The sequence below is a fragment of the Stenotrophobium rhamnosiphilum genome, from assembly GCF_003052265.1.
GTDB lineage: Bacteria > Pseudomonadota > Gammaproteobacteria > Nevskiales > Nevskiaceae > Stenotrophobium > Stenotrophobium rhamnosiphilum.
Genome location: NZ_QANS01000003.1, coordinates 629,774 through 687,444, shown reverse-complemented (window position 1 = coordinate 687,444; position 57,671 = coordinate 629,774). Strand labels below are relative to the sequence as shown.

Genomic DNA, 57,671 nt, shown 5'->3' with positions numbered 1-57,671 from the left:
CAAACATTGTCTGTAGCCACTCTGTTGCTGCCTGCATGGACTCTCTCGCTCTAGGTTTTATGAAGCTGGTGCATTTTCGGCCTACAGGGCGCTATTCTCTTGACTCGCCATGCCAAACCCTTTGACCGCACACGCCACCGGACACACCGCGTCCCTCGCCTACCTGCGCGGGCTGCTGGACTATGTGCAGACGCGCGGCCTGACGCTGGAGCAGTTGCTGGAAGGCCGGCAAATCGACCTTGAAGACCGTGATGCTCGCCTCGCCGAGAGCGAATGCGCCGCCCTGTTCGACCGCGCCGCCGCGCTCCTCAATGACGACGCCCTCGGCCTGCACGCGGGCGAACAAATCCGCCCCGGCCATTACGGCGCGCTCGGCTATGTCGCGATGAATTGCGCCACTTTGGGCGAAGCACTCTCTGGCCTGCGTCGCTATCACGCGCTGGTGCTGGATATCGGACCGATGGAACAAACGATGGAGAACGGCCAGCTTTGCTTAAGCTGGAATCCAGACGTCGAACACCCTTATCGCCAAATGGCGGAATACAACCTCGCCGGCCTCGTCACCTTCTCGCGCTGGATCAGCGGCCGTCGCAACAATCCGCTGCGAATTGATTTCACCTATGCCGCGCCAAAAGATCTCACCGAACACGAACGCGTACTCGGCTGTCCGCTGCGCTTTTCACAAGATCGCTATCGATTGCTGATGTCGGTGGACTGGCTCGCACAGCCACTGATCCAACCCGATGCCTCGATGCGCAAGATGATGGAGCAGCTCGCCGAACGTCAGATGCAATCGTTGACTCGCGGTGATGCCATTGCTGACGCACGCGCTGCAATTGCCAGACAGCTGGGCGAAGGCGATGTAGAACTCACTACCATCGCCAAGCAACTCAACCTCAGCAGCCGCACGCTACAACGCAAGCTGCAAGACACCAACTTAAGCTTCACCCAGCTCGTCGACGACGTACGTCGCGAATTAGCCGAACGCTATCTCGCCGACGCCACACTTGATTTGGTCGACATCGCCTTCTTGCTCGGCTACTCCGAACAAAGCGCTTTCACTCGCGCTTACAAACGCTGGACAGGCCGCGCCCCCGCTGCGACACGCGGAGGGAAATAATCATGGCGACCGGCTGGGCACGTGAAGGTGCAGTGCAAGAGCAGATCGATGCCACGGTCAAAGATGCCGTTGAACGCGCGCGCAGCAATCTCGCGACAGGCCCAAGCCTGAGTCATTGCGCCGAATGTGGTGAAGAGATTCCCTTGAAACGCAGAGAAGCGATTCCCGGCGTGCGCCTTTGCGTGGCTTGTCAAGAAGCGCACGACAGTGAAGCCAGCACCTTCAGCGGCTACAACCGACGCGGAAGTAAAGACAGTCAGTTGCGTTGAGGGGCACCCTTCATGTCATCCCGAGCATCGCGAGGGATCTTGCTTTTTAGACGATGAGCTGGCCGCTCCTGCGCATCCTGCGCCCGCGGCATACCGTACGTCCTGTACATAAGATTCCTCACTGCGTTCGGAATGACAAGAAAATGTAGGGCGGGAGCATCCCGCCTTCCGCGTTTCTAGCCGCGCCCCAACAACAACCCCTTCTCAATCGGCACAAACCGAGAAGCCGAACGAATCAACGAACCCGCCGTGAGCTGTTCAACCCCATAAACCTCAACCGCGACGTTGTGCTTCTCCCGAACCCGATCAACCAACTGATCAAAATCCCCATCGCCAGAAGCCAGCACCACAACGTCCACACTCGGCGCATGCTCCATCACATCCAAAGTGATGCCCACATCCCAATCACCTTTTGAAGATCCATCAGCACGCTGGATGAACGGCTTGAGCTTCACCTCAAACCCAATCGCTCGCAGAATGTTTTGAAACTGCTTCTGCTTTTCATCGCCACGATCAATCGCGAATGCCGTCGCCTTCACAACCTGCCGATTGTGCGTCGCCATCTTCCAAAAAGCGTTGTAGTCAAAATTGCAGTTGAACGCCTGCTTCGTCGTGTAATAAATATTTTGAACATCAACAAACAGCGCTACTTTTTCCAATTTGGAATGCCTCGGATGATGGATCGCTTGCTTGCAAGCAGTATTGCACGCGAAGAATAGACGCCGCCCGAATAGGATGACCGAAAACGGCCAGCCGATTTGTCTGCCGCCAACTAAATTCAGTTCTCGTTTACTACCGAGAGCTGAAAATGAAGCGCCAGTCCCCTGACACTGTTTCTATCGAACCCGCGATTCTTTATTTCGGAACGCCTGTGGTTTTGATCAGTACGACCAACGAAGACGGCAGCATGAATATTGCGCCAATGTCGTCAGCATTTTGGCTGGGCTGGCGTTGCATGCTGGGGCTGGATGGAAGTTCGAAGACGACGGAGAACTTAATAAGAACCGGTGAGCTGGTTCTCAATCTTCCGTCACCTGCACAGGTAGATGCAGTTGATCGCCTGGCTAAGCTAACGGGATCGAATCCAATTCCTGGCGCCAAGCAGATGCGTGGCTACAGCCATGAGAAGAATAAGTTCGAGATTGCGGGCCTGACGCCAGTGCCGTCTGAAACGATTGCGCCTGCTCGTGCATCTGAATGTCCGGTTCAGATGGAGGCCGTTTTATCTGCGTCGCACGGCCTTATGGATGATGACGAACAGTGGCGTGGTGGATTGAAAGTTTTTGAGGTTCGGATTCAGCGAGTACACGTCCATCCTTCGATTCTTATGGATGGCGTGGAAAACCGAATTGATCCAGATAAGTGGAATCCATTGATCATGAGCTTTCAGAAGTTTTATGGCTTGGCGCCAGGACAGGTGCATCCGTCTCGTCTTGGAGAAATCCCGGAGCAAACTTATCTCAGTCCTGATGTTGCACGTGCCAAAACAGTTGGAAATATGACGAGGTAAAGCTCGCGTAACTACTTTTGTGTTGGCGAACTGCGATAAGCACTAGGCGACTGTCCAGTCCAACGCTTGAACGCACGGTTAAAACTGCTGGCGTCAGAGAAGCCCAGTAAATACGTAATCTCACCCAAGCTGTATCCGGGATCACGTACATACGACAAGGCCAGATCACGGCGCGTGTCGTTGAGTAGTTCGGTGTATGAGGTGCCTTCTTCTGCCAACTTGCGTTGGAAGTTGCGCGGGCTCATGTGCAAGGTGTCGGCGACTTTCTCTTGTGAGGGTTCGCCGTGTGGTAGTTGTTCAATCAACGCGGCATGCACGCGTGCACGCAGGTTTTGTTTTTCCATCTGCGCGAGATAGCGCACGACGACTTCATCGTTGTGGCGTGCGAGTTCAGGGTTAGCGCCTTCTAGTTTTTGTTCGAACACATCGCGTGCAAACCACAGTGCGTTTTGTGTGTCGCCGAAAGTTATTGGTGCACGAAATGAACGTTCATACGCTGAGAGATTGTGTGGCGATGTACGGCGCAGTGATATCGCAACCGGCGAGAATTCGCGGCGATACAAACCGCGGCACAAACGCACCACTAACAAAGCGAATGCATCAATCGCTTCCGGAGCGGGCTGTGCGCCGCCTTCTGGTGGGCAGATGGCGAAGCGATAGCGATCACCATCGAGTTCAAAGGTTAGATCGGCGGCGTCGGTGACCAAGCGGAAGTAACGCAACATGCGCTCAAAGGCTTCGCGCAGTGTGGTGCTGGCGGTGAGTGAATAGCCGAGCGCGTGGAAGGTGGTTTGGTTGACGTAACGCGCGACGGTCAGGCCAAAGGCTTCGTCGGCTGTGGCGGCGACGGCCAAGCGCCAAAGTCGTGTGGTGGCATCAACGGCATAACGCGCATTGGGATCATCAAGCGCCGCCCGGTCCAGTCCCGCCTCAACGAACAGCCGCGCGCTGTCCACGCCAGCGGCATCCAGTGCCTTGCGGATGGCTTTGGCCCAGCTAGTGAGTGCGGTGGCGGTCTGTTTCATCGTTTCAGTTTGCGCTCATGGGTGAGCGTTCAGTGGCAGCCCTAGGCTGAGGCTGCACATTTAATAGTCCGCAGAGGATGTCGCGGCGGACTGGTTTATGGCAAGTACTATCGCGCCGTAACCCCCTGCCGCTAGAGCCAAATCTCTGGCTGGGAGCATGTGAGACCTTATGTTAGGTTGGCGAGGGTCCAATTCCATTATTAAAAGATCTCACTAAGAGAATGCACACCATGAACCGTCTCATTCTGTTGGCCGCAGTCAGTCTCTCTGCCGTGGCAAGCCTTAGCGCTTGCTCAAGAAGCAGCTCACCAACCGGCTCGACCTCGGAAGACATCAGCAAGCTCCCGCCACTGCCACCGCCGCAAGCAAAGTGCGGCCCAGGCTCAAACCCTGAAACAGGCATACAAGGACGTGTGAGCCGTGCAGAACACGAAAGCGGTCGCGCTGCAGAGGGCTATACCTGCAACACCGAACTCGTCGGTTCATACACCGTTCCAAATGCAGTGGGTACGGTCGGCGGCTTTAAGGTTGAGCGCTACACCGACGCAGCGGGTCACGACTGCGCTTATTACGACTCAACGCTGCTGTTCCCCACCAACCTGATTGACTTGCAGGGCGGCGTGAACGTCCTCGACATGACGGACCCGACCAATCCTGTGCTCACGGCGCAGCTCGTCACGCCGGCAATGTTGTCGCCACATGAATCCGTCATCGTCAGCCATCAACGTGGCGTGCTCGCTGCGGTGCTGGGCAACCCGGCCTTCGGTCCAGGCGTGGTGGACATCTACGACATCTCAGCAGATTGCCGCCATCCCATTTTCAAATCGTCTTCGCTCACTGGCGTACTCGGCCACGAAAGCGGCATCTCGCCTGACGGCAATACTTTTTACTCCGCATCGCCCGGCACACCAACGCTGACGGCGATTGATATTTCGAATCTCTCGTTCCCAGTGCCTTTGCTCATTGCGCCAATCATGTCTCACGGTCTCACCATCGGCGCTGACGGCAATCGCGCTTATGTTGCTGCGGGCGGCGGCGCGGGCATGATCATTCTCGATAGCTCTGATATTCAGTCACGCAAAGCCAACCCAGAGCTGCGCGAAATCTCACGCATCAAGTGGGACTCGATGAGCATTCCGCAGAACGCAATTCCCATCACCATCAAGGGCCATCCTTATGTGGTGGAGATTGATGAATACACCGACTCCACCGCAGGCGGCGGCGCAGGCAAGATCGGCGCGGGTCGCATCATTGATATTGGGGACGAAAAGAATCCCAAGGTTATTTCCAATCTGCGTTTGGAAGTTCATCAGCCAGAGAACAAAGCCGCACGCGATGGGGATCCGGGCGCTGGTGTTCCAGTACAAGGTTACGGCGGTCACTACTGCAATGTGCCGACGCGCGTGAATCCCACAATTGTTGCTTGCAGCATGATCATCTCTGGTCTGCGCATATTCGATATTCGCGATCCGCATAACCCGAAAGAAATCGCTTACTACAATGCGCCGGTGTACCCACGCATCACGCCAGTGTTCGAGGCCAGCAACTGGGCGATGTCGAGTCCATCGTTTGTGCCAGAGCGTAAAGAGATTTGGTACAGCGATGGCTACAGCGGCTTCTACGTGATTCGCGTTACGAATGGTGTTTGGAAATAAGCGCGTAAAAATAACGCGCCCGTAAAATATTTCGTGCGATAAGGAGTTGCTTATGATCCGTTTGCTTGCTGGTTCTGTCATTGCCATCGCCACGCTCGCAGGCATCAATGCGTGTTCGCGCAGCAGCTCTACAGACACGACAAATAACGGCGGCCTCGTATCGCTAGCGGCAACGCCGAAAGCAAAGTGCGGCACCGGTTCGCGGCCTGAGACGGGCCTTCAAGGCCGCGTGAGCAAAGCAGATCAAGACAATGGTCTTGCCGCGCTGGGCTTTACTTGCAACACAGAATTGGTTGGCTCGCACATCACGCCCAACGCACTGGGTTCGGTCGGTGGATTCAAAGTCGTGCGTTATGTCGATGCCTCAGGTCACGATTGCGCGTACTACGACAGCACGTTTATTTATCCCGCCAACATTCTCGACGAAACCTCCGGCGTGAATGTGCTCGACATGAGCGACCCAAAAAATCCTGTGCTCACCACATCGCTCAACACACCCGCGATGTTGTCTCCGCATGAATCACTGGTGGTGAATGAGAAACGTGGCGTGCTGGCTGCGGTGCTCGGCAATCCTGCTTTTGGTCCCGGCTTGGTTGATCTCTACGACATCTCGCAAGACTGTCGTCATCCAGTTTGGAAATCGACGACGCTGACCGGCGTGCTCGGCCATGAAAGCGGCATGTCACCCGATGGCAAAACCTTCTACTCCGCATCGCCCGGCACACCAACGCTCACAGCGATTGATATCGCCGATCTCTCAAATCCAAAGATACTGGCCATCTTGCCTTACGCATCGCACGGCCTAACGCTGAGCGCTGATGGCAATCGCGCATACCTCGCAGCAGTTGGCATTCCCGGCGCGGCCTGCGCTTATGCATTGAGCTGCGACGTGCCGGATCCGAATCATGATCGCGGACTGATCATCCTCGACGTCTCTGAGATTCAAGCGCGCAAACCGAATCCGCAAGTGCGTGAAGTGTCTCGACTCAATTGGCCGGCGATGTCGATTCCACAGAATGCGATTCCATTCAGCAAGAATGGTCGTCCATATTTATTAGAGATCGACGAATTCGCTCGCGGTGGCATCCCCGCCACTGGCTTGCCCGGCTCTGCTGGCAATGTCGGCGCCGCGCGCATTATCGACATCGGCGACGAAACAAAGCCCAAGGTCGTTTCCAATCTACGCCTTGAAGTTCACAACCCGGAAAACTTTGGCGCTATCGCCAACGATCCCGGCGCGAGTTTCATTGGCCAGGGTTATGCCGGACATTACTGCAACGTATCCAGCAGCGTGAACCCAACGATTGCTGCATGCACGATGATCCTCTCCGGCCTGCGCATATTCGATATCCGCGATGTTCATCATCCCAAAGAAATCGCTTACTTCAACGCACCACAATATCCGCGCATCACGCCGGTGCTAGTGCAGAGTAATTTTGCGATGGCGCAGCCTACGTTTGTGCCGGAGCGTAAAGAGATTTGGTATTCGGATGCTTACAGTGGCTTCTATGCTGTGAGAGTTACCAATGGGGCTTGGCCATCTAACTAACGAGTGATGTTGGATGGGGCAGCTATCAGCCCATTGCCGATGGTGGCGAACGTCTGGTTTAGAGCGTCCAACTGCGGAAATTGATTTAGCGGTCTAATCCGGCGATAGTACTTTTAGACCCACGCGAATTCAGTGCCTTACGAATGAACCGCTCGACAAAAACCGCCCAATTGCGGCAATTATTTACCGCCATTAGGCGGTCTAATTGTAGTTGGGCCTATGTACTTTAGGGCTGGCCAGTATCCTGCGCTTACGGGAAAGCCGAAGGCAGAACAACGTAAAATAGTTGCGGCGGCGATTCGCACTTACAACAAGCACTCAAGCCTTCGGTTCTTCGCAGTACTCATCGTGCTCCTCGGATCAATCCCACTTGTGTCCAACTTTTGGGGGTACACAGGGCTTAGGAATGTATGGAGCCTTCTGTGGCCGCTAGCATGTGGCTTAATTTTCTATGTTTATGAACTCTGGGAAATCAATGGCCCAGTGTTAAGAGCAGTAGATCAATACGTAGCCACGTTGGCCCAACAATGCATTCAACCTGACGCCCCCGCCTCCGGCGGGTCCGCAGGTTAATTTAGGCGTTGGACCTCATGAAAGAACAAGCCGATATCTTTGTGCGAGCCACGAGGTCTCAGGAGCTTTCCGCATTTGCTTCGGTCGCATTCTCAGCGGCTCAAATCTCGGACTATAAAGAGCGAGAGAGTTCGCACTACGTCGATGGTTACTACTTTCTTGGAAAAGCCGAAGACATCGAAATGCACGTCATGTATGGAGATGAGCCAGGGCTTGAACAATACGGGTTCTGGGTGAGCATCTCAGCAGAGAGTGCATCGGTACTTGCTCAGCAAGTGGCACAACTACTATCTCAAAACGGGTGGCCTTGTTTCATTCCGTCGTCCAATTGGGCTCTGAAAGGCTGGAACGGGAAGGGCATGACATATGAGGTCCAATCTGATTTTTCATGAGTTCTGAGTGCCTGCTTTCTGCCGTTGAGTTCTCATCGTTGACGGTCAGCAGTTGGCACAAACCTGCCATCACCACTGTCTCTCTGTCAGACAAAACATCAACACATAATCACTGGCAGTTACGCACTCATCCGCCACTAGTAATGGGCTGCGCGAGAATCCACAGGCCGCTTGCCGTGAATAACATCATCAATCCCAACATCGGCAACTGACTCAGCAGCGCTTTGCGCGGCGTTTCAAAAGTGCGCAGCGCTTCAACGTGCGCGAGATACACGCTGACGATGTGGCCGAACACAATCAGTCCGACTTGTGTGTGCCAGATCAAACCCATGTCTGGCAGCAGCGGTGCGCGGAAGAAGTGAGCGGTGCCGAATAAATTCCAACCCAAACCGAATGGATCTGACGCGATACTGATGATCTTGACGCCCTGCGTGTAGATCAACGTGTAGTAGTGCGTGATGTTGTAGACGAGTGCGATCGGCAACAGCGAGAACGTGAAGCGCAGTGCGAGTTCACGCAGTGTCAGCGAGCTACGCGTAATCCACTTCGCCATCGAGATGAACAACAAATACACGGCCAGATACACAAACGGCGACAACAACAAACAAACCGTTTCGTAGATCGCATAAATCGGCCGCAGCATGGCGTAGAAATACACCGGCGGTTTGCCTAGTATCGGCGTGATGATGTTGAACTTGTCCGCCCAGAAAATATTCACCCACGGCAGGGTCTCACGCAGACCATCAAAGGCGGTGGATGACAAGGCAAACAATACGAACAGCAACAGCGCGTAACTTTCTGCGCGTGTTTCCAGCAAACCGATAAATGGTGCACGCAGACGCAGCTTGCCCGGCGCGTAATCCAGTGGCGCCATGCGGGCGATCAATCCCAGAAACACGCTGAAGAATTCGCAGTAACGGAACCAAGCGGCGGAACCGATCAGCCACACGCCGAACAGATTCAGAACGGTGTACGCCGACAAAATAGCCGCCAAGGAAAATGGCTTGGTGTGCGCGAACAGCTCGATATAGATGAAGGCCATGTACAGCAGCAATGCAGGCCAATGGCTCAGCGCCGCTGGATACGAGATGCGTCCACGCGTGAACCCGCTGATGACGCGATTCAACGCATCGACCATCACCTTCCAAGGATTGATGCTGGCGTAGAGATCGCCGACGCAGGTGGTGAGATAGGTGAAGCCCAACACGAACACGATCCAGAAGAAGGTCATGCTGAAGTTGTAATAAGGATTTTGGCTGCCGAAGAAGCCGGTGAGCAGACACATCAGCAAGCCGAGCAAGCTGCCCGCTTTGAGTATCGAGATCAGTCGGAAGCGACGCAGTGCCACAACCCAAGCTGCGTTACGCAGGTCACGCGATGGCGTTGAACTGACGGCAGAACCCACGCTGACGAAATAACCGATCAGTAGAAACGACACCGCCAACGCCGCTGCTGCGCCATAGGCATACATCCAGAACGGCACCGGCAGGTTGTAGAGTCGGCCGAAGGAGTGTGCAAAAACGAGTCCCGGCGCGATCAAACCCGCACAGAGCGCGGCAATTTTTAAATACGGTTTCATCACGCCATCCTAAGGGGCAGGCCTGCAGCGGTCGTCGTCAGCCAAGCGATTGGCGGCTGTAGACAAGTGCCGGGCCGCGGGTATCACTAGACTGCTCGGCATCTACTTTGTTCACCAAGGATGTCGTGATGAACGCTACATTGGCAAGCGCGGCGATGACGGACGCGCAGAAAACCGAACACATTAAGGCCGTGGTGCTGCAAGAAGGCGCCAGACTGCGCCAGCAGCATCCGATTCTGCTGAAGCAGAACCTGATCGGCGCGCTGATTCTTGCGGGCTCCCTGCTCGGCATGATCGCGATGGGCACGCTGTATTACTTCGACCTGATCGCTTGGTATGTCTGCGTACCGGTGGTGGCGATCTTTGCATCGTTCACGCACGAGCTGGAACACGATCTGATTCACCTGATGTATTTCCGCAACAAGCCTTGGGCGCATAACGTGATGATGGCGCTGGTGTGGTTGGCCCGCCCGAGCACGATCAGCCCATGGACGCGTCGCCGCATGCATCTGCATCACCACAAACATTCCGGCACGCGCACCGATCTTGAAGAACAGGGCATCACCAATGGTCATGCTTGGGGCATCAAGCGTGTGCTGATGATGAGCGACCAGATGCTGTCGATCTGGCTGCGTCCGTTGGAAATGGCCAAGCTCGCACGCCGCTTCATCAAAGCGCAGAACCCGAAGTCGCACGCTGAAGCCATCGCACTGGGTCGCGAACAGCTGCTTGGCTATCTGCCACTCGGTCGCATCTATTACACGCTGTGGCACGGCTTTCTGATTTATCACGCTGTGAATTGGGGCGCGGCTGCAATGGGCCACGCAATTCCATGGTGGAGCTTTGTTGCGCCGACAATGGCGGTAGTGAATTTCCTCGCCGTGACTTGGCTGGCACCTAACGCGCTGCGCATGTTCTGCCTGCATTTCGTCAGCAGCAATATGCACTACTACGGCGACATCGAAGACAAGAACGTGATGCAACAGTGCCAGGTGTTGAACACGCCGCTGATGTGGCCGTTCCAACTGTTCTGCTTCAACTTCGGCAGCACGCATGCGATTCATCACTTCGTTGTGAAAGAACCGTTCTACATTCGCCAACTGACTGCGCCGGTTGCGCATAAGGTGATGCGCGAGATGGGTGTTCGCTTTAACGATCTGCCAAGCATTGCTCGCGCTAATCGTTGGCATGCGACGCCGGTTGAAGTAACTGCAAACACTTCACCCGCAATTTAATTCTTGCTTCAATAAAAACCCCGCACTAGCGGGGTTTTTTAATTGGAAGCTGATTCGCTTTGAACGCCAGCACTTGCACGAGCAACCAACCAATTGCGATAAGCGCGCCCATCCAGATCAAGAATGCCGGCCAGTCACCACGAGCAATCAAAACAATGCCGGGCAACAAAACAATCGCACCATAAAACTGCCGAGTGCGTCGAACATGCGGCTTGAGGTGATGCTGACGAATCGTGCGCAAGCGCTTGGGATCGTGTCGCGCCAAAAAGAACAAAGGCCACAAGCTGATGATCAATGCGATCACAGCAGCGATAGAGGTGTAACTCATGCGGCCTGCACCTTCAGAGTAGCGGCAGTCGCCATCGGCACAACGCGGCGCGCACTCAACACGCAGAGCACGCCAGCAACAATCAAAGTGATATCAAAAGCGATCACGGTGGTTAGGCCTGTATCAAAGGCCATCGCCCAACTTGGGCCACCGCTGAGCCAACGCAGCAAGGGCATTAGCAACAAGGCAACGCCCGTTCCGCCTAACAGCAAGCGTCGCAAGGCGTGTAGATCACGAACAAGTAGCGCAACGATACTGGCGAGCAAGGCAACAGCGATGAACGTCCAGTTTTGTGTGCTACGAATATTTAGATCCAACAACGGGGCGATGAAGCGGGCCAGCGGAACCGCGGCCAACGCAAGCGGCAAGCCATAACCCACCCAGTACGATGCACGCGCAAGCTTGGCCCAGCCGGGCTGATCAGCGCGACGCGTGGTCCATAACAACATGCCCGTCAGCGTCACGTAGGCACCGGCAAAGCCGAGCGCAAACCACGCGACCTTGCTCCACAAGCCTGCAAAGTTTCCGAAATGCAGTGGCGCCATCAACACGAACAAATCATTGCCCAAAGAAGGCACAACGCCGAGCGCAGGCTTTTGTTGAATAAAGCCTGCGGTATCGCCTTTGTAAAGATAGGTCTGCCCCACCATCTTGCCTTCTGGCGGCAGCGTTGAGATCGTGACCTGCGCATCGGCACGTCCGAAATGCTCGATGCTGACAAAGCCCGGCTCTGCACCAGAACGACTACGAACATCGGCAATCATCTTGTCGATATCGCCAAACGTCGATGGCGTTTTGTTTTCGACAGCCGGTGCGCCGATCACTGTTTCAAACAGCTTTTCCTGATCGCCACCAAACGCAACCATCGCCATTGCAGGAATCGCAAACGCGCTGGCGAAACTGAAATAGCTGCCGGTAAATGCAAGGATGAATGAGAACGGCAGGTTCCACGTTCCCGCCACCACATGGGCATCACGACGCGTCAGCAGCACATCTTTCTTACGACGCAGCGTGAACAACTCGCGAATCAGATGGCGATGAACAAGAAAGCCGGTCACCGCTGCAACCAACATCGCCAAGCCAAGAACGCCCGTTAGCAACAAACCCCATGGATCAGGCAAATGCAGACTGACATGCAGCTCTACAAAAAAGTCTGCCAGTGCCTTCGGCATATTGTGTTCTTGAATGTCTTCGCCCCAACCTTCGCGCCGATCAAGAACGGCCATGGTCTTGGGATCGATATCAAACTCGACACCACGATCTTCAGGCTTGCCATCTTTCTTATCGTGCATGTGGAGGAACATGCGAATGCGACCCGCAGCATCCGAGAAGAAGAAAATATCTTCGTGGAATTTCGGATCGACAGCGTCAGTCGCTTTGCGAAGTGCGCCATCCATTCCCGTAGCAGGCAATTGATATGTCGGGTGCGATAGTGGCGCAGACCACTGACTGATTTCACGCTCGAAGACCGCAATCGAGCCCGTGAGAATCACCACATACAACAACAAGCCCAAAAACACGCCGCTCCAACCATGAATAGCGAGCAGTTCTTTTGTACGACCTTTGCTGAGTTCAATCATTTTGCAGGCTCCGCCTGAACCGCAGCAGCTTGCGATTTCTTAGCTGCTTCTACTTCATAAAAATGGTGGCCGATGAGGCCGGTGTGCACCGCCAGCAATACAAGCGCTACTGTCCATGCACGACCGAGTTTCTTGTCGAGCATGAGATAGAAAAAAAGCACCGCCCAAATCGCAGGAAACAAAGCGATAGGCACTGCGATGTTATTGATATGCGCTGGCCCTTCTGGATACCAAAGCGCTGCACCCGCCATCACTAGCGCGGACACGATGAAACACACTGGCCCAGCCAGAATTCCACGCGACCATGCTCGGCCTCGTGAAGACTTGTTGGCGCTTGTCGCTGCTGTTGTCATCGTGTTTTCAATTCTCTGAAGACAGAAAAACCCGCACGTTCACGCATCCTTGCGCTAAACGTGCGGGCGTTCATTCTAAAATTTTAAAAATCCAGCGAGGCGCTCAGCGCGAAGGTGCGCGGTGCGCCAACGACTAAGTAACCCGCGCCAGGATAGCCGCCTACTGAACCCCAGTAGTTTCTATCAGCAACGTTATCGACTCGTGCACGCAGCGTCAGCGTGTTCTCGCCCAACTCGATGCCGTAGCGCGCACCAAGATCAACACGCGTCCAGGCTGGCACCTTCAGTGTGTTGGCGGAATCGGCATAGCTGCTGCCCGTGTAAACGATGCGCGCATCCAAGCTCACATCGGTCCATGGCATGTCCCAAGTCGCGCCCAAGTTTCCAAGGAGACGAGGCACGCCAATCACGTGCTTATCATCTAGCCCTACAGGACCAGTTTCTTTCTGCACAGCATCCAGCCAGGTCACGCCACCCAGAACGCGGAAGCCACTAATCACAACGCCATAGGTATTCAGCTCAGCGCCACGATGCTGGTCTTTACCCGATGCAACGTAATCCAAATTTGTATTTACGAAGGCACGTGGTTTATCCGTGCTAAACAGCGCGACACTACCGCCGAGTCTGCCTGCATCAAACTTAGCGCCGACTTCTTTCTGTTTAGTGACGTAAGGAGAAAGTTGAGCGCCTGCGTTATTTACCGGCTGATTTCCCATGCCGATATCTGCTGTGTTTGGCGCCGTTTCGCCCTGACTTAAACCTTCAACGTAGTTGCCATACACCGAAAGCATTTTGTTGACCTTAAACACCGCAGCGACCGATGGACTCGTGCGCGTCTTGCTGTAGTCAGAATTGATGCCAACTTCGATCTTCTGTTGACGAGCACCGACGGTGATCAACAGTCGATCAGAGAACAAGCCGACTGTATCGCCCACTGCATAACTGGTCAGGCGAGTCTTTCCAGTAAGTGCGGGTGCATCAAGTACCCCACCGAAGAAAGCGCCCGGACCAAATGCTGGCTTGGCGGAATCCAAGGGTTCATAGATGTTTGTAGCTTGGGTAGTCAGGAAATCGAAGGCATATGCGCTCCGAATCTTCAGCTCAAAAGCCGATGCTGAGAAAACCAGTTCTTGCGATACAGGACCCGTTGCCAATTTCCAACGCAGTCCCAGCTCACCTGTGTTGACCTGATCCTTGCGCGTGTTATCGAAACGATAGGTTTCTGCATCGCCAGTACTGGCATTAGTAATCGTCGGATTCGCAAGAGAGTTCGCTTCTTCGCTACGACGCAGACCGTACGCGATCCAAGCTGTAACAGCTTTGCTGATGTCGTATCACCACGCAGCGTACCGAACAGATCGCGCTCGTTAGAATAAGTCCACGACTGCGCAAAGTTGGTGCTGGCGTCAGGTGCCTTCGGAACAAACGTTGAGCCGCCTAAAGAAACATTTGGGCGCGTTTGATCAAGCTGATTGTCCTGATAACCCAAGTCAGCCGATACGCGTGCAGATTGGCCGCGCCAGTCGAAGCCAACGGAGACCAATCCCAACTTGGTTTGTTCGTTATCAACTGCGGTCTCGCCATCGCGGTAAGCCGCATTGACGCGGACACCAAATTCTTTATCAGCGCCAAAGCGACGTGCAACGTCGACGGCATCCGTGAATTGCTCACCATCAAAACCGGCAGTGAATCGTGACAGCGGCGCATTCGGCGCACGCTTAGGCAAAAGATTTACTGCACCGCCAAGGCCATCGCCACCCGGAGACGCGCCGGAAAGGAATGCAGAAGCACCACGCAGTACTTCTACACGCTCAAATAATTCTGTCGCAATGTACTGGCGTGGCAACAGACTGTAGAGACCGTTGTACGCAATATCATCCGAACTCAAAAGAAAGCCACGAATGAAAAATGATTCTTGGAAGTTGCCGAAGCCACGTGCGATGCGAACGCCCGGGTCGTTTTGCAAAACTTCACCAACACTCTGCGCTTGCTGATCTTGAATCAGTTCATTGGTGTAGCTGGTGATCGCAAACGGCGTGTCGAGATTGTCTTTGGTGCCGAGAATACCGGCGCGGCCACCGCGTGCGACTTGGCCGCCTGCGTAGGCTTTGGACAAGCCTTGAGCAGAAGCGTCGGCGCTTGCATTCACAACGACGGTTTCGAGCTGCACCGGAGCTACTTCATCAGCGGCCATCACCATCGGCGCTGCAAAAGTCGCGAACACGGCAGCGGCCATCAGCGACACTGAAGCGCGGCGTGGTGGCAGCGAATGGGTAAGGCCTACTTTTTTAAACTGGCTCAAACTAAAACTCCCTAAAGTTTATTGGCGATGCGCAGACGCACAGGGACGCAGCAAGCGTTACGCGCAGCGATGACTGCACATGAGCGGTTAAAGGCAATGGACGGGAGATCGTCAGGCACTTCGCTTTAACTCCCTGTGCGGGATCGAAATGGCTGACTCGGGCGCTGTCGCACTCAAGCTGGCTAATGTGTAATCACTTTGCGTACAAACGCCCTAAGGCGTCGTCCGATGCATCATCATAGATGATAATGATTATCATCGGCAAACAAAGTGACGTGCCGCTCAATCTTTACACTTGGCGAGTCTTCTTTTTGGTCTCTGGCTTGGTTTTGATCGCCGGCGTGACCGCCAATTTGGCTCTGGCCTTTTCATCGCCCATCTCGGTTTCTGCCAAGCCCAATTCCTGCGCCCTCGCGCAGCCCTCCGCAACCGAGCCACGCAAAATCTCTGCGAGTCGGCGCGTGCCGGGGCCAGCGGCTTCTGGGTCGGCGATGATCAGGTACAGCTCGGCGTAACGTTCGGCCCCTTCTTTGAGTGGCAGCGGTTTGAGCGTGCCCGCTTTCATCTCATCGAGAATTCGATATTCCGGGTACCAGGAAAACCCAAAGCCCATGCGCGCGGCTTGGATTGAAGTGGACATGTGGCTCAAGGTCCAGCGCTGCTCCGCTTCTATCGACACCGTTCGCGCGGAGCGTTTGGTGCCGGTATCGCGCACAACCAGATGTCGATGCGCGCGCAGATCACGCATAGTTAATGCGCGCCCAAGTTTGTGCAGCGGGTGATCCGGATGCGCCGCCGCGACGAAGCGCATACGCATTAAAGAGTCGCCGAGAAACCCCACCGGGATTGATGACGCGATGGCGACTTGAACCTTGCCTTGCAGCAACAGCTCCGAGGTGCCACTCATCACCGACTCATACATCTCAATGCGGGTGTGTGGGCTCTCCAAACCAAACTTGGCGAGGCAATCCACCATCAGCCACGAAGGGAAAATCACTTCAACGGCAATACCAATCTCCGCCTCCCACCCAGACGACACGGCGCGCGCAGTGCTTTCCAATTCGCCCGCTTCATTGAGCAGAACCTGAGCGCGGCGATAAAGCAGCTGACCCGTTGGCGTGAGAATGGCCTTGCGACCTTGGATCTCAAAGGCCTTCACCCCAAGCATGCTTTCAAGCTTCTGCACGGCATACGTCACCGCGGACTGACTCTTGTGCAGCACTTCCGCCGCCTGCGCATAACCGCCTTCGTCTACGACGGCGAGCAGGGCGCGCCACTGTTCCAGCGTGATCTTGGGGTTAGCGGTCATCGGGCGATCAATCTAATTATTGGATGGTTATTGGCTAAATATTGATCTTTTTTATCGATCCAGTAAATCCTTTAATAGCGACACCCCGATACACCCCATGTATCGGACCCCATTTCTTCACGGAGGTGTCCCATGAAAACCTTACTCCAGCTCAATACCAGCCTTAACGCCGATGGCGGCCAGTCCAGCTTGCTCGCCAAGAGCTACATCAGCGCATGGCAGGCCGCTAATCCTGGCTCGACGGTGAAGTCACGCAACCTCGCAACGAACGACGCCGTGCCGCATCTCACTGCTGAACGCTTTCAGGCTTTTCTGACCAAGCCAGAAGATCGCACCGTAGAACAGAAAGCCGTCACCGACTATTCCGACGCGCTGATTGATGAACTCAAGAACGCCGACGCCATCGCCATTGGCCTGCCGATGTACAACTTCGGCATCCCATCGCAGCTCAAGGCTTACTTCGACCACATCGCTCGCGCCGGCATCACCTTTCAATATTCGGCAACCGGCCCTGTCGGTTTGGTCACGAACAAGAAGGTTTATGTGTTTGCAACGCGCGGCGGCTTCTATGCCGGCACGCCAGCGGACACGCAGACGCAATATGTACGCGACTTCTTGAAGTTCATCGGCGTCACCGATGTTGAATTTGTCTACGCTGAAGGTCTGGCATATGGTCCAGAAAGCGCAGAAGCCAACCTCGGCAAAGCCAATGCTGCAATAGGTCTTTTGACCACGCCAGAAAAACTGGCCGCTTAATCAATTCATCTAAGGGAGAACAACATGAGCAAATTACAGAACAGCGCTGAACTCACCGGTCGCATCTTGATGGCCGCCATCTTTGTCCTCGCAGGCGCAGGCAAGATCACTGCATACGCAGGCACGCAGCAATACATGGCCGCGATGGGCGTGCCGGGCGCGATGTTGCCGCTGGTGATCGCACTTGAACTCGGCGGCGGCTTGTTACTCATCGCAGGTTTTCAAACGCGATTGATCGCACTGGCACTGGCTGGATTTAGCGTCGCTTCCGCTGCGCTCTTTCACAGCAATCTTGGCGACCAAACCCAGTTCATCATGTTCTTCAAGAACGTTGCGATGGCTGGCGGTTTCTTAATCATCGCTGCGAATGGCCCTGGCGCTTACAGCCTCGACCGTCGCGGTAATTAGTCTTAAATCTATTGAGCTTCACGGAGCACGTCATGAACACACGTACGCTGCACCAAGTGATTCCCGGCATGCCAACTTCAGACGGCGCAGGTGTAAAACTGCGCCGCAGTCTGGGCGCCAGCCAAACGCTGCGTCTTGATCCTTTCCTGATGTTGGACGAATTCTCCAGCGAGAATCCGGACGATTACGTTGCAGGTTTTCCCGCACATCCACATCGTGGTTTTGAAACGGTGACCTACATGCTCGATGGGCATATGCGTCACGAAGATCACATGGGTAATGTCGGCGAACTCAAGAGCGGTGGCGTGCAATGGATGACCGCAGGTCGCGGCATCATCCACTCCGAGATGCCACAGCAAGAGAGCGGACGCATGCGCGGCTTTCAGTTGTGGATCAATTTGCCCGCAGAAGAAAAGATGAAGCCCGCGGCTTATCGCGATATTCAGGCTTCAGATATTCCGACGGCATCGCTGGCCAATGGCGGACAGGTGAAAGTGATTGCAGGCAGCGCTGATATCGACGGCAAGAAAGTTGAAGGCCCGATCAATGGGCTGACGACTGAACCGCTTTATCTCGACGTGCATTTGCCTGCAGGCGCAAGCTTTACGCAATCGGTCACCAACGGTCACAACGCTTTTGTTTACAGCTACGAAGGTAGCGTGAGCGTCGGCGACAAGCAGTTGCCGACTCAAGGCGCTGGCGTTCTTTCGCAAGGCGATGAGGTCACGCTGACAGCAGGCTCGCAAGGTGCGCGTTTGATTTTGCTGGCGGCAAAACCATTGCGCGAACCGGTGGTGCAGTACGGTCCGTTTGTGATGAATACGCGTGAGCAGATTGAACAGGCGATTACGGATTATCAGAACGGGACGTTGGCGTTAGCGGCGTAAGGCATTCGTACGGCGGGAGCATCCCGCCTATCACGCGCGAAAGGCGGGATGCTCCCGCCCTACGTGGATCTTCAGCAACAAAAAAGCCGCTAACTCTTATGAGCCAGCGGCTTTTCTTTTAAAACTTAAATTCCTTGGCGAACGATGTCAGACGAAGACAAGATCGGCACTTGGAACGAGCCACTCAAAGTAATCGCTGGCACCAATATGTCGCGCGACCAAGTGATTGGATACTGCGCAGTAAACGCAGACACCAACAAGCCCAGCTTGTCTCCAGGCTGGAGACGAACACTAATGCCGTTCATGTCTACGTTGTGATCACCAAAGCCACGAACCGGCGTGTACTGTGCATTGATCGGCTCCCAATTTGCAGAGCCTGCACGCAGCACCCCAATCGCAACAAACAGAATCGGATCGCATGCACCAACCCCGACCGGCGCGGTGCAGTCGCCCATCTCGGCGCCAGTTAAACCCTGCATCTTCAACTTCAACGTCGGGATACCTGCAACCACAGCGCCTTGCTCTGGCGCGGTGTAGAACGGTTGCACTGACAACAGCGCTTCACGCACCTGCGTGCCGAGCAATGAGCCGACAACACCGAGCAAGCTGTTGAGCTGCGGCGTGCTGCTGTTGATGGTGTAGCTCTTGCCGCCACGTTTTACATCGCGCACCTGAATCGCATCGCCGTCGGCAAGGCTCATACAAATGTCTTTGCCGGTGGTGACCACTTGTTTGATCGCGCCTTTCTTGCCCTGCAGTTTTTCTTCAAACCAAGCGAAGTTAGCGTCTTGCACTTTGATGCCACCGCAAGCCGTAGCACCGCCTGCATCCTGGAACTCTGGCGGATTGATCGCTGCGTAGAACGGATCCAGCGCAGCTTCCAGATCGCTACCTGGAGGAAGCGGAACCGTGCCCAAACCAACCGGCAAAATATGACCGCCCTGATGCGACATCAAACGCACGTCGCCGCCCATTTTCTTGAGGCATTGATAGTTGGCGTAACCGTTGTTGAAGTTGAACAAAGTGTCCGGCATGCCCTGCGTAATCAGCGCATCGATCTTCGCGAATGGCGTTGGCGAAACCAGAAATGTATCTGGCACCGAGATTGGCAGAATGAAACTCTGCGGCCCTGGAGGCAGACCATCGCAGAAATAACTGACGCTGTGATACTTGAAGAAATTCAGACCCGTGGTTGAGAACGTGTTGGTCAGGCCTGCCTGCACCAGCGTTTCAAAAATTGTTGGGTCCTGACGCGTAATGTCGCCACCTGCAACGCGCGCCAATGTTTCAGGCAGTGCAGCAAGCAGACCGGTGACATCGCCGCCGACCAATCCCAATAAAGGCAGCTCACCACCCGCAACCAGCGCAAGGCCCCAGCCGGATTTCACAACGTTGCCGGAGTTCAGCGCATAGGTCAGATCATGCGGCGTGATATTCGGCGCAATCACACGCAGACGATGTTTAGGATCAGCACCTGCAAGCAAGAACTGATACATACCGCCGTAAGAGCCACCATAGCTGCCGACCATCATGTCGCCATTGGCGCGACGACGCAGACCTTCAAGATTTTCTGCCCAATCCAGAATCGCGATCAGATCCTGACCTTCGTAATCCGGATCCATCACGCGAACCGTGCCGCTGCTTTCGCCGTCGCCACGTTCATCAATCGAGATCACGTAGTAACCCGCATCGCGCAGTTGCTTGATGAAGCTGCCATCGGCTGCAGTGGTTTCGCGATGTCCGCCGTAACCATGGCCTTGCAATACGAGTGGATAGCTTTGGCCTTCCACTAATTGCGTCGGCTCAAACACCTGAAATACTTGCGTGTCGCCCGTCACCGATACATTGATCGCTTGGCGATAAATGTTGCCAGCGCGCGACGTCGTCACCGGCACAGTGACGTTGCCATCGCCAGAAGAACCACTGCCTGCATCAGGACTGCTGCTGCGTCCGCACGCCGTCAGTGCAACGAGCACTGTCAGCAACGCAATTTTACAAAGGGTGTTCTGCATCGTTCTTCTCCTAAGAATCCAATTTAAATCTGATCAAAGGAGAACGCTGGCCCGAGGCCATGCAAACGTTGTTACTTGTGGCGGCGAACGATCGTGGCGTTCGCATCTATCCGACAATTTTTCGCACACGCGGCAGATACTGCCCGCGCCTCCTCGCAATGTTGCAAGTATATGACGGCACCGAGCCCTACACGCCGAGCTTGGGTCACATCTATTAGGGCGACCGATCAGTAAATATGGCGCTCATAAAGATTGTTACTTTCTATTTAATTAAGTTTTATTAAGACGCGCTATTAAAACCATTCCCCTACGATAAGCCTTCTGTGCGAACCCCTGACCCTTCAGCCAATCAGGGTGTCGCTAGCGCCATCGCGCACTAAAACAATTCCCGTAAGATGCCGCATGAGCAAATTAAAACTCGCCGGTCTCGGCTTCGTCTTTATCTGGTTTTTCTTTGGCGGCGTTGGCCATTTCGTGGCGACGGATTTTTTCGTCAGCATCGTGCCGCCTTACATTCCTGAGCCACGCGCGATGGTTTACATCAGCGGCGTTTTTGAACTGCTCGGCGCGATCGGCATCTTGTTTGCGCGCTGGCGCTCACTCGCCGGGATCGGGCTGGTCGTGCTGATTCTTGCCGTCACACCCGCCAACATTTACATGTGGCAAAACCCTGCGCTGTTCCCGGATTTCACGCCGCTGATGTTAGACGTGCGCATGGTCATCCAAGTGCTACTGATTGCCTGCGTTATCTGGAGCACGCGCGCACCGCGCGCTGCTCAACACGCCTGATTTAAAACTTTTGCACGGAGAGCGACATGCAGACCATTGTTGTGAAGCGCACGATCAAGGCGCCAATTGAAAAAGTGTTTGACATGCTCAGCGACCACGCCAACTACAAGGATTTTCCCGGCGTGAAAGATTCCGAGTTGGTGAAGAAAGGCAAGCCACACAAAAATGGTGTTGGTGCCGTACGTGAGATTGATGCCGGCACGGCATGGTTCCGCGAAGAGATCACCGCTTATGAACGACCCGTGCGACTGGATTATCTGATCACCAAATCGCGTCCGCCAATGGAGCACAAAGGTGGCAGCGTGCGATTGGAAGCAACCGCAGCAGGCACCGAAGTCACCTGGTCTTCGACGCTGCGTATTCGCATTCCGCTCATTGGCGGACTCGTCACAAAGCTTGTTGCCCCTCAACTCGCCAAGGCTTTTGCTGGCACGCTCAAGAGCGTTGAAAAGCGCCTCGCTTAAACGTAGCGCGCTTAAGTTTTTTCGGGAAAGCTGCCGTCGAGATAGAACCAGCGTCCGTCTTCTCGCACAAAGCGGCTGATCTCATGCAGCCGCACAGCGCTAGCACCACCGATGCGATAACGCGCCACGAACTCAACCGTGGCGCTGTCTTCGCCAGTGATGGCGTGACGCTTCACTGTTAAGCCCAGCCAAGTGATTTTCTGACCTTCATCAGGATCCAGTGCTGACGGACGTGTCGTGGCATGCCAGGTCGCTAACACATACGGCTCCAGCTCCGCGACATACGCGCTGTAACGCGAACGCATCAAGGCTTCAGCCGTCGATGCCAATGCGCCAACATGCAAAGGGCTGCAACACTGCAAATATTTTTTGCCGCTACCGCAAGGGCAAGCAGCGCTTGCTTCAATCATTAGGGATTCACGCGACGCTGCCAGACGAGGCAACGATTGTTGGCAGGCATCGCGCGATCTTCAAGCAGCTGAAGTCCCGCACGCCGAGCAAGAATATCGATGGCTTCAAAATCACGAATGCCACGATGTGGCACCGCTGCACGTAGCGCAGCATCAAACGCTGCATTGCTATCGCTGGTGAAATGGCCGTCGTAATTGAATGGCCCATAGACGGCCAACTTTGCATCGTTCGTCATGACCTGAGGCAGTCGTGCAAACATCTGCTCGACTTCACTCCAACTCATGATGTGCAAAGTGTTGGCGCTATAGATCGCATCGTAAAGCTGAGTCGGCCAAGCGCCGCTGACATCCAGCGTTAGCGGTGCTTTCACATTCGGTAAGTTGGCGTCTGCCAACCAAAGCCGAATGCCTTCGTGGTTTTCATCACGATCCGAGGTTTGCCAGATTAGTTGCGGCAGCGCTTCAGCAAAATACACAGCGTGCTGACCGGTGCCGCTACCAATTTCTAGAACGCTGCGACGATCTGAGAAATGCTCTCGCAACACCGCGAGTATTGGCTCGCGGTTGCGCTCACTGGCAGTTGAGAAAGGTTTATCAGCGTTGAGCATAGGACTCAACGTAGACGAAGCTATTCCACACCTTCTGGAATGTGCGTGCAGCACCACAGCATGTGACCAAGTACACCTTGATAGATACAAAGACCAGCCGCGGCGAGCAGCACGAGGAAGGTAAGTGCCGTTCCCCAGAAGCGTCCGAATTTCCAATGGCTGGTGAAGCTGAACGCGATGCCGTGCAACACACGCGCCAGTAGCAGCGTGCCGCCGAGACCATGCAAGATGTAGATCGAGACATGGCTCAATTCCAGTACCAGTAGCATCAACAGAATCAGCGGTACATATTCAGAAAAATTGGCGTGGCCGCGCATCAGGCGCAGCATGCCGGCGTCACCGCCATCACCCAAGCTCGGCCCATGCCCGCGGCCTTGCACAACCTTAATGCTCAATACCAAAAACCAGATGGCCAGCAGGCCTGCATAAAGTGGCGTAACAATCATTTCTTAGCTCCAGCGGTTTTAATCAGTTCTGCCACTAGGCTAGGCCGGATCGGCCGCAGGCACAACCCATAAAAGTCCACTAATGCCTGATGGCTCATCTGCTCGGACTAAGTTCTGAGCGGCCATCACCGCTTAGCATCGCTGGCCGTGAGCGACACAACAAGCGCAAATACTGATCTGCCATCGCCACCGAATGAGGCGATGCTTGCTGCTGCGCGAGCCAAAGCGCGACGCAATTGGTTTGGATTTTTCGCGATGGCCTTCGGCGTGTTCATGGCCTTTCTTGATATTCAGATTGTGGCGAGCAGCCTCAACCAAATCCGCGCAGGCCTCACCGCTTCTATTCAAGAAATTGCCTGGGTGCAATCGGCTTATCTGATTGCCGAAGTGATCGCGATTCCTCTCTCCGGTTATCTCTCACGAATTTTCTCAACGCGCGTTTATTTCACGATATCGGCACTGGGCTTCACCATCGCCAGTGCGGCCTGTGCAATGGCCTGGAATATCGAATCAATGATTGTGTTCCGCGCGCTGCAGGGCTTTCTTGGTGGCGGCATGATTCCGAGCGCATTCGCTGCGCTGTACATCATGTTTCCGCCAGAGAAGCGCATCGTGCCGCAAGTGATCACCGGACTCATTGCTACTTCGGCACCAATTCTGGGCCCAGTTTTGGGCGGTTACATCACTGAAATTTCATCATGGCACTGGTTGTTTCTGATCAATCTTGTGCCGGGCCTTCTGATCGCAGCAGCGGTGTGGAGCCTAGTTGACATCGATCGGCCACAGCCAGAACTTTGGAAGGTTGTTGATATTCCCGGCGTGCTGACGATGGCTGCGTTCCTCGGCGCTACCGAATGGGTACTGGAAGAAGGTCCAGCGAAGAATTGGTTTGACGACAGCACCATCATCTTCTGGGCTGCCTTTGCAGCCGCATCAGGCGCGCTGTTTTTCTATCGCGTACTGACTTTTGAACATCCGATTGTCGATCTGCGTCCTTTCAAAAATATGCACTTCGCTTGCGCCAATCTTGCAGCAATGTTGCTGAGCGTTTCCTTGTTCGCCGGCAACTACATTCTGCCGCTGTTTCTCGGGCAGGTGCGTGGCTACAACAGCCAACAGATTGGCGAGACGCTGATGGTTACTGGCGCCGCCATGTTTCTCGTCGCGCCATTCTGCGCACGTCTGGCACGCACAATGGATTTGCGTGTGATGTTCGGCATCGGCTGCAGCCTTGTCGCACTCGGCAGTTGGAATATGGCCAACCTCACGCAAGACACTGGATTTTGGGAACTCGCACTGCCGCAGTTTCTGCGCGGCGCTGGTCTGATGATGGCGCTGGTCTGCTGCTCCACATTGTCTTTCAGCACGCTGCCCGCCAGCGCCGTAAAAAACGCCAGTGGCCTTTACAGTCTGATGCGAAATCTCGGCGGCGCGTTCGGCCTCGCTGCGATCAACACCATCATGTACTCGCGCCAAGCGCTGCATGATCGACACTTACTGGAATCACTCACCGTCAGCCGCACACCGGTACGGGATTTCTTTACGAATATCCCTGCGTTACCCGGCACTCACGATTATCTTGTTGCCGTCGCGCGGATCATGCAGACGGTCCAAACGCAGGCGACCATCCTCAGCTACAACGACGCGATCATTGCGATCACTTGGGTTGGTTGCTTCACGATCCCGCTGTTCATGCTGGTCTCTCGACCCAACATCAACAACGGTCCGCCGATCGAGTAGCGCTACTCAAAATCGTTGCGCTTACGCCAAACATTAATTAGCGAACCCACCTTGGCCTTTGTTGGCAGACGATCATCCGAAACGGCATCCAGAAAATCTGAGAGTCGCTTGGATTTAGATAAGGTGTAGAACGTCACCGCAGTGACGCCCGCAAATCCCAGCAGCAGGAATAGCCATTGCTGGTGCGGCGGCCTTTCGCCGAGGCCAAAAAGATTCATGCCGAAAAGACCGGTGACAACCGTGCCGATCAAACCAAAGGTCGTGACGACGGTCAGGCGCACGACGGTGTTGGCTTGACGACGCAAGCTGTCGCTATCGAGGTACTGACTCATATCGTAGATTTCTTTCTTCACTTCTTCATGCAGCACTTCGGTCTCAAGGTGCGTTGTGCACATGCGATACAGCGCTTTCACCTGCACCTGATCCGACAGCTCGTGAAACCAATAGCGATGCGTAAAGCGCAGGAAGGTTTCAAAGTTTTGGCGTATCGCGCGCTTGAAGCGTCGAACGGATTCGGCGCTTTGAATATCCAGACGATCCAGCGCCGCCACCAACAAATCTGAAAACATCAGCAGTGCAGATCGCTGCATATGCGCGATCATGAACAGCAAAAAATACTGATGGCGAAACTGTGACAGCACGCCTGTCTCTTTGCCTGTGAATAATGCGTGCCGCGCATTCCCAATCACCATCAGTGCATGGCCATTACAGAGATAGCGCGTGTCCGAGCCTGGGCAAGCGCCTTCGCTCCAGTAGCGGTCGTAGCAGTAGCGCTGTTCAAAGTCAGATACGTGCCGCTCAGAAAACGGCAGGCTCTCATCCGTGCCAGAACCAGAGACCAAACCTATTCGGATGAAATCACCGTGTGACAAAGCGCGTGGATTTTCCATCGCCAGATAGCCCATCACCGGCATGCGATAGAACTCAATCTGGCGGAAGCGAATCAGCCCCGGCTCATCCGCGTGGTCCAGAACCATCGGTTGAAGCAGAAACGCCCAATGTGAGGCAATGCTGGCAGCGCGGTTGCGGCAGGCAAAGCTCAGATATTTTTCGCGCTGTTCATAATCGGATGTCGCCATCACTTCATTATTGGCGTCGATCCATTCAACACGATGCGGGCAATGCAGGCCCTGCCCTTCTGAATCCCAACTTGCCGGATAAGCACGACCAAAGCTGTAGAGCAAATTCTGTGCGGTTTGCAGCGGCAAATCATCGGCATGGACTTCGACATTGAGCAGCACGACGTCAATGTCGTAAAAGAAATATAAATCGATATGCGCAACAGAAAGTGTCAGCGGCTCAGCGCCGATATGCGGCGTGATACGCACAGCGGCGACGTCTTCCCGACGATAAACACGCATCGGCGAGGCAATGCGTTCGCCGTCTTGTTCTGAGTTGCGGCTTTCGCCGTACAGGAATCTCTGCACGTAGGGCAGAAAGGTCACAAACTCGTTGTAATGCCGCTCTTTAAAATCGGCGGCGTTCTCGGTGAATTCGTCTGCGACTTCGCGCCAAGGGTGGCCGGTGCTCTGCTCAAGCAGCTCCCAATGTTTCTGGGTTTGCGCGTCTTTGTGTATCGGCATCAAGTGCAAAGGCCAGACCAAGATCTGACGGAAATGCCGTACTAATTTATCGCTGGTGTTTGCTGGTTCCAACATTGCAGTCTCTCCCTCTGCTTTGCAGAAATCCTAGACCACTCCGATGACACTCCTGCGGCAGTGCCGCTTTTAGATACGGCTTAGCTACCTCTTTCCGCACCTTACCCGTTACGAATACGCGACACCAGCGCCGCAGTAAATTCCTTGCAATTGGCCTTGCCGCCGAGATCGCCGGTGCGGACATTGTCGACGTTGAAGGTATCGAGAATCGATGTGCGCAAGCGCGTCGCCTTGTCGTGCATCTTGAGGTGATCGAGCATCATGGCTGCGGCCAGCATCAGCGCCACAGGATTGGCGATGCCCTTGCCGGCGATGTCTGGCGCAGAGCCGTGCACTGCTTCAAAGATCGCTGCGTCCTGACCGATGTTGGCACCCGGTGCCATGCCGAGGCCGCCGATTAACCCGGCGACAAGGTCCGAAAGAATGTCGCCAAACAAATTGGTGGTGACGAGGCAATCAAACTGCCAAGGATTGATCACCAACTTCATACAGCAGGCGTCGATGATGACTTCCTGCATCTCGATTTTTCCTTCGTATTTTTCCTTGTACATCTTGCGGGCTTCATCAAGAAAAATACCGGTGAGGGCTTTCATGATGTTGGCTTTATGCACGACGGCAATTTTCTTGCGGCCGTTGGCAATCGCGTGCTCGAACGCGTACTGGAGCAAACGATGCGAACCTTGGCGCGTGTTGACGCCTGTCGCGATCGCGATTGCTTCTGGATCACCATCCATCGGAATGTAGTGCTCGTAGCCCATGTAGAGGCCTTCGAGATTTTCGCGGTAGACCATCAGATCGATATTGTCGAAGCGACCGCCAGGAATCATCGTCTTGGCAGGACGCACGTTGGCGTAGAGCTTGAACTCTTCACGCAGACGCACATTGGATGAGCGATAACCGCCGCCACTTGGTGTTTCCAGCGGGCCTTTCAGTGCGAGACGCGTGCGGCGAATGCTGTCGAGCACGGCAGGAGGCAGTGGATCACCTGCGGCTTTTACGCCGGCGAGACCCGCCTGCTGAATATCCCAGTTGAACGACACGCCAAGCGCATCAAATGCAGCGAGTGTTGCATCGACAATTTCAGGGCCAATGCCGTCGCCGGGAATAAGAGTTGCTGAAATAGGAGCGCTCATGTTTGGCCTTTCAATGTGATTGAAGCCATCTGACTTCAAAAAGAAACGTATAAATAATTAGCGCGCCATTAACGCGCACCAGAGACATAACCTTGCGCACGAAACCAGTGCAGTGCGCGCTCCACTGCTTCATCGGTCGTCACACTCGCGTTAAAACCCAACTCAATCTGTGCTTTCGCGCCAGAGAGAAATTGGCCCGCACTCATGACTGCAATGCCGGTGGCATCAACCTTGGGCAGCGGCCCTTTCAGCCAGCGATAACGTAGAGCCTGCAGCCTAGACACAAACAGCGCGCCACCCAGTGGAATAGGACGCGGCATGGGCACGCCTGCGATGCGGGTGATCTTCTGCACCAGCGCATCCATGCTGTGGTTTTCGCCCGTCAGCAGATATCTCTCGCCAGCGCGGCCATCTTCACATACACGAATCAAGCCAAGACCAGCATCGCCGGCATAAATCACATTGCGGTTGCCGCGCACATAGCCGGGGAGTCTTTGATTGGCGAGTTCAACAATCAGACGCCCAGTAGTTGGGCCGTAATCGTATTCACCTAAAGTCATCGACGGAATGCCAATCACCACCGGCAAACCTTCACGCGCCTTGGCGCGAGCCTGCGCATCCATCGCGACTTTTACTTGCAGATAGGGATTCTTGTTGGCGGGCTCGCCGACATATTCCAGCGTTTCATCGCCGGGCTCGCCATTGGGATTTTTCGGCAGCGCGATGGCGGCGCCGAGATAGACGATCTTGTGCAGCTTGTGCTGCGCACAAGCAGCGTAGAAGTGATCCATCTGCATCGTTGCAGTTTTCACTTCGTCACGCCAAGGCAATGGCGCCGTCGGGTAATAACCCGCGCAATTGATCACTGCGTCAACATTCACCAACGCCCGCGTCAGTGACGCGCGATCATCCAGATCAGCAACTGCGGAAGTGAATTTAAGATCAGCGAGCTGATTCAAATTGCTCGATGCGCGATGAACCACCACCAACTCATGCCCGCGATCAACGGCGGCACGAGCGGTGTGGTGGCCGATCATGCCGGTGGCGCCGATGATTGCGATACGCATGGGTATCTCTCTCTTCTATGTCATTCCGAACGAAGTGAGGAATCTTGCTGTAACACTTCCCGATGAGCAACAAAGCAAGATCCCTCGCTTTGCTCGGGATGACAAGAACATCAAAGTGCCAGATCGGTCCAGCCAGTATTCACTGACTCAATCAAAGCAATCTTCTTCTCTCGCCGCCAACTCTTGATCTGCTTCTCTCTGTCAATCGCCTCGCGTACATCCCAATACTCTTCTGCGTAGACGAGATCGGTGATGTTGTACTTTGCGCTAAAGCCTGCAACCAGCTTGCTCTTATGTTCCAAAACACGTCGGGGCAGATCGTTAGTCACGCCAACATAGAGCGTTCTGGTGAAGCTGGACATGATGTAGACGTAATAGGCTTTCACAGCAAGATTCCTCGCGATGCTCGGAATGACACAACACTTTGTCATTCCGAACGCAGGGAGGAATCTTGCAGTAGAACGTCTCCAACAGAACTAAAACAAAATCACACTTGATGTAAACGCGTTAGCCGTTCGCCGCCGCCAACACCGCATTGAGCGTTTTGCTAGGGCGCATCACCTTCTGCAATGTTTCGCTATCGCTGGCGTAATAACCGTTGATATCAACTGGCTTGCCCTGCACTTCAGCGAGTTCAGCAACAATCGCCTTCTCGTTATCAGCCAGTGCCTTGGCCAGCGGCGCAAAGCGTGCTTGCAGCGTCTTGTCTTCGGACTGCGCAGCAAGTTCCTGCGACCAGTACATGGCGAGGTAGAACTGGCTGCCACGGTTGTCGAGCTCTCCGGTCTTTGGCGAAGGATTCTTGTTGTTGTCGAGCAATTTGCCGACAGCAGCGTCGAGGGTTTTTGCGAGCAGCTTGGCTTGGGCGTTGTCAGTCTTGCAGCCCATATCTTCGAGGCTTGCACCCAGCGCAAGGAATTCACCGAGTGAATCCCAACGCAGATGGTTTTCTTCGGTCAGCTGTTTGACGTGCTTAGGTGCCGAGCCGCCAGCGCCGGTTTCGTACATGCCGCCGCCCGCCATCAGCGGAACGATGGAGAGCATCTTGGCGCTGGTGCCGAGTTCCATGATCGGGAAAAGATCGGTCAGATAATCGCGCAGAATGTTGCCGGTAACCGAGATCGTGTCCTTGCCGCGTACGAGACGCTCCAGCGTGTAACGCATGGCGCGTACCTGCGACATGATTTCGATCTTCAAATCTTTGATGTCGTATTCCTGCACATACTTCACGACCTTCTGAATCACTTCGTGTTCGTGCGGACGGAAAGCATCGAGCCAAAACACTGCAGGCGTGTTGGAGTTACGTGCGCGCGTGACGGCGAGTTTGACCCAGTCACGAATCGGCTCGTCCTTCACCTGGCACATACGCCAGATATCGCCGGTCTCAACATTTTGTTCGGTCAGTACTTCGCCGGTTTCGTTATCAACGAAACGCGCTGCGCCGTCTTCTGGAATCTCGAAGGTCTTGTCGTGCGAGCCATATTCTTCGGCCTGCTGCGCCATCAAACCAACGTTCGGCACTGAGCCAATGGTGCGCGGATCAAACGCGCCGTGGGTCTTACAGAAGTTGATCATCTCCTGATAGATACGCGAGAACGTGCTCTCTGGCATCACGGCTTTGCAGTCGTACTGACGACCATCAGCGCCATACATCTTGCCGCCGGAGCGGATCATTGCAGGCATAGAGGCGTCAACGATGACGTCGCTGGGCGAATGGAAATTGGTGATGCCTTTTGCCGAATCCACCATCGCCAACGATGGGCGATGTTCGTGGCAGGCATGCAGATCGCGGATGATTTCTTCTTTCTCGCCCGACGACAGTTTCTCGATCTTCGTATACAGATCGACCATTCCGTTGTTGACGTTGATGCCCAGATCTTCAAACGTCTTGGCATGCTTGGCAAAAGCGTCTTTGTAGAAAATTTTGACGCAGTGGCCGAACACGATCGGGTGCGACACTTTCATCATCGTTGCTTTGACGTGCAGAGAGAACAGCAGGCCGGTCTGGCGCGCGTCTTCCATCTGCTCTTCATAGAATTCGCACAGCGCCTTCTTGCTCATGAACATGCTGTCGATGATTTCACCGTTCAGCAGTTTCACTTCTGGCTTGAGCACCAGCGTCTTGCCGCTCTTGGTTACCAACTCCATGCGCACGTTGCGCGCACGATCCAACGTAATCGACACTTCGTCGTGATAGAAATCGCCATCACGCATGTGAGCAACGTGCGTACGTGACGCCATGCTCCACTTGGACATGCTGTGTGGGTGTTTACGTGCGTATTCCTTCACTGCCTTAGGCGCGCGGCGATCAGAGTTACCTTCGCGCAGCACAGGATTAACAGCACTGCCCAGAATCTTGGAGTAACGAGTGCGGATCGCCTTGTCTTCTTCAGTCTTCGGCAACTCAGGGAAATCAGGAATCTTGTAACCCTTGCCCTGCAGTTCCTTGATGGCGGCCAGCAACTGCGGCACCGAGGCACTGATATTGGGCAACTTGATGATGTTGGTATCTGGCAACAGCGTCAGCTTGCCGAGTGCAGCCAGTTCATCAGGAACGCGCTGCGCTTCCGTCAGAAATTCTGGAAATGCCGCCAGCACTCGTGACGATAGCGAGATATCGCTCGTCGTGATCTTGATGCCGGCAGGTTCGATGAAACTGCGCATGATCGGCAAGAAAGCATAAGTCGCCAGCAGCGGCGCCTCATCGGTCAGGGTGTAGATGATGGTCGGCTGCTTGTTGCTCATTATTTCTCTCTCAATTATTTATGTGAACAGGCCCATAAATTTCAGGAGGGCCCCGATCATCCATCCCCTCAGTGTCTCTACACTGAGGGTACAAAAAAACTACAGCTTGCTATAAACCTCGGCGCCGGATTTCTTGAACTCTTCCGACTTCTCCGCCATACCCTTTGCCAATGCAGCTTGTTCGTCTGCGCCAATCTTTGCTGCGTAGTCGCGCACATCCTGCGTGATTTTCATCGAGCAGAAGTGCGGGCCGCACATGGAGCAGAAGTGTGCGAGTTTAGCGCCTTCCTGTGGCAAGGTTTCGTCGTGGAACTCTTTAGCCTTTTCTGGATCAAGGCCGAGGTTGAACTGATCATCCCAACGGAATTCGAAACGGGCTTTTGAAAGTGCGTTATCGCGTACCTGTGCCGTCGGATGACCCTTCGCAAGATCCGCCGCATGCGCTGCAATCTTGTACGTGATGATGCCTTCGCGCACATCATCCTTGTCGGGTAGTCCGAGGTGTTCTTTAGGCGTGACGTAGCACAGCATCGCCGTGCCGAACCAACCAATCATGGCCGCACCGATGCCGCTGGTGATGTGGTCGTAGCCCGGCGCGATATCGGTGGTTAATGGCCCCAGCGTGTAGAACGGCGCTTCGTCGCAGTCCTTCAACTGCTTGTCCATATTCTCTTTGATCAGCTGCATCGGCACATGGCCAGGGCCTTCGATCATCACCTGCACATCGTGCTTCCAAGCGATCTGCGTCAACTCGCCGAGCGTTTGCAGTTCGCCGAACTGGGCTTCGTCATTCGCGTCCGCAATGCTGCCCGGACGCAGACCATCGCCGAGGCTGAAGGTCACGTCATAGGCCTTCATGATTTCGCAGATGTCTTCGAAATGCGTGTAAAGGAAGTTTTCCTTGTGATGCGCGAGACACCACTTGGCGAGAATCGAACCGCCGCGCGAAACGATTCCGGTGACGCGATTCGCGGTCATTGGGATGTAACGCAGCAACACGCCAGCATGGATCGTGAAGTAATCGACGCCCTGCTCGGCCTGCTCAATCAGCGTATCGCGGAAGATTTCCCAGGTCAGGTCTTCAGCCTTGCCGTTGACCTTCTCCAGCGCCTGATAGATCGGCACGGTGCCGATCGGCACTGGCGAGTTGCGGATGATCCACTCACGGGTTTCGTGAATGTTTTTGCCGGTCGACAAATCCATCACGGTGTCGCCGCCCCAACGCGTCGACCACACCATCTTCTCGACTTCTTCCGCAATGCTCGAGGTCACGGCGCTGTTGCCGATGTTGGCGTTGATCTTCACGAGGAAGTTGCGGCCGATGATCATCGGCTCCAACTCGGGGTGATTGATGTTGGCGGTGATAACGGCGCGGCCACGTGCGACTTCGCTACGCACGAATTCCGGCGTGATTTCGTCAGGGATGCTGGCGCCAAAGCTCTGGCCCGCGTGACGCTTCATGTAACCGGCTTTTTGATAGACGTCTTTCAGTTCTTGCAGGCGCGCGTTCTCGCGGATGGCGATGTATTCCATCTCCGGCGTGATGATGCCTTTGCGTGCGTAGTGCATCTGCGTGACGTTGGCGCCGGGCTTGGCGCGCAGCGGCGAGCGGATGTGCTCAAAACGCAGGTGACGGGTTTTTTCATCAGCGGCGCGGATTCGGCCGAAGATTGAGGTCGGGCCTTTCAGCTCGGTGGTGTCGTCACGATCTGCAATCCATGGTGAGCGCAGCGGCGCCAGGCCCTGCAGCAAATCAATCTTGACGTTGGGATCGGTGTACGGGCCGCTGGTGTCGTAAATCGTCAGCGGCGGGTTCGGCGAGAAGCCGTCCTGCGTGCGCGTGGCGCTCTGCGTGACTTCACGCATCGGCACGCGAATGTCTGGACGCGAACCGGTCACATAAATTTTCTTGGACTGCGGAAACGGTGTGCACACGTCAGCCGACAATGTCGCGGCTTTCTGCAGGATATCTTCAGCAACAGCACTCATGGCACAACCTCGCATGGGCGACAGAGAAGCAGGCGCGCGATAGCTCGCCGCCATAAGCCTTCCCTTCGCCGATTGATGAATAATCGACCAGGTTCCAAGGGTTTGATCTCAGCCTGTGAAGGCACCCCCGGCTTGGAGACGCAAAGGGTAGGCCAGCAGGGACCATAGGGCAACCACTATCGGGCCAACAGCGCGCCACAAATGCAAAATAATGTTGCGTGACATTGCTCGCGCCACACTGGCAAAGCTCGATTGTTTTTAATAGTTTGTTTAATTTGTTTTAATTAATAATATAAAACAATCTGCCTAGAGAAAATTAGCCCCTCGGAAATCCGGTAAAACACCTCTGCCCTAACAAGAATTACGCACCACGCTAGGGGTCAGCGACTTCTTTACCGCCTTTTTATGATCCCTTTGCAGGCTTGCCGTGTAGCTCGACTATGGTTAAATGCGGCAACAGTAAGTGCGTCGTCAGACAACAGAATCTCGACACGCAAAAGGCTGCGTTTCGCATCAATGTCACGTGCAACGTTTAGCCTTGTCGCTGAAAAATTAAATTAAAGGGGTTTTTGAATGCGCTTGTTTCCCGCACTGTTTGCGTTTGCTGTCTCGTTGGCACTGGCTGCTTGTGGCACTTCATCGCCAACATCGAGCACCGGAGGCAGCAGCAAAGTTGGACACGTCTTCATCATCGTGCTGGAGAACAAGAGCTACGCCAAAACATTCCCGGCAACGGGCACGCCGCCTGCACCGTATCTAGCCAAAAACTTGCCCGCGATGGGCGCGATGCTGACGCAGTACCACGGCACTGGCCATCTCAGCCTCGACAACTACATCACCATGGTTGGCGGCCAAGCTCCGAATCTGCAGACCAGCACGGACTGCATCATTTACACCGACTGGGTTGGCACCACCACGCCAGACGGCAATGGCCAAGTCACCGGCACCGGCTGCGTTTATCCCTTCGCTGTTAAAACCATTGCCAACCAGTTGCAGGACAAAGGCCTGAGCTGGAAAGGCTATATGGAAGACATGGGCAACGATCTGGCTCGTGACGGTCGCGCAACCTGTGCGCACCCTGATCTGAACACGCAAGACAAAACCCAAAGCGCGAGCGCCACCGATCTCTACGCGGCGCGCCACAACCCGTTCATGTATTACCACTCGATCATTGATGATCAAGCCAATTGCGATGCGCATGTTGTGCCGTTGACCGCACTCAGCGCTGATCTGGCCAGCATTGCCACCACACCGAATTACGTTTTCATCACGCCGAATCTTTGCAACGACGGACATGACACCGATTGCGTGAATGGCAAACCGGGCGGCTACGAGTCGATCAATGATTTCCTCAAGGAATGGGTGCCGAAGATCACGAAATCCGCAGCATTCAAAAAAGATGGCCTGCTGATCGTGACGTTTGACGAATCCGAATTTCCTGGCGAAGGCAGTGAAGACAGCGCCGCTTGCTGCAATGAACCGGCCGGCCCGAACTTTATCGGCGGCATCGGCCAAACCGTTGGCAACCTGCTGTTGCAGATTCCCGTTGTTGGCGGCCCACTGGCAACGCTGGTCAACACCTTAGGCTTGGGCACACTTAGCAACGTTCCACTCGCTGGCCCCGGTCTCGTTGGCCCAGGCGGCGGTCGCATTGGTGCAGTTTTGGTTTCGCCATTCATCAAACCGGGCACGGTGAGTGATGTGCCTTACAACCATTACTCGATGCTTCGCAGCATCGAAGACATCTTCGAAGTTGCACATCTCGGTTATGCCGCACAGCCGGGCTTGGTGCCTTTCGGCGACGACATCTTTAATCAGTAAGCATGATCACGATGAGCGTGACGCGATCAGCGTTGCGCTCATCGCGATAAAGATGTGCGCTTAAGATTTTTCTCGCAGCAGGAAGTACAGCGCTGCGTAGATGCGCGGCTCAATCAGCAAACCTTCGCGACCTTTGGCTGCAAGCCAGTCATCGATCTGCGTGAGTGGAACGATGTGCACGGTGATGTTTTCATTATCGACACCACCCCCTGCGCCCACACGCACGAGATCGTAAGTGCGGACGAGATACAGCATTTCAGAAGCAAGGCCCGGCGCAACAGGGCCGCTGAATAAAATTTCTGCGCGTGCTGCGCGGAAGCCGGTCTCTTCTTCCAACTCGCGTATTGCGGAAGCTTCTACCGCTTCGCCGTCATTGCCTTCATCGCCAATGATGCCCGCAGGCAACTCGATCGTGCGCGCTTGCATTGGCACGCGATATTGCTCAACGAGAACCAGTTCTTTATCTGGCGTCACCGCGAGAATGAATCCCGCCCCGGTTGAGTTCACGCGCTCGGCATATTCCCAAGTTCCGCTCTTGGAGAGTTTGACGAATTTGCCTTGGTACAGAGTCTCGATCATTTTCTAAACCTAACCGTAGGGTGCGCCGTGCGCACCAGCAGTCATTGCAAATGGAGCGTCGCGGTGCGCACAGCGCACCCTACGATTATTCAGGACGCACCCAATCAACGGTGTAGTTCGACTTAGGCCCCTGAGCGAGTTCACGCTCAATGATGTTGAGGCTCGCCGCCAAATCTTTTTCGATCTGGAATGGCGGGTTCACAATCACCACGCCGCAAGCGTGCATCTGGCCTTCGGCTTCAGCGCCGTTATCGAATTCAAATGCGATCGATGGCTTCTCGATTTCACGGCCAATGCGACGCAAGAATCCATTGACCGCGTGGCGATTCTTGATCGGATACCAAATGGCATACACGCCACCAGCAAAACGTCCGACGCTCTTGCGCACGAATTCTGCGAGAGCGGCGTATTCGTCAGTGCGCTCAAATGGCGGGTCCAACAAAATCAGTCCGCGCTTTTCAGGCGGCGGCAGCAGTGAGTGCGCTTCATAACCATCGCGCAGATGAAAAGCGATGCGCGGATCGCGGCCCATATTGCGGCGCAGATCTTCGGCGACGTCTGGCACCTTCTCGCAGAACATCATGCGATCCGTTTCACGCGCCAGTGCGGCGATGAACTGCGGTGAGCCGGGGTAGTACAAAGTTTTGCCCGGCGCATTGCCTGCAGCAACAACGCGCAGAAAAGTCGCGAGCGGTTCGGGCGCATTGGCCATGCCTTCAAGCCGCGCAATGCCATCACGCCACTCACCGGTGCGCATCGCGCCTTCGCCGGAGAGATCGTAAAAGCCCGCGCCTGCGTGCGTGTCCAGCGCGCACCAGGGCTTGTCCTTGCGGTTCATCGCGGCGATGAGGCCGCACAAGATCACGTGTTTGAACACGTCCGCGAAATTGCCCGCGTGATAACTATGTCGGTAATGCATGAGCAGGCATCGCGGTAAGGGGCTGAAAGCCAAGGTTCAAGGGTAGGCGTCTATTATCCACTTGAATGAGGTTCAGCGTGTAGCTCAGCGCGTATGGCGTACAAAAAAATGCCGCAGTGCGAACACTGCGGCGAGGGGGGAGCAAACAAGTAAATCTGTCAGAAAGCGTATTTGGCCGAGAATTGCAGACGCGACAGCGTGCCGTCGTTACCGGCCATCGTTGTGCGCTTGGCGTAGCGCAGTTCTGAGCCCACAGTCAGCTTGGGGATAGGCGAGTAGAGCAGATTCACGCTAGCGCTCTGGGCACGCTCGGTGATCACTCCGCCGAGGTTGGCGTTGTTGCTGGCCTTTAAGGCCGACAGGGCAATGCTGGAGCGCCACTGTTCATTCCAGGCGTGGCGATAGGCAACGAAACCGTTGATGACTTTCAAGCGCTGGATGTCGCCAGCACCATCAAGCACAGCATCGCCTACCGTGTTGATTGCCAGATAACGACCGATACCACTGCCGCCACTGACCATGAAACGCACATCGTCACTGCCAAGAACTGGAATCTTGCCGGAGATCGTGCCGCCATAGCCGGTGCTATTAGCGCGTGCACCGCCTACCGTCCCGCGATCAGCCAACTGTCTTATCACTGTTGCAAAAGCATAGTCGCCGGCACCACCGGCCTTTAAGTTGTAGCGCATCACCAGATCAGGCACCGAGTTGTCGTCTGTGTTTGCAAACGCTGTGCCGGCGTTTACAGCGACCGTGGTTTCCGGATTTTCCAAAGCGATCTGCAGATTGTTCCAGCTGTAGCGAATCATCGGCTGACGTACAAACACAGTGCCTTCGGTGGGACCGATAAAGTCGAGCCCTTCGGGTAATGCCGCAACGTTTTGAAACGTGCTCCAGTCTTGCCCAACCAACCAATTGTCGAAAGTGATGTACGCACGACGCAGACCCGGGTTGTAAGCGTTGGTCACCGTTTCATTGCCTGCGCCCGGATTAACCAGAAAATCCATTTCGACATAAGCGCCAACTTTGTGATCTTGAATCACGCTATCCGCTTTGATGAACAAGCGCGTTTCCTTGGCGTGAGAGTCTAAATAGGTGTGGCCACTCTCTGCCGTTGGCGGAGCAACAACAGCCACCGAATTCGGCACATAGAAATCGCGGCCGCTGCCTTGCGCTACTGCGCTATCTGAAAAGCGGCTCGCTAACGCATCAAGCTTGATATAACCGCCCCACGTAATTTTGATATCAGGCGTATCTGCAGCAAGCGCAGACGTCAGCGGCGCGGCAAGAGCCACAGCGCCAATGGCCGCTGCGATCAGTTTTGGGCTAAAGCGAAAGTCTTGCGACATATATCCTCCTAAAAAGAGTGCACCATCTAGGGTGCTTGACCATGCGCAAGCAGCATCGGAGAACCGAGGCGATAACACTATTATCCTTAGGTCGAATGCAACGTATGCTTAGACCAAAGTCGTATGGGGGACAGTCGCATTAACGACTACAAGAGAACATGGAAAACGCAAAGCTGATCATTGCTGACGATCACCCTTTATTTCGCGCCGCTTTGCGCGAGGCAGTGACACGACTCCTGCCTGGGGTCGCGATCGTCGAGGCCGTTTCTTTTCAAAGCTTGCAAGAGGCTGTCGGCGCCAACTCCGATGCGGATCTGATCTTGCTCGATCTGCATATGCCCGGAACGCAGGGCTTCTCATCGCTGGTGTATTTGCGCGCGCAGTACCCAGCTATTCCGGTTGCGATTGTTTCCGCGGCGGAAGAGCCTGCAGTGATTCGTCGCTCATTGGATTTTGGTGCTGCCGCCTACATTCCAAAATCGACGCCACTTGAACAAATCGGCATTGCGTTGCGGAGCGTACTCGATGGCGGCGTCTGGGTTCCGGAACACATCCCGACAAGCACTGCCAACGACGCAGAGAATAAAGAGCGCGATCTCGCTCAACGCGTCGCCAGTCTGACACCACAACAATTGCGCGTACTGATGATGCTGGCGGATGGTCGCCTCAATAAACAGATTGCTGGTGATCTCGACGTATCAGAAGCAACCATCAAAGCACACATGACTGCCGTACTTCGCAAACTCGGTCTTTATCGCAGAACTCAAGCAGCTGTATTGGCGCAACGCTTGCTACAAGCTGAGAGCGCCAGTTTGCTGATGGGCGAAGAGATAGCGAGCGAACCAGACGCAGAGTAAAACCGCCGGCCTATTCGTGCTCTCTCTGCGAAAGCAGTCTCGAGATCAACGCACGTAGCGCGGCAGGCTTAATGGGTTTAGGCAACAGTGAGTAGCCTTGCGCAGCTGCAGCTTGTTTTGCAGCAAGCGTGTGATCGGCAGTGATCACAATGCCGGGCACTTCTCGTTGCCACTGCGTATGCAATGCACGCACGACATGAATGCCGTCTTCGCCGTTATCCAAGTGATAGTCCACCAGCACTAAATCCGGCGGGGTGAGATAGGTTTGTGCCGTTAGCAATCCAGTTGCCGACCAGACTTCGCAACCCCACCCTGCAAGCAAGGCTTGCATGCCCGCAAGAACTGCCGGTTCGTTTTCAATGCATAGAATTTTTGCGCCAACAATTTCGCTGGTGTCACGCAAGGCAGGACGCTGCGGAACAACACTGATACGTGAGCGATCTCCCAACGGCACCGTCACAGCAAATACGCTGCCACGACCTATACGTGAGCGCAGCATCAGCGGATGGTTAAGTACGCGAACAATGCGCTCAACAATCGCCAAGCCCAAACCCAGTCCGCGCTCACCGCGCGCATCTTGAGTATTGAGGCGACGGAATTCCTGAAATATCTCGCGCTGTTTTTCAATCGCAATGCCGGGGCCGCTGTCACGCACTTCGATGCGAACACCACCACTCGCATGTCGACAGCCGATCAAGACCGATCCATGCCCGGTGTAACGAACGGCATTGGATAAGAAGTTTTGCAACACGCGTCGCAGGAGCTGCATATCACTGTAGACAACGACATCACTTGGCACCAAACGAAAGCCTAAACCGCCTTCCCTCGCCAGCACTTCAAATTCCGCAGCCAGCGGTTGCAATAGTTCCGATAGTGGAAAGTGTTGCAGTCGCACTTCCTGTGCATGCGCATCAAGTCGCGATATGTCGAGAAGACCGCCAATCAAACTCTCGGCAGAATTTAATGAGCTTTCAATTTTTCCAATCAGCGCTGCTGCAGGCTCTGGAACTGTGCTCCGATCTAAAGACGAAACAAACAATCGCGCAGCATTCAGAGGCTGCACCAAGTCATGCGAAGCCGCAGCAAGAAACCGGGTTTTGGATTCGTCAGCATGTTCTGCCGCTGATTTGGCTTCGACCAACGCCAGATTCAATGCGGTGAGCTCTTGCGTGCGCTCGACAACACGCTGCTCCAAAGTTTCGTTGCTATGTTGCAGCGCGCGCTCGCTGCGCTTGTAATCGCTGACATCGGAATAGCTCGTCACATACCCGCCGCCAGGCATGGGATTTCCGCGTATCTCAAGAACGGTTCCGTCTGCCAATTCGCGCTGATGCGTATACGCATGACCTGCACGCATATGCTGCAAGCGACGGGCGACTTGTGCGCCACTATCTCCTTCGCCGAGCAAGCCACGTGCAGCATTGAAGTGCACCACTTCTTCAATCGGTTGTCCGACAAAGATCAGGCCTTGGGGATAACGAAATAGATCAACGTAACGCTGATTCCAGGCCACGAGCTTCAGATCAGCATCCACCACGCTGACACCCTGTGCGAGATGCTCCAATGTCGCGTGAAGAAGGTCTCGATTGAATTGAATAACGTGCGAAGTTTCATCGAGCAGACGTATGACGTCTTCAACCTGCATGTCGCGGCCCTTCAACGCGGATGCCAATAACAAGCGCGCTGATGCAGCACCGAGCGCGCCTGCAAGCAAGCGTTCGGTATAGCGTGCAAGTTCGGCATCAGCCCGCTCATTCAAAGCTGGAGGCGCGCGCCCGTGCTGCTTTGCGTAATCCTCAATCAATTGCACTGCACGCTCAGCGCCGACAAAGCGCGCCAGCAGTTCTTGAAAATCACCCACTGTTGCTGTGACGCTGCGCTGCATCGTTGGTGCAGGCGGCATCATGAGTGCCTCATCAAGAAACCGTGAAACCTGCAGCCGCTCACGCAAACCGGGCGCGACGAAAACAGAGCCGGCGATGTACAGCGCGATGTTGAGCAGAAGACTAAATAAAGCGCCGTGTGTGATGACGTCCAGTCCATCAACACCGAACAGCGCGGTCGGTCTGAGCCAAGCCCAGCCCCAAGGCCCCTGCTGCAGCAACTGCGACGCTGCGGCGTTGTCACTCAATAAGGCGGGCAATAACAAGGTCCAGCCCCAGACGACAAAGCCGCCCAAGATTCCTGCGACCGCACCGCTATATGCACCACGGCGCCAGTAAATCCCGCCAACGATTGCAGGTGCAAACTGCGCGACTGCTGCAAAGGACAGCAACCCAATCGAGGTCAAACTGCCCGGCCCGGTAAACAAGCGATAGTAGAGATAGGCCATTGCGATGATGGCGAGAATCGCGATGCGGCGAATAAGCTTGATGATGCCGCTGAGATCTTGTCGATGCTGCAAACCGAGACGACGAGAGCGCAACAGAATTGGCATCACCACTTCATTGCAGAGCATCGTGCTGAGCGCAATGCTGGCGACGATCACCATGCTGGTCGCGGCTGAAAATCCACCGATATACACCGCCAACGCCAAGCCGTCTTGATTCTGGGCCAGTGGCAGTGCCAACACGTAAGTATCAGCAGCGCCGACTTGCGCGCTGCTTAAGCCAGCAGCTGCCAGCGGCAATACAAATAAAGTGATCAAGCCGAGATAGATCGGGAAGACCCAACGAGCCGTACGCAAATCGCTGCTGCCGGCATTTTCGACCACGGTCACGTGAAACTGTCGAGGCAAACAGATGATCGCAGCCATCGCCAATACGGTTTGCGTCAAGAAACCCAGCCACCAATTCCCTCGCAGCAAGGGCTCGGTCAGTTGTGGCAGCGTCAACGCACGTGTGTAGGCATCGCCCATGCCGTCAAACATTCCGTAGCAGGCCCACAGACCCACCGCGAGAAACGCCAACAGCTTGACCACCGACTCAAACGCAATGGCCAGCATCATGCCGTGGTGATTTTCAGTGCTGACCACTTGTCGCGTGCCGAACAGAATGGCGAAAACAGCGAGCAATATCGCGACTGGCAGAGCGTTGTCCCACTCAGCGGCAGGCCCTGTCATCACATCAAAGCTAAATGCGACGGCTTTCAGTTGCAGCGCGATGTATGGCAACACACCGATGATCGCGATGATGGTCACGATCATCGCCAGACTTTGATGACGGCCGTAACGTGCGCCAATGAAATCGGCGATGGAAGTGATGTTATGGCGCTTGCCTACTTGAATGATCCGCGCGATCAAACTGCCGCCAAATACAAAAATGAGAATGGGGCCCAAGTAGATGGGCAAGAAGTCCAAACCATTGGTGGCGGCGCGTCCAACAGCGCCATAGTAGGTCCAAGAGGTGCAATAAACGCCCAAAGCCAAGCTGTAGACCCAGGGCTTGTTCGTGGGCATGCGCACTCGCGCAGCAACGCGATCACCATAGTGCGCAATGCCAAACAGCAAAGCCACGTATGCGGTTGAGATAACGAACAAAAGACCGTTTTGCAGCATCGGAATCTATCCTTGTGCAGAACTACGATCAAACCACGGCACCACTTTGATGCAGATTAGACCAAAGTCGTATTCGAAAGCGATGCGGATTTCGGCGCTTGCGACTAAAGTCGCGTTCACGCTAGCAATGACATGACCTAGATTGCGCTACAGGCATTTTGAGCCTTGCAACGTTTTAGAAGGAGCTAAAGACATGAGTCAATCCAGCACCGCCGCAATTCCCACCGTGACGAAGGCTGAAGAGCGCAAAGTGATTTTTGCTTCTTCGCTAGGCACTGTCTTCGAGTGGTATGACTTTTATCTCTACGGATCGCTAGCCGCCATCATTGCCAAGCAATTTTTCTCTGGCCTGAATGACACCAGCGCTTTTATTTTTGCACTGCTCGCCTTTGCCGCGGGCTTTGCGGTACGTCCTTTCGGTGCACTGGTTTTCGGTCGACTGGGCGATATGGTGGGTCGTAAATACACCTTCCTGGTCACGATTCTGATCATGGGTCTGTCGACCTTTCTGGTCGGTGTGCTGCCTAACTACGCCAGCATCGGCGTGGCAGCACCGATCATTCTGATCACGCTGCGTCTCTTGCAAGGCCTGGCACTCGGCGGTGAATACGGCGGCGCTGCAACCTATGTTGCAGAGCACTCCGGCAACCACAACCGCGGCTATGCCACCAGTTGGATTCAAACCACGGCGACCGGCGGCTTGTTTCTGTCACTGCTGGTGATCCTCGGCTGCCGTCTGACTCTGGGCAACGAAGCCTTTGAAGAATGGGGCTGGCGCATTCCGTTCTTGGTTTCCGCACTACTGCTAGGCATTTCGGTTTACATCCGCATGCAGCTTTCAGAGTCACCCCTGTTCAAGAAAATGAAGGCAGAAGGTAAGACTTCAAAAGCACCGCTGACGGAAGCTTTTGCCAAGTGGAGCAATCTGAAAATTGTGCTGCTCGCACTGTTCGGCGCCACCGCAGGTCAAGCTGTGGTTTGGTACACCGGCCAGTTCTATGCGCTGTATTTCCTTACGCAAAGTCTGAAGGTCGATGCGACTACTGCCAATCTTCTGCTGGCAGCAGGCCTGCTCATCGGCACACCGTTCTTCGTGTTCTTTGGTTGGCTATCAGACAAGATCGGTCGCAAGCCGATTGTCATGGTCGGCTGTTTGATTGCGGCGCTCACTTACTTCCCAATCTTCAAAGCGATTACGCATTACGCGAATCCCGGACTGGAAGCAGCCGCAGCAACAGCACCGGTCACTGTCGTTGCTGATCCAGAATCCTGCAGCTTCCAGTTCGATCCCGTCGGCAAGAAAGTTTTCAGCGGTTCTTGCGATGTGACGAAGAGCGTTCTGGCTAAGTCCGGCGTGCCCTACAGCAACGAGGCGGCTCCAGCGGGTAGCGTGGCGGTGATCAAGATTGGCGATAAGGTTGTCACCGCATTTGAAGGCGGCGGCATGGACAAAGCCGCTTTCAAAGAACGACAGGCTGCATTCAGCAAAGAGTTGGGTGATGCACTGGCGACTGCCAACTATCCGAAGAAAGCGGATCCGACGCAGGTCAATCACGGCATGTTGATTGCACTGCTGGCACTACTGGTGATTTACGTCACCATGGTCTACGGCCCGATTGCAGCATGGCTGGTTGAACTGTTCCCAACGCGTATTCGCTACAGCTCGATGTCACTGCCGTATCACATCGGTAACGGCTGGTTCGGTGGCTTTGTACCAACCATCGCGTTCGCGTTAGTGAGCTGGAAAGGCGATATCTACTACGGCCTCTGGTATCCCATCATCGTGGCAGTAATGACGCTAGTGATCGGCACGCTGTTCTTGCGTGACACCAAAGGCGGTCCTATTGACGACTGATGCTGGAATGACGGAAAAGGCCCCGATTCACGGGGCCTTTTTTAACACCATAACTAATTAGTTCGGCTGAGCTGTTCCTACGCTGGGCAAACGTATGATCAGGCACAAACGCCGCATACAGGCGTCATCTACTCAGCAGGGGAAAGTGCATGTCCAAGATTAAAGTTGTGCAATGGACCACCGGCGTCGTTGGCAAACCATCCGTTCGCGCCATCGTTGCGCATCCGCTGATGGAGCTTGTCGGTTGTTACTGCCACGCAACAGATAAAGTGGGACAAGACGTTGGCACGCTTTGCGGCATGGAACCACTCGGCATTAAAGCGACCAACGATATCGATGCCTTACTCACGCTCAAGCCTGATTGTGTTTGCTACATGCCGCAATTTCCGAACATCGATGAGATGGAGAAAATTCTCGCATCGGGTTGCGACATTGTTTCTACTGCGTACTTCATGACCGGCACGCAGTTTGGCAAAGATGAAGTCGCGCGTTTGCGTGCTGCAACGATTAAAGGTGGCTCTTCCATTTACGGTGGTGGCGTGAATCCTGGCCACGCCAATATATTTGCGCTGGTGGCTTCTGCTGGCTGTTCACGCATCGACAAGATTTCAGTTTTGGAATCGGTCGACGCAACGCCTTACGAATCTGCCGGCACATGGGAAGCGATTGGCTTTGGCTTGCGAGTCGATGATCCTGCAGCACCGCCACTCGCCGAACGCGCGATGCCTTCGTTCAAGGAAGCGGTGGAGATGATGGCGAACGCGCTGAAGATTGAAGTCGACGAAATTCGCTTTGATGTTGAATACGCCGCTGCGACTGAAGATGTCGATCTTGGTTATATGAAGATTGGGAAAGGCTGCATCAGCGGCCTGCGTTGCTGCTGGTCAGCTCGTGTAAAGGGCAAGGCCGTAATCGAGCTGAAAGTCGCGTGGAAACTCGGCACCAAGCTTGAACCGAACTGGCCAGTGGAAGAAGGCTGGCTGATTGAGATTGAGGGCGTGCCGAATATCCGCTGCAAATATCAGCAAACCGGTGGCACCCGTGATTTCGATCCGGCCACATTGACGGCGATGCCGATGATTCATGCGATCCCGCATGTATTTGCCGCGGCGCCGGGCATCATCACCGCTGACCAGCTACCGATGGTGACTGGGGCTTATTGCGTCAATGTCTAAAATTTGGCCGGAAAAAACACCAAACTGGCCGAAATGGGTAGGTGTACTTTCCGGAGCAATTGACGATGCTACCGGTCACCGTATGATTTGCGACAGCTTAAATAATTTGAACAGCGTTGGAGACTTAAGATGAGCAGCGACAAGATTGAGTCCGTCCTCGGTGAAAAGCGCGTGTTTCCTCCGCGTCCCGAGTTCGTTAAAAAGGCACGTTTAGACGCTAAGAAGCTCGACGCTCTGCGCGCAGCAGCAGACAAAGATCACGTCGGCTTCTGGGGCGATCAGGCCCGCAAGAATATTGCATGGCAAACACCATTCACGCGCACGCTGGATGACAGCAAGGCACCGAACTATCAGTGGTTTGATGATGGCCGCCTGAATGCTTCTGCCAACTGCCTTGATCGTCATCTCGGTGCTCGCGGCGACAAAATCGCGATTCGCTTTGAAGGCGAGAAAGGCGATGCGCGCAATTGGACGTACAAAGAGTTGCATGCCGAAGTCTGCAAGCTCGCCAACGGCTTGCTCTCACTCGGCATCACTAAAGGCGACCGCGTCATCATCTACATGCCGATGACGCCGGAAGCAGTCATCGCAATGCAGGCCTGCGCACGCATTGGTGCGATTCACTCGGTGGTGTTCGGCGGCTTCTCAGCGGCTTCGCTGAAAGATCGTATTGAAGACACCGGCGCCAAACTCGTCATTGCTGCAGATGGCGGCAATCGCGGCGGCAATATTATTGATCTGAAAAAAGCGACAGATGACGCCCTCGCCTCTGGCGGCAAGACAGTCGAGAAAGTCATCGTCTATCAGCGCACCAAACACAGCGTCAATTGGGACGCGAAGCGCGATATCTGGTGGCACGATCTACTCGCCACGCAATCCGAACGCTGCGATCCAGTGTGGGTAGAAGCAGAACATCCGCTGTTCCTGCTCTACACCTCTGGCTCTACTGGCAAGCCGAAGGGCATTCAGCATTCCACCGGCGGTTATCTGCTCGGCGCGCATGTGAGCTGTCAGTGGGTGTTCGATCTGCGTGATGACGATGTGTTCTGGTGCACGGCTGACGTGGGTTGGGTCACTGGCCACTCTTACGTTTGCTATGGCCCGCTGTCGAACGGCGCAACGATTCTGATGTACGAAGGCGTGCCGACGATTCCAGATGCAGGTCGCTTCTGGAAAATCTGTCAGGAACACGGCGTCACCATTTTCTACACCGCACCAACCGCCATTCGCGCGTTGATGAAAGCGGGCGATGAATGGCCGGCAAAATATGATTTGTCGAAACTGCGTCTACTCGGCAGCGTTGGTGAACCGATCAATCCAGAAGCATGGATGTGGTATCACCGCGTCATCGGCAAAGAAAAATTACCGATCGTTGATACCTGGTGGCAGACCGAAACCGGCGCGATCATGATGTCCCCCGTGCCCGGCGCAACGCCGACCAAACCTGGCTCCTGCACACAACCACTGCCCGGCATTGCTGCCGGCATTGTTGATGACAGCGGCAACCTCATCGATCAACTCGACCAAGGCGGCTACCTCGTTATCAGCAAACCATGGCCATCGATGCTGCGCACGATCTGGGGCGACAATGATCGCTACATCAGCGCCTACTGGGCTCAGTTCAAGAACAAGTACTACGTTGCCGGCGACTCTGCACATCGCGACGCTGACGGTTACTACTGGATCATGGGGCGCATCGATGACGTGCTGAACGTCGCCGGTCACCGCCTCGGCACAATGGAAATCGAGAGCGCGCTGGTGTCACATCCACGTGTTGCTGAAGCCGCTGTCGTTGGTCGTCCACATGATGTGAAGGGCGAAAGCGTATTCGCCTTCGTTACCTGCAAAGGCCCACGCCCTGAAGGCGCAGAAGCGGATGCACTCTCTAAAGAATTGCGCGACCACGTCGCCAAGGAAATTGGCGCTATCGCCAAACCTGACGACATTCGTTTCGCAGAAAACCTACCGAAGACTCGTAGCGGAAAAATCATGCGTCGCCTGCTGCGCTCAATCGCCAAGGGCGAAGAAATCACGCAGGATATTTCGACGTTGGAGAATCCGGGAATTGTTGCGCAGTTGGCCGGAAAAGCATGACCTTGTAGGCTGGGTTGGCTTCATCAACCCAGCGCTTCTTTTCTGCCAATGTGAACGCTGGGTTTTGCTTCGCAGCAACCCAGCCAACAAGCAGAAACAAAAAAGCGCGCCATTGGCGCGCTTTTTTATTGAAGCAAATAAACCTTAATTGCGACGCATCGAATCGAAGAAATCGCTGTTGGTCTTGGTCTGCTTCATACGATCCAGCAGCAGTTCCATCGCAGCAAGTTCGTCCATCGAGTGCAGCAGCTTGCGCAGGATCCAAACCTTGTTGAGGTCGCCTGGATTCATCATCAGCTCTTCTTTACGCGTACCGGAGCGGTTGATGTTGATCGCAGGGAAGATGCGCTTTTCAGCAATGCGGCGCTCCAGCTGGAGCTCCATGTTGCCGGTGCCTTTGAACTCTTCGTAAATCACTTCGTCCATCTTGCTGCCGGTCTCAACGAGCGCGGTTGCGATGATGGTGAGTGAGCCGCCTTCTTCGATGTTGCGCGCGGCGCCGAAGAAGCGTTTTGGCTTCTGCAATGCGTTGGCATCAACACCACCCGTCAGCACCTTGCCCGATGAAGGCGCAACGGTGTTGTAGGCGCGTGCAAGACGCGTGATGGAGTCGAGAAGAATAACGACGTCGCGCTTGTGTTCAACAAGGCGCTTGGCTTTTTCGATGACCATTTCGGCCACCTGCACGTGACGCGTTGCAGGTTCGTCGAAGGTCGATGAAATGACTTCGGCGCGCACGCTGCGCTGCATGTCGGTGACTTCTTCTGGACGTTCATCAACCAGCAGGATGATGAGATAAACGTCTGGGTAGTTGGCTGCAATCGATTGAGCGATGTTCTGCATCATGATCGTCTTACCGGCTTTCGGCGGTGACACGATCAGACCACGTTGACCTTTACCAAATGGCGCAACCAAGTCGATCACGCGAGCGGTGATGTCTTCGGTGGTGCCGTTGCCGCGCTCCATCTTGAGCTGCTCATCCGCGAACAGCGGCGTGAGGTTTTCAAACGACACTTTGCGCTTGGAAACTTCTGGCAATTCGTAGTTGATGGTGTCGACTTTCAGCAGCGCGAAATAGCGCTCGTTGTCTTTCGGCGAACGTACGCGGCCGGTGACGGTGTCACCTGTGCGCAAGCTGAAACGGCGAATTTGTGAGGGTGAGATGTAAACGTCATCCGGACCCGCAGCGTAAGAGCTGTCAGCGCCGCGAAGGAAGCCGTAACCGTCCGACATGATTTCCAGAACGCCTTCGGCCTGGATGTGCTCACCGCGACGACCTGCGGCACGGAGCAACTGGAAGACGAGATCATGCTTTTTGACGCGAGCGATGTTCTCAAGACCCAGCGATTCCGCCAGTTCCAACAACTCGGCGGCGGTTTTCTTTTTCAGTTCAGCGATGCGAACCACTTTGGGTGGTTCCATCGACCGCTGTTCGTGCTGCTGGCGCGGTTCGCCGTTGTTGCCATTACCTTCTGCATCGCCGTCGTCAGACATCTGCGGCGGTGGTGGGCGCGGCGCATCCGGGTCAGTGGTCAGTGCTCCGCTGTCTTGGGGCAAGGCCTCCGGATACGCTGCTAGCTCTTCGGCTTCGAGATCGGCGTCTGAAGGCAAGCCTTCGCGCGAGTTCCGATTCTGCTGACCGTTGTTGCCATTGTTGCCGTTTTGGCCGTTACCCTGGCCTCCACGTCCACCATTGTTACGGCCGTTGGGATGACGGCGGCGATGTTTAATCATGCGATATTGAAATGTGGCGTTACAAAAGCGGTGAGCTGAGCCTTATGCACTGCACCAACTTGGGTCGCAGCGATCTGGCCATCTTTGAACAACAAAAGGGTAGGAATACCGCGGATGCCGAACTTGGCTGGCGTGGCGGTGTTTTCGTCAACGTTGAGCTTGACGACTTTGAGCTTGCCAGCAGTTTCGCCAGCAACCTGCTCCAGGATCGGGGCGATCATGCGGCAAGGGCCGCACCATTCTGCCCAAAAATCGACCAGAACCGGCGTAGTGCTCTTGAGCACGTCCTGTTCAAAACTGGCATCGGTTACAGCGCTGATATTTTCACTCATGGGTGGGCCTCGTGGGAGAGTTGATAGCGCGAAGGCACGCGCGTTTGCTGAAGATGGGGCTAAGTCATGCCCAATCAAGCGGGCAAAAATGCACTTAGATGGTTATGATGGCTTGTTCGCGGGGAACTGACGCGGGGCTGTTAAGTCAGGGCTTGATATCGATTAAACGTCGATCAGCGCCATGCAGCCGTTTGTATGGGTGCTATTTCAGCACTAAGTCAATGCCGAATGCAAGCGCCGCCGTTCCTCCCACCTTTTATTATTGTTGAATCCATGCAACCTGCTCATCTTAGTGATACCGCTTTTGCCGATTTACCTCTGCACCCTTCCTTACAGTTAGGACTCCAGAAACTCGGCTACACCAACTGCACGCCGATTCAAGCGCTAACGCTACCGCGCGCGCTCAATGGCGAAGATCTCGCAGGTCAGGCACAAACCGGCACGGGCAAATCTGCCGCTTTCTTGCTCGCCGCAATGAATCATCTGCTGAATACCCCGCGCGCCGAAGGCGCCGACGTAAATCAGCCGCGCGCGATCATGCTCGCACCGACACGTGAACTCGCGATTCAGATTTTCAAAGACGCTGAACAGCTCGGTTCTGAAACCGGCCTGCGCATGTCGGTGGTTTACGGCGGCACTGGCTATGACGCGCAGCGCACATCAATCACCAACGGCCTCGACATTCTGATCGGCACGCCGGGTCGTTTGATTGATTACTTTAAGCAAGACATCTTCAATCTCAAACAGATTGCGGTGCTGGTGTTGGACGAAGCGGATCGCATGTTTGATCTCGGCTTTATTGCCGATATCCGTTATCTGATCCGCAAAATGCCTGCGCCTGCCGCACGCAAAAACTACCTGTTCTCCGCCACGCTGTCGCACCGCGTGTTGGAGCTTGCGTATGAACACATGAACAACCCGACCAAGGTCGAGGTTGAGCCGGACCAAGTCACCGCTGAGCGTGTACGTCAGACATTGGTGCACGTTGCCAACGATGACAAACAGCGCCTGCTGATCGGCCTGCTGCGCCATCACGATCCACTGCGCACGCTCGTGTTCGTCAACATGAAGCGCGATGCCGAACAGGTTGAGAACACGCTCAAGGCCAATGGCTTTGAAGCGGCGACTCTTTCTGGCGACGTTGCGCAAAATAAACGCGAACGTCTGCTGCAGGATTTCAAAGACGGCAAATTGCCGGTGCTCGTTGCGACTGACGTTGCTGCACGTGGGCTGCACATTCCTGCCGTGTCGCACGTCATCAACTATGACTTGCCGCAAGATGCGGAAGATTACGTTCACCGTATTGGTCGTACTGCACGCGCAGGCACGACGGGCGATGCAATTTCATTCTGCTGCGAAACTTATGTGTATTCGTTGCCGGATATCGAGCGTTATATCGGCATGCGCATTCCGGTTGACCACGATGCCAGCGATCTGATGGAGAAGGAAAACTTCGTTCAGGGCGCGCGTCCAGAGCGTCGTCCGCCTAGCGGAGCGCGTCGTGGGGGGCCTGGTGGAGGCCGTCCTGGCGCTGGGCGTCCGGGAGCTGGTCGCGGTGGTCCGCCGCGTAGACGTTAAAAGCTTTTAATCAATCGGCGCTTCGGCGCCGATTTTATGTACAGGATGTACGGTACCTTCGCGGGCGCATGGATGCGCAGGAGCGGAGGTGTTCGCGCTGAGATGCAATCTCTTAAAGTGCAGCACACGCTTCGCGAGGCTACTGTCTGTTGTTCTTTGAGGTGACGTGTTTCGCACGCCGTGCGAGTTACTTTCTTTGCTTGTGCAAAGAAAGTAACCAAAGAAAACACACCCTGCGTACGCGTCGGAACAAAAAACCGTTCCGATTCCCTGTGCTTCTCGTCTTGGCCTGGGTGCGTGACAGGACATCCCTGTCCAGACACGCACGCTTCGGCATCCTGCCTTCGCCCGCGCTATTCGCGCGGCTATTAACCGACCAAGCCTGCGATGCTCGGCGCTGCCGAAGGGGCCCGACATCAAAAGCAAAGCGACTCTTGCTGTGAATGTTGCGGGGATCTCCTCAAAGGCTTGAGCGGTTCTTGAGAACAGTAAAAGTGTTTGCAGCACTTTTGATCACATCAATCACTTCATCACGGCACATTCGCTCGCTAGCTAATGAGATGTACAAGTGGCTTTGCTTTGCCGGGTTCCCTTCGACAACGCCGAGCATCACAGCACTGATCGGATATTGCCGACGCTTTGCGTCGGGCGAGGCAGGAGCCGAGCGAGCGTGCGTGCCAGGCCATGGATGGCCTGTCACGCACCCCGATCAGTGCGAGAAGCGCAGGGAACCGGAACGCTTTTTGTTCCGGCGTAGTCGCAGGGTGCCCTTTCTTTTGGTTACTTTTCTTTGGGCACGCAAAGAAAAGTCACTCGCGCCTCAGCGCGAAAGACGCCGCCGCAAAGAAGAGCAGGCAGTAGCTAAACGGCCGCTAAAAGCGGACGTAATGATCCAGCAACAACAGCGAGAAAATGCCCATCAGATAGACAATCGAATAACCGAACGTCTTCATCGGCAAACCCGGCTTCGGCGCAAACTTGAGCAAGATCGCGTAGTACAAAAAGATCAAACTCAACACCATCGCGCCAACAAAATAAATCAGCCCACTCATGCCAAAAACAAACGGCAGAATGCTCGTGATCAGCAAGAGCACGGTGTAGAGCAAAACCTGCGTACGTGTGTATTCGATTCCGTGTGTAACCGGCAGCATCGGGATATCAACCTTAGCGTATTCATCGCGACGCTCGATGGCGAGCGCCCAGAAATGCGGCGGCGTCCAGATGAAGATGATCAGGAACAACAGCAGTGAATGCGGATCAACCTGCCCTGTTACTGCAACCCAACCGAGCACTGGTGGAACCGCACCAGCCGCACCACCAATCACAATGTTCTGCGGTGTCGCGCGTTTCAGATACAGCGTGTAAATACCGGCGTAGCCAATCAGCGTGAACTGCGTCAGCACAGCGGTGAGCGGATTGACCAAGAACCACAGCACTGCGAAACCAATGAGGCCAATGATGGTTGCGAAGGCAATCGACTCGGTCATGCCGAGCGTGCCCGTTACCAAGGGACGGCCGCAGGTGCGCGCCATGCGTGCGTCAACGTTGCGATCAATGATTTGATTCACCGCAGCAGCCGCAGCAGCTTGCAGCGTGATACCGACCGTGCCCCAGATCAACGCACTCCACGGTGGCATACCGGGCACTGCGAGGAACATACCGATGATCGCGGTGAACACGATCAACATGACTACGCGCGGCTTACACAGCTCGTAATACTCGTGGAGGCGTGAAGCCTGCTTGGGCGTGTCCACTGTTGTCACTGTTGCTCCGCCCTGCGCACAAAGAAGTTGAGCGTCACCATCGTCATCAACAATAGTGCCGCGCCTGCGTTATGCATATCCGCAAGGAACAAAGGCAACTGCAATTTAACGATGGTGATGCCGAGCAATACTTGCAGCACGAGCGCCGCAATGACGACTGCGCCGAGTCGACGCCACAGGGGATGCTTTTGCAGCAGCAGCCAAGCGCCCAGCACCAACAAGGTAATCGTTACGGCGAGTGCGCCGACACGATGGAAATAATGAATGGTCACCCGCGCGCGATTATCGAGCACGCCGCCTTCATAATTAACGCCAAGACCGCGCCACATCGTGAACGCTTCTTTGATGTCGGTTTCAGGCAAGTAACTGCCGTGACAGGTTGGGAAATCTGGACATGCGAGCGCAGCGTAGTTGCTGCTGGTCCAGCCGCCAAGAAAGATTTGCAAAACGACGAGTACGGTTGCGAGCGCAGCGAATCGACGCAATCCACGTGGCGCAACAGCTGACAATACAGCGCTGCCTTTTTCCTGCATCGCGCTCCAAGCATGACGCTCGTTACGCAGTTCGCGATCGGCGCTTGCGGGCGACTCTTCAGGCTTGGCAAACGCGAGAGACAAGCGCAGCCACAGCAACATCGACAAGGTCATTAAACCCATCAACAAGTGCGCGCTGACGGTGAGCGGTTTTACTTTCCACAGCACGGTGAATGCGCCGAGTGCGCCTTGCATTAGTACCGCGCCAACCAGCAACCAGGGCAGCACTCGCGGCACACCTTGTTTGCGCAGGAACACGCTCATCACGGCCAGCAGCACAATCAATGCGCCGAGTGTGGATGCGATGTAACGGTGGAACATTTCTTTCCACGCTTTATGCGCTTCAACTGGCTGCGCGAACTGTTGTTCGGCATGCGCCACTTCATGCGGTGCATCAGGCACGCCAAGATGGCCGTAACAGCCGGGCCAATCAGGGCAGCCAAGACCCGCGTCGGATAAGCGCACATAAGCGCCCACCACGATCACGACGAAACAGAGCGCCAAGGCGAATGAGGTAATGCGGCGGAACCAAAGCATGACGGTGACCGATATGGGGCGGATGCGTTGCGGGCGCGAATTTTAACCGATCATCGGCTTAGCCGATCATTGATAGTTTGAGCAGGCGTTTGATGTCTTTGAGGATCAGCTTGTAGTCGTCCTTGCTGGACGGATACACCATGAACCAGTTGCCCAGTGGATCGATCAGGTACAGGGCATTGGGATCCGTCGGCTTGAATACGTCCGCTGCACGGCTACCAGCAGCGCCGCTATCGACCAGATACTCCAGATCAGGCTGCTCGCTACCAAACTGGGTTTTCGCAGCCTGCAGCGCGTTAGCGTCGGCCGTGATGTAGACGCGCTTTACGCGTGAGCGCTCGTTGGCCAGCAGCAGGCGAATCTGACGAACCATGATGACGCGCGCAACGCAGGCGTTGTCGCAGCTTGCACCGGCCATATAGACCACGCTCCAGTGGCCTTTGAACAGCGTCTCGCTCTGCGCTTTGCCATCTACGTCGGTAAAGGTCATCGCCGGCAGCGCGTGCACGGGCACCACCAATACACCGTAGTTGGTGGTGTTCTTGGGGCGGAATTCAGGCCAGACGAAATACAGCGCATACGCCGTAAACAGCGGCACAAAGAACAGCGCAGCGAGCAATAGAAACGGGCCGCGGCCGGGCGTAGCAGGACGATTAGCAGTTGGTTCAGTCATGAGATCGTTTCAGGTTCAGCTTGATGAAGAAGGCAATGAGCGTTAACGCCAGCGCGTACCACTGCGCAGCGTAACCATAGTGACGGGAAGGCGGAAAGCCATTGTCGAAATTCCATTCACGGACAAAGCCGCCTTCGACGTTGGCATCGAGCAACACATCGCCATTGAGTACGGCTTCGCCGAGCGTACAGCGCAGCTCAGCGACATTTGGATAATTCACGATCTGCGGAAAACGAGTGGCCTTCTCGCAAGCGGGCTGGCCCAAGCGCATGCCGGGTTCAGGCAGCGCGTGCCAATAGCCACTGATTTGTTGCTCGCCCTGCGGTGCAGCTGGCGATGGCGGTTGATCGCGCGTGCCGCTTTGCGGAATCCAGCCGCGGTTGACCAGCAGCAAGGTGCCGTCTGCCAAGCGCAGCGGCGTTAGCACTTCATAGCCTGGGCGCTTTTGATTGGATTGGTTGTCGAGCAAGAGCTGGCGTTGATCTTCAAAGTGTCCGCGCAATTGCACATGCACCGGCTGCTTGGTTGCAGGCTGATGCGGGTCGAATGCGACTGCCGCCTGCTCTCCCGCGCTGGCGTACTGCGCCAGCATCGCGGCTCGGTCTTGTCCGCGATGTAACTGCCAGGTTCCCAGCGACACCAGCAAAGCCAGCCCAGGCACCATGCCCAGCACAGCCCATAGCGGCGGTCGAAATTGCCGGCGGGCCATTAGCGCAGCCACCCGCAGGCCATGATTCGGCCCTGCAGATTGTGAGTTAATGACATTTTATTTAAATATTGCACAATCAATTAAAACAGCATCGTTTCCATTAAATCGATCTGCCCGCTTGGAGCCGTAGGCATCACACAAGTTCAGTTCAAACCATCATCGGGCTATCATCGCTGCCCGCCTGACACTGTGACGCCCATGCTTACCAAAATTGTCGTGATCGCCTTACTTCTCGCGGTCCTCGCCACCTTATTCAGCAGCGTCTTCTTTCTAGTGAAGGACGAAAGCAGCAAGCGTCGCACGCTGATGCTGCTCAAGCTGCGCGTGGCCTTGTCGGTCACCTTGGTCATCTTTGTGGTCGTGGCCTACAGCATGGGCTGGATTCATCCGCACGCTGCGCCTTCAATGCACTGAACCTTAAATGACAATGTGTCGCTCCTGCGCATCCTGCGCCCGCGACATTCGGGCATCCTGCCCATCAAAAAAGGGCGGCCATTGGCCGCCCTTTTTATTTTCTTGCGCGTTGTTTTACAGCCAGTAAACAACGATAAACAAACCGAGCCATACCACGTCCACAAAGTGCCAGTACCAAGCCACGCCTTCAAAGCCGAAGTGGCTGTCTGGTTTGAAGTGGCCTTTCATCAGGCGCATCGTGATCACGGCGAGCATGATCGTACCGAGCGTCACGTGCATGCCGTGGAAGCCGGTAAGCATGAAGAACGTGGAGCCGTAGATGCCCGATCCGAGCGTCAGGTTCAGTTCGGTGTAAGCGTGAATATATTCTTCAGCCTGGAAGAACAAGAAGCCAGCGCCAAGAGCAACCGTTGCCCACATCCACAGAATGCATGCGGTGCGCTTGCCTTCTTTCAGCGCGTGGTGCGCCATGGTGATGGTGACGCCGGAGGTCAGCAGGATGATGGTGTTAACCAAAGGCACATCGAATGCAGGAATGGTTTTGAAGCTGCCACCGAGTGCTGCTGGACCGTTGGAAGGCCAAACATTTTCGAAGCCCGGCCACAGGAACACGTTGGTCGATTCTTTGGCGCCGATACCAGCGAGCCAAGGCAGCGACAGTTCGCGTGCATAGAACAGTGCGCCGAAGAATGCAGCGAAGAACATGACTTCCGAGAAGATGAACCAGCTCATGCCCCAACGGTAGGTGCGATCAACCTGCGCGCTGTACATGCCGCCTTCGCTCTCGCGTGCAATGCCGCGGAACCAGAGATAGATCACGGAGATCGCCAGCACAAAACCACCGATGATCAGCGGCTGAGTCGGAATCGCGCGTTCTTCAAGGAAAGCGCCAAAGCCATAAACAATGGCGACCAGCGCTATTGTCAGCATGAACGGCCAAGCGCTAGGCGCCGGCACGAAATAGCGTGGATTATCGGAGTGGGCAGGAGCCGCAGCGTGGTTCGCCATTTTTATCCCTCTTTAAATCTGATTTAACTTAATTTTTTTAGCTTAACTGCGAGGCTTGGTAGCGCTTTGCGCGGCCAGATGCGTCGCATCGAAAAACGTGTACGACAACGTTACCGTATCAATCGATTTCGGCAACGCCGGGTCCAACATAAACTTCACCGGCATATGTTTTTCTTCACCGGCCTTGAAGGGCTGTTGGTTAAAGCAAAAACATTCCGTCTTTCTCAGATGTGGCGCCGCAGATCCTGGTGCAATGTTCGGCACCGCCTGCGCTACCAAATCCATGTTCTGCGTGTTCTTGGCGTAGAAATTCACTGTGTACAACTGGCCCGGATGCACTTTGATGCTCGGCTG

At 55.0% G+C, this 57,671-nt stretch carries 50 protein-coding genes and 1 pseudogene (2 of these 51 running past the window's edge); 20 read left to right on the top strand and 31 right to left on the bottom strand.

Going from position 1 to position 57,671, the window contains the following annotated elements; genetic code table 11:
• Window positions 1-37 carry the beginning of a sterol desaturase family protein gene (locus CJD38_RS10705; RefSeq protein ID WP_107940306.1) on the bottom strand. The gene continues 884 nt to the left of window position 1, outside the view, so only the first 37 of its 921 coding nucleotides appear in the window; it begins with the start codon at window positions 35-37; the stop codon falls past the left edge of the window.
• A 72-nt stretch (window positions 38-109) separates the two neighbouring features.
• Between CJD38_RS10705 and CJD38_RS10700 the strand changes: the two genes are divergently transcribed.
• On the top strand, window positions 110-1,120 hold the full coding sequence (locus tag CJD38_RS10700) for an AraC family transcriptional regulator (RefSeq protein WP_107940305.1): 1,011 nt from the start codon (window positions 110-112) through the stop codon (window positions 1,118-1,120).
• Window positions 1,121-1,122: 2 nt separating this feature from the next.
• Window positions 1,123-1,389, top strand: coding sequence for a DksA/TraR family C4-type zinc finger protein (locus CJD38_RS10695; RefSeq protein WP_107940304.1), 267 nt, complete (start codon window positions 1,123-1,125; stop codon window positions 1,387-1,389).
• A 176-nt stretch (window positions 1,390-1,565) separates the two neighbouring features.
• Here the strand turns inward: CJD38_RS10695 and CJD38_RS10690 are convergent, their stop codons facing one another.
• The gene (locus tag CJD38_RS10690) at window positions 1,566-2,048 is read right to left on the bottom strand and encodes a LabA-like NYN domain-containing protein (protein WP_107940303.1); all 483 of its coding nucleotides are present in this window, start codon (window positions 2,046-2,048) and stop codon (window positions 1,566-1,568) included.
• Between the two features lie 149 nt (window positions 2,049-2,197).
• Between CJD38_RS10690 and CJD38_RS10685 the strand changes: the two genes are divergently transcribed.
• Window positions 2,198-2,899: a flavin reductase family protein gene (locus CJD38_RS10685; RefSeq protein WP_107940302.1), complete on the top strand. Its 702-nt coding sequence runs from the start codon at window positions 2,198-2,200 to the stop codon at window positions 2,897-2,899.
• An 11-nt stretch (window positions 2,900-2,910) separates the two neighbouring features.
• Here CJD38_RS10685 and CJD38_RS10680 read toward each other — a convergent pair whose 3' ends face one another.
• Window positions 2,911-3,924, bottom strand: a complete 1,014-nt coding sequence (locus CJD38_RS10680; RefSeq protein ID WP_107940301.1) for an AraC family transcriptional regulator — start codon at window positions 3,922-3,924, stop codon at window positions 2,911-2,913.
• A gap of 230 nt (window positions 3,925-4,154) precedes the next feature.
• Here CJD38_RS10680 and CJD38_RS10675 point away from each other — a divergent pair, with 230 nt between their 5' ends.
• The 3 genes from CJD38_RS10675 to CJD38_RS10660 all read left to right on the top strand — a co-directional run bounded on the left by CJD38_RS10675 (window position 4,155) and on the right by CJD38_RS10660 (window position 8,093).
• Window positions 4,155-5,579: an LVIVD repeat-containing protein gene (locus CJD38_RS10675; protein WP_107940300.1), complete on the top strand. Its 1,425-nt coding sequence runs from the start codon at window positions 4,155-4,157 to the stop codon at window positions 5,577-5,579.
• Between the two features lie 52 nt (window positions 5,580-5,631).
• The gene (locus CJD38_RS10670; protein WP_107940299.1) at window positions 5,632-7,128 is read left to right on the top strand and encodes an LVIVD repeat-containing protein; all 1,497 of its coding nucleotides are present in this window, start codon (window positions 5,632-5,634) and stop codon (window positions 7,126-7,128) included.
• Between the two features lie 590 nt (window positions 7,129-7,718).
• Window positions 7,719-8,093, top strand: a complete 375-nt coding sequence (locus tag CJD38_RS10660) for a hypothetical protein (RefSeq protein ID WP_107940297.1) — start codon at window positions 7,719-7,721, stop codon at window positions 8,091-8,093.
• 127 nt (window positions 8,094-8,220) lie between these two features.
• Here the strand turns inward: CJD38_RS10660 and CJD38_RS10655 are convergent, their stop codons facing one another.
• Window positions 8,221-9,672, bottom strand: a complete 1,452-nt coding sequence (locus CJD38_RS10655; RefSeq protein WP_107940296.1) for a hypothetical protein — start codon at window positions 9,670-9,672, stop codon at window positions 8,221-8,223.
• A gap of 128 nt (window positions 9,673-9,800) precedes the next feature.
• Here CJD38_RS10655 and CJD38_RS10650 point away from each other — a divergent pair, with 128 nt between their 5' ends.
• Entirely contained in the window at window positions 9,801-10,907 is a 1,107-nt protein-coding gene (locus CJD38_RS10650) for a fatty acid desaturase (protein ID WP_107940380.1), read from the top strand.
• A gap of 25 nt (window positions 10,908-10,932) precedes the next feature.
• On the opposite strand, the gene CJD38_RS10645 is transcribed toward CJD38_RS10650, so the two are convergent.
• From CJD38_RS10645 to CJD38_RS10625, 5 genes and pseudogenes are all read right to left on the bottom strand, one after another.
• Window positions 10,933-11,235 (bottom strand): hypothetical protein, encoded by a 303-nt coding sequence (locus tag CJD38_RS10645; protein WP_107940295.1) that lies wholly within the window; start codon window positions 11,233-11,235, stop codon window positions 10,933-10,935.
• On the bottom strand, window positions 11,232-12,815 hold the full coding sequence (locus tag CJD38_RS10640; RefSeq protein WP_107940294.1) for a PepSY-associated TM helix domain-containing protein: 1,584 nt from the start codon (window positions 12,813-12,815) through the stop codon (window positions 11,232-11,234). The genes CJD38_RS10645 and CJD38_RS10640 overlap by 4 nt, the downstream gene beginning before the upstream one ends.
• Window positions 12,812-13,168, bottom strand: a complete 357-nt coding sequence (locus tag CJD38_RS10635) for a hypothetical protein (RefSeq protein WP_206362950.1) — start codon at window positions 13,166-13,168, stop codon at window positions 12,812-12,814. Before CJD38_RS10635 ends, CJD38_RS10640 begins: the two co-directional genes overlap by 4 nt.
• A gap of 83 nt (window positions 13,169-13,251) precedes the next feature.
• Window positions 13,252-15,404: pseudogene (locus CJD38_RS18930) on the bottom strand (TonB-dependent receptor).
• Between the two features lie 355 nt (window positions 15,405-15,759).
• Window positions 15,760-16,779: a LysR family transcriptional regulator gene (locus tag CJD38_RS10625; RefSeq protein ID WP_107940293.1), complete on the bottom strand. Its 1,020-nt coding sequence runs from the start codon at window positions 16,777-16,779 to the stop codon at window positions 15,760-15,762.
• 132 nt (window positions 16,780-16,911) lie between these two features.
• Between CJD38_RS10625 and CJD38_RS10620 the strand changes: the two genes are divergently transcribed.
• From CJD38_RS10620 to CJD38_RS10610, 3 genes are read left to right on the top strand one after another with little or no spacing between them, the layout of a single operon-like run.
• The gene (locus tag CJD38_RS10620) at window positions 16,912-17,535 is read left to right on the top strand and encodes an FMN-dependent NADH-azoreductase (RefSeq protein ID WP_107940292.1); all 624 of its coding nucleotides are present in this window, start codon (window positions 16,912-16,914) and stop codon (window positions 17,533-17,535) included.
• Between the two features lie 24 nt (window positions 17,536-17,559).
• Window positions 17,560-17,943, top strand: coding sequence for a DoxX family protein (locus tag CJD38_RS10615; protein WP_107940291.1), 384 nt, complete (start codon window positions 17,560-17,562; stop codon window positions 17,941-17,943).
• A 32-nt stretch (window positions 17,944-17,975) separates the two neighbouring features.
• Window positions 17,976-18,830: a pirin family protein gene (locus tag CJD38_RS10610; protein WP_107940290.1), complete on the top strand. Its 855-nt coding sequence runs from the start codon at window positions 17,976-17,978 to the stop codon at window positions 18,828-18,830.
• A 125-nt stretch (window positions 18,831-18,955) separates the two neighbouring features.
• Here the strand turns inward: CJD38_RS10610 and CJD38_RS10605 are convergent, their stop codons facing one another.
• Window positions 18,956-20,842, bottom strand: coding sequence for a CocE/NonD family hydrolase (locus tag CJD38_RS10605; protein WP_107940289.1), 1,887 nt, complete (start codon window positions 20,840-20,842; stop codon window positions 18,956-18,958).
• A 402-nt stretch (window positions 20,843-21,244) separates the two neighbouring features.
• Here CJD38_RS10605 and CJD38_RS10600 point away from each other — a divergent pair, with 402 nt between their 5' ends.
• Together CJD38_RS10600 and CJD38_RS10595 are read left to right on the top strand one after the other, a co-directional pair.
• Entirely contained in the window at window positions 21,245-21,631 is a 387-nt protein-coding gene (locus CJD38_RS10600; protein ID WP_107940288.1) for a DoxX family protein, read from the top strand.
• 26 nt (window positions 21,632-21,657) lie between these two features.
• Window positions 21,658-22,095, top strand: coding sequence for an SRPBCC family protein (locus tag CJD38_RS10595; RefSeq protein WP_107940287.1), 438 nt, complete (start codon window positions 21,658-21,660; stop codon window positions 22,093-22,095).
• 11 nt (window positions 22,096-22,106) lie between these two features.
• Here CJD38_RS10595 and CJD38_RS10590 read toward each other — a convergent pair whose 3' ends face one another.
• The 3 genes from CJD38_RS10590 to CJD38_RS10580 are packed head-to-tail and all read right to left on the bottom strand — an operon-like array spanning window position 22,107 to window position 23,559.
• Window positions 22,107-22,505 carry a YchJ family protein gene (locus CJD38_RS10590; RefSeq protein WP_107940286.1) on the bottom strand — a complete coding sequence of 133 codons (399 nt, stop codon included), beginning with the start codon at window positions 22,503-22,505 and terminating at the stop codon, window positions 22,107-22,109.
• Window positions 22,505-23,113, bottom strand: coding sequence for a DUF938 domain-containing protein (locus CJD38_RS10585; RefSeq protein WP_107940285.1), 609 nt, complete (start codon window positions 23,111-23,113; stop codon window positions 22,505-22,507). Before CJD38_RS10585 ends, CJD38_RS10590 begins: the two co-directional genes overlap by 1 nt.
• Before the next feature lie 20 nt (window positions 23,114-23,133).
• Complete coding sequence (locus CJD38_RS10580; protein WP_107940284.1) at window positions 23,134-23,559, bottom strand: MAPEG family protein; 426 nt, start codon at window positions 23,557-23,559, stop codon at window positions 23,134-23,136.
• A 147-nt stretch (window positions 23,560-23,706) separates the two neighbouring features.
• On the opposite strand from CJD38_RS10580, the gene CJD38_RS10575 reads away from it, so the two are divergent.
• The gene (locus CJD38_RS10575; RefSeq protein ID WP_206362947.1) at window positions 23,707-25,299 is read left to right on the top strand and encodes a DHA2 family efflux MFS transporter permease subunit; all 1,593 of its coding nucleotides are present in this window, start codon (window positions 23,707-23,709) and stop codon (window positions 25,297-25,299) included.
• A gap of 2 nt (window positions 25,300-25,301) precedes the next feature.
• Here the strand turns inward: CJD38_RS10575 and CJD38_RS10570 are convergent, their stop codons facing one another.
• The 6 genes from CJD38_RS10570 to thiC form a co-directional block, all read right to left on the bottom strand.
• Window positions 25,302-26,957: a CorA family divalent cation transporter gene (locus CJD38_RS10570; protein ID WP_107940282.1), complete on the bottom strand. Its 1,656-nt coding sequence runs from the start codon at window positions 26,955-26,957 to the stop codon at window positions 25,302-25,304.
• A gap of 101 nt (window positions 26,958-27,058) precedes the next feature.
• Window positions 27,059-28,090 (bottom strand): isocitrate/isopropylmalate family dehydrogenase, encoded by a 1,032-nt coding sequence (locus CJD38_RS10565; protein ID WP_107940378.1) that lies wholly within the window; start codon window positions 28,088-28,090, stop codon window positions 27,059-27,061.
• Window positions 28,091-28,158: 68 nt separating this feature from the next.
• Window positions 28,159-29,157 carry an NAD-dependent epimerase/dehydratase family protein gene (locus tag CJD38_RS10560; protein WP_107940281.1) on the bottom strand — a complete coding sequence of 333 codons (999 nt, stop codon included), beginning with the start codon at window positions 29,155-29,157 and terminating at the stop codon, window positions 28,159-28,161.
• 110 nt (window positions 29,158-29,267) lie between these two features.
• The gene (locus CJD38_RS10555; RefSeq protein WP_206362946.1) at window positions 29,268-29,543 is read right to left on the bottom strand and encodes a GIY-YIG nuclease family protein; all 276 of its coding nucleotides are present in this window, start codon (window positions 29,541-29,543) and stop codon (window positions 29,268-29,270) included.
• Window positions 29,544-29,664: 121 nt separating this feature from the next.
• Window positions 29,665-31,902, bottom strand: a complete 2,238-nt coding sequence (locus CJD38_RS10550; RefSeq protein ID WP_107940280.1) for an NADP-dependent isocitrate dehydrogenase — start codon at window positions 31,900-31,902, stop codon at window positions 29,665-29,667.
• A gap of 99 nt (window positions 31,903-32,001) precedes the next feature.
• A complete protein-coding gene (thiC, locus tag CJD38_RS10545; protein ID WP_107940279.1) occupies window positions 32,002-33,891 on the bottom strand; it encodes a phosphomethylpyrimidine synthase ThiC in 1,890 nt (629 codons plus the stop codon).
• A 573-nt stretch (window positions 33,892-34,464) separates the two neighbouring features.
• On the opposite strand from thiC, the gene CJD38_RS10540 reads away from it, so the two are divergent.
• The gene (locus tag CJD38_RS10540; protein ID WP_107940278.1) at window positions 34,465-35,712 is read left to right on the top strand and encodes an alkaline phosphatase family protein; all 1,248 of its coding nucleotides are present in this window, start codon (window positions 34,465-34,467) and stop codon (window positions 35,710-35,712) included.
• A gap of 60 nt (window positions 35,713-35,772) precedes the next feature.
• Here the strand turns inward: CJD38_RS10540 and CJD38_RS10535 are convergent, their stop codons facing one another.
• From CJD38_RS10535 to CJD38_RS10525, 3 genes are all read right to left on the bottom strand, one after another.
• Window positions 35,773-36,291: an NUDIX hydrolase gene (locus CJD38_RS10535; protein WP_107940277.1), complete on the bottom strand. Its 519-nt coding sequence runs from the start codon at window positions 36,289-36,291 to the stop codon at window positions 35,773-35,775.
• An 85-nt stretch (window positions 36,292-36,376) separates the two neighbouring features.
• Window positions 36,377-37,210 carry a 23S rRNA (adenine(2030)-N(6))-methyltransferase RlmJ gene (locus CJD38_RS10530; RefSeq protein WP_107940276.1) on the bottom strand — a complete coding sequence of 278 codons (834 nt, stop codon included), beginning with the start codon at window positions 37,208-37,210 and terminating at the stop codon, window positions 36,377-36,379.
• Between the two features lie 158 nt (window positions 37,211-37,368).
• Window positions 37,369-38,559, bottom strand: coding sequence for a DcaP family trimeric outer membrane transporter (locus CJD38_RS10525; protein WP_240783592.1), 1,191 nt, complete (start codon window positions 38,557-38,559; stop codon window positions 37,369-37,371).
• Window positions 38,560-38,717: 158 nt separating this feature from the next.
• Between CJD38_RS10525 and CJD38_RS10520 the strand changes: the two genes are divergently transcribed.
• On the top strand, window positions 38,718-39,416 hold the full coding sequence (locus CJD38_RS10520; RefSeq protein WP_107940275.1) for a response regulator: 699 nt from the start codon (window positions 38,718-38,720) through the stop codon (window positions 39,414-39,416).
• Window positions 39,417-39,426: 10 nt separating this feature from the next.
• On the opposite strand, the gene CJD38_RS10515 is transcribed toward CJD38_RS10520, so the two are convergent.
• On the bottom strand, window positions 39,427-42,912 hold the full coding sequence (locus tag CJD38_RS10515; protein ID WP_107940274.1) for a PAS domain-containing hybrid sensor histidine kinase/response regulator: 3,486 nt from the start codon (window positions 42,910-42,912) through the stop codon (window positions 39,427-39,429).
• A 193-nt stretch (window positions 42,913-43,105) separates the two neighbouring features.
• Between CJD38_RS10515 and CJD38_RS10510 the strand changes: the two genes are divergently transcribed.
• The 3 genes from CJD38_RS10510 to acs all read left to right on the top strand — a co-directional run bounded on the left by CJD38_RS10510 (window position 43,106) and on the right by acs (window position 48,036).
• A complete protein-coding gene (locus CJD38_RS10510) occupies window positions 43,106-44,767 on the top strand; it encodes an MFS transporter (RefSeq protein ID WP_107940273.1) in 1,662 nt (553 codons plus the stop codon).
• Between the two features lie 149 nt (window positions 44,768-44,916).
• Window positions 44,917-45,942 (top strand): NAD(P)H-dependent amine dehydrogenase family protein, encoded by a 1,026-nt coding sequence (locus tag CJD38_RS10505; protein ID WP_107940272.1) that lies wholly within the window; start codon window positions 44,917-44,919, stop codon window positions 45,940-45,942.
• Window positions 45,943-46,071: 129 nt separating this feature from the next.
• A complete protein-coding gene (gene acs / locus CJD38_RS10500; RefSeq protein WP_107940271.1) occupies window positions 46,072-48,036 on the top strand; it encodes an acetate--CoA ligase in 1,965 nt (654 codons plus the stop codon).
• Window positions 48,037-48,180: 144 nt separating this feature from the next.
• Here acs and rho read toward each other — a convergent pair whose 3' ends face one another.
• Together rho and trxA are read right to left on the bottom strand one after the other, a co-directional pair.
• On the bottom strand, window positions 48,181-49,458 hold the full coding sequence (gene rho, locus CJD38_RS10495) for a transcription termination factor Rho (protein ID WP_107940375.1): 1,278 nt from the start codon (window positions 49,456-49,458) through the stop codon (window positions 48,181-48,183).
• A gap of 308 nt (window positions 49,459-49,766) precedes the next feature.
• Complete coding sequence (gene trxA / locus CJD38_RS10490) at window positions 49,767-50,102, bottom strand: thioredoxin TrxA (RefSeq protein WP_107940270.1); 336 nt, start codon at window positions 50,100-50,102, stop codon at window positions 49,767-49,769.
• A 273-nt stretch (window positions 50,103-50,375) separates the two neighbouring features.
• On the opposite strand from trxA, the gene CJD38_RS10485 reads away from it, so the two are divergent.
• The gene (locus CJD38_RS10485; RefSeq protein ID WP_107940374.1) at window positions 50,376-51,680 is read left to right on the top strand and encodes a DEAD/DEAH box helicase; all 1,305 of its coding nucleotides are present in this window, start codon (window positions 50,376-50,378) and stop codon (window positions 51,678-51,680) included.
• Between the two features lie 872 nt (window positions 51,681-52,552).
• Here CJD38_RS10485 and cyoE read toward each other — a convergent pair.
• The 4 genes from cyoE to CJD38_RS10460 are packed head-to-tail and all read right to left on the bottom strand — an operon-like array spanning window position 52,553 to window position 55,895.
• Complete coding sequence (gene cyoE / locus CJD38_RS10475) at window positions 52,553-53,434, bottom strand: heme o synthase (protein ID WP_107940268.1); 882 nt, start codon at window positions 53,432-53,434, stop codon at window positions 52,553-52,555.
• A gap of 5 nt (window positions 53,435-53,439) precedes the next feature.
• On the bottom strand, window positions 53,440-54,513 hold the full coding sequence (locus CJD38_RS10470; protein ID WP_107940267.1) for a COX15/CtaA family protein: 1,074 nt from the start codon (window positions 54,511-54,513) through the stop codon (window positions 53,440-53,442).
• Window positions 54,514-54,571: 58 nt separating this feature from the next.
• A complete protein-coding gene (locus tag CJD38_RS10465; RefSeq protein ID WP_107940266.1) occupies window positions 54,572-55,186 on the bottom strand; it encodes an SCO family protein in 615 nt (204 codons plus the stop codon).
• A complete protein-coding gene (locus tag CJD38_RS10460) occupies window positions 55,179-55,895 on the bottom strand; it encodes an SURF1 family protein (protein ID WP_107940265.1) in 717 nt (238 codons plus the stop codon). Before CJD38_RS10460 ends, CJD38_RS10465 begins: the two co-directional genes overlap by 8 nt.
• A gap of 198 nt (window positions 55,896-56,093) precedes the next feature.
• On the opposite strand from CJD38_RS10460, the gene CJD38_RS10455 reads away from it, so the two are divergent.
• Window positions 56,094-56,309 carry a twin transmembrane helix small protein gene (locus CJD38_RS10455; protein WP_107940264.1) on the top strand — a complete coding sequence of 72 codons (216 nt, stop codon included), beginning with the start codon at window positions 56,094-56,096 and terminating at the stop codon, window positions 56,307-56,309.
• Between the two features lie 114 nt (window positions 56,310-56,423).
• On the opposite strand, the gene CJD38_RS10450 is transcribed toward CJD38_RS10455, so the two are convergent.
• The gene (locus CJD38_RS10450; RefSeq protein ID WP_107940263.1) at window positions 56,424-57,317 is read right to left on the bottom strand and encodes a cytochrome c oxidase subunit 3; all 894 of its coding nucleotides are present in this window, start codon (window positions 57,315-57,317) and stop codon (window positions 56,424-56,426) included.
• Between the two features lie 42 nt (window positions 57,318-57,359).
• Window positions 57,360-57,671, bottom strand: the 3' portion of a protein-coding gene (locus tag CJD38_RS10445; RefSeq protein ID WP_107940262.1) for a cytochrome c oxidase assembly protein. It continues 258 nt past the right edge of the window; only the last 312 of its 570 coding nucleotides appear in the window; its start codon lies off the right edge, out of view — the gene reads right to left on this strand; the stop codon is at window positions 57,360-57,362.

Coding starts and splice junctions, on each gene's coding strand:
- CJD38_RS10700 (WP_107940305.1), top strand. CDS start 110: ATGCCAAACCCTTTGACCGCACACGCCACCGGACACACCGCGTCCCTC.
- CJD38_RS10695 (WP_107940304.1), top strand. CDS start 1,123: ATGGCGACCGGCTGGGCACGTGAAGGTGCAGTGCAAGAGCAGATCGAT.
- CJD38_RS10685 (WP_107940302.1), top strand. CDS start 2,198: ATGAAGCGCCAGTCCCCTGACACTGTTTCTATCGAACCCGCGATTCTT.
- CJD38_RS10680 (WP_107940301.1), bottom strand. CDS start 3,924: ATGAAACAGACCGCCACCGCACTCACTAGCTGGGCCAAAGCCATCCGC.
- CJD38_RS10675 (WP_107940300.1), top strand. CDS start 4,155: ATGAACCGTCTCATTCTGTTGGCCGCAGTCAGTCTCTCTGCCGTGGCA.
- CJD38_RS10670 (WP_107940299.1), top strand. CDS start 5,632: ATGATCCGTTTGCTTGCTGGTTCTGTCATTGCCATCGCCACGCTCGCA.
- CJD38_RS10660 (WP_107940297.1), top strand. CDS start 7,719: ATGAAAGAACAAGCCGATATCTTTGTGCGAGCCACGAGGTCTCAGGAG.
- CJD38_RS10655 (WP_107940296.1), bottom strand. CDS start 9,672: ATGAAACCGTATTTAAAAATTGCCGCGCTCTGTGCGGGTTTGATCGCG.
- CJD38_RS10650 (WP_107940380.1), top strand. CDS start 9,801: ATGAACGCTACATTGGCAAGCGCGGCGATGACGGACGCGCAGAAAACC.
- CJD38_RS10645 (WP_107940295.1), bottom strand. CDS start 11,235: ATGAGTTACACCTCTATCGCTGCTGTGATCGCATTGATCATCAGCTTG.
- CJD38_RS10640 (WP_107940294.1), bottom strand. CDS start 12,815: ATGATTGAACTCAGCAAAGGTCGTACAAAAGAACTGCTCGCTATTCAT.
- CJD38_RS10635 (WP_206362950.1), bottom strand. CDS start 13,168: ATGACAACAGCAGCGACAAGCGCCAACAAGTCTTCACGAGGCCGAGCA.
- CJD38_RS10625 (WP_107940293.1), bottom strand. CDS start 16,779: ATGACCGCTAACCCCAAGATCACGCTGGAACAGTGGCGCGCCCTGCTC.
- CJD38_RS10620 (WP_107940292.1), top strand. CDS start 16,912: ATGAAAACCTTACTCCAGCTCAATACCAGCCTTAACGCCGATGGCGGC.
- CJD38_RS10615 (WP_107940291.1), top strand. CDS start 17,560: ATGAGCAAATTACAGAACAGCGCTGAACTCACCGGTCGCATCTTGATG.
- CJD38_RS10610 (WP_107940290.1), top strand. CDS start 17,976: ATGAACACACGTACGCTGCACCAAGTGATTCCCGGCATGCCAACTTCA.
- CJD38_RS10605 (WP_107940289.1), bottom strand. CDS start 20,842: ATGCAGAACACCCTTTGTAAAATTGCGTTGCTGACAGTGCTCGTTGCA.
- CJD38_RS10600 (WP_107940288.1), top strand. CDS start 21,245: ATGAGCAAATTAAAACTCGCCGGTCTCGGCTTCGTCTTTATCTGGTTT.
- CJD38_RS10595 (WP_107940287.1), top strand. CDS start 21,658: ATGCAGACCATTGTTGTGAAGCGCACGATCAAGGCGCCAATTGAAAAA.
- CJD38_RS10590 (WP_107940286.1), bottom strand. CDS start 22,505: ATGATTGAAGCAAGCGCTGCTTGCCCTTGCGGTAGCGGCAAAAAATAT.
- CJD38_RS10585 (WP_107940285.1), bottom strand. CDS start 23,113: ATGCTCAACGCTGATAAACCTTTCTCAACTGCCAGTGAGCGCAACCGC.
- CJD38_RS10580 (WP_107940284.1), bottom strand. CDS start 23,559: ATGATTGTTACGCCACTTTATGCAGGCCTGCTGGCCATCTGGTTTTTG.
- CJD38_RS10570 (WP_107940282.1), bottom strand. CDS start 26,957: ATGTTGGAACCAGCAAACACCAGCGATAAATTAGTACGGCATTTCCGT.
- CJD38_RS10565 (WP_107940378.1), bottom strand. CDS start 28,090: ATGAGCGCTCCTATTTCAGCAACTCTTATTCCCGGCGACGGCATTGGC.
- CJD38_RS10560 (WP_107940281.1), bottom strand. CDS start 29,157: ATGCGTATCGCAATCATCGGCGCCACCGGCATGATCGGCCACCACACC.
- CJD38_RS10550 (WP_107940280.1), bottom strand. CDS start 31,902: ATGAGCAACAAGCAGCCGACCATCATCTACACCCTGACCGATGAGGCG.
- thiC (WP_107940279.1), bottom strand. CDS start 33,891: ATGAGTGCTGTTGCTGAAGATATCCTGCAGAAAGCCGCGACATTGTCG.
- CJD38_RS10540 (WP_107940278.1), top strand. CDS start 34,465: ATGCGCTTGTTTCCCGCACTGTTTGCGTTTGCTGTCTCGTTGGCACTG.
- CJD38_RS10535 (WP_107940277.1), bottom strand. CDS start 36,291: ATGATCGAGACTCTGTACCAAGGCAAATTCGTCAAACTCTCCAAGAGC.
- CJD38_RS10530 (WP_107940276.1), bottom strand. CDS start 37,210: ATGCATTACCGACATAGTTATCACGCGGGCAATTTCGCGGACGTGTTC.
- CJD38_RS10525 (WP_240783592.1), bottom strand. CDS start 38,559: ATGTCGCAAGACTTTCGCTTTAGCCCAAAACTGATCGCAGCGGCCATT.
- CJD38_RS10520 (WP_107940275.1), top strand. CDS start 38,718: ATGGAAAACGCAAAGCTGATCATTGCTGACGATCACCCTTTATTTCGC.
- CJD38_RS10515 (WP_107940274.1), bottom strand. CDS start 42,912: ATGCTGCAAAACGGTCTTTTGTTCGTTATCTCAACCGCATACGTGGCT.
- CJD38_RS10510 (WP_107940273.1), top strand. CDS start 43,106: ATGAGTCAATCCAGCACCGCCGCAATTCCCACCGTGACGAAGGCTGAA.
- CJD38_RS10505 (WP_107940272.1), top strand. CDS start 44,917: ATGTCCAAGATTAAAGTTGTGCAATGGACCACCGGCGTCGTTGGCAAA.
- acs (WP_107940271.1), top strand. CDS start 46,072: ATGAGCAGCGACAAGATTGAGTCCGTCCTCGGTGAAAAGCGCGTGTTT.
- rho (WP_107940375.1), bottom strand. CDS start 49,458: ATGGAACCACCCAAAGTGGTTCGCATCGCTGAACTGAAAAAGAAAACC.
- trxA (WP_107940270.1), bottom strand. CDS start 50,102: ATGAGTGAAAATATCAGCGCTGTAACCGATGCCAGTTTTGAACAGGAC.
- CJD38_RS10485 (WP_107940374.1), top strand. CDS start 50,376: ATGCAACCTGCTCATCTTAGTGATACCGCTTTTGCCGATTTACCTCTG.
- CJD38_RS10470 (WP_107940267.1), bottom strand. CDS start 54,513: ATGCTTTGGTTCCGCCGCATTACCTCATTCGCCTTGGCGCTCTGTTTC.
- CJD38_RS10465 (WP_107940266.1), bottom strand. CDS start 55,186: ATGACTGAACCAACTGCTAATCGTCCTGCTACGCCCGGCCGCGGCCCG.
- CJD38_RS10460 (WP_107940265.1), bottom strand. CDS start 55,895: ATGGCCCGCCGGCAATTTCGACCGCCGCTATGGGCTGTGCTGGGCATG.
- CJD38_RS10455 (WP_107940264.1), top strand. CDS start 56,094: ATGCTTACCAAAATTGTCGTGATCGCCTTACTTCTCGCGGTCCTCGCC.
- CJD38_RS10450 (WP_107940263.1), bottom strand. CDS start 57,317: ATGGCGAACCACGCTGCGGCTCCTGCCCACTCCGATAATCCACGCTAT.